At 54.5% G+C, this 57,671-nt stretch carries 53 protein-coding genes and 3 pseudogenes (2 of these 56 cut by a window edge); 14 read left to right on the top strand and 42 right to left on the bottom strand.

What is annotated here, in order from left to right:
* On the bottom strand, positions 1 to 605 hold the 5' portion of the coding sequence (locus tag AC1D19_RS12775) for a glutathione S-transferase family protein (RefSeq protein ID WP_477763421.1). The gene continues 106 nt to the left of window position 1, outside the view; only the first 605 of its 711 coding nucleotides appear in the window; its start codon is at positions 603 to 605; its stop codon lies beyond the left edge, outside the window.
* 354 nt (positions 606 to 959) lie between these two features.
* On the opposite strand from AC1D19_RS12775, the gene AC1D19_RS12770 reads away from it, so the two are divergent.
* Positions 960 to 1,631, top strand: a complete 672-nt coding sequence (locus tag AC1D19_RS12770) for a histidine phosphatase family protein (protein ID WP_477763420.1) — start codon at positions 960 to 962, stop codon at positions 1,629 to 1,631.
* 42 nt (positions 1,632 to 1,673) lie between these two features.
* On the opposite strand, the gene mnmH is transcribed toward AC1D19_RS12770, so the two are convergent.
* The 5 genes from mnmH to AC1D19_RS12745 form a co-directional block, all read right to left on the bottom strand.
* Positions 1,674 to 2,777, bottom strand: coding sequence for a tRNA 2-selenouridine(34) synthase MnmH (mnmH, locus tag AC1D19_RS12765; RefSeq protein WP_477763419.1), 1,104 nt, complete (start codon positions 2,775 to 2,777; stop codon positions 1,674 to 1,676).
* Complete coding sequence (selD, locus tag AC1D19_RS12760; protein WP_477755719.1) at positions 2,777 to 3,811, bottom strand: selenide, water dikinase SelD; 1,035 nt, start codon at positions 3,809 to 3,811, stop codon at positions 2,777 to 2,779. Before selD ends, mnmH begins: the two co-directional genes overlap by 1 nt.
* 176 nt (positions 3,812 to 3,987) lie before the next feature.
* Positions 3,988 to 4,944: a quinone oxidoreductase family protein gene (locus AC1D19_RS12755; RefSeq protein WP_477763418.1), complete on the bottom strand. Its 957-nt coding sequence runs from the start codon at positions 4,942 to 4,944 to the stop codon at positions 3,988 to 3,990.
* A gap of 28 nt (positions 4,945 to 4,972) precedes the next feature.
* Entirely contained in the window at positions 4,973 to 5,146 is a 174-nt protein-coding gene (locus AC1D19_RS12750; RefSeq protein ID WP_477755721.1) for a DUF1427 family protein, read from the bottom strand.
* 106 nt (positions 5,147 to 5,252) lie between these two features.
* Positions 5,253 to 6,032 (bottom strand): AraC family transcriptional regulator, encoded by a 780-nt coding sequence (locus AC1D19_RS12745; RefSeq protein ID WP_477763417.1) that lies wholly within the window; start codon positions 6,030 to 6,032, stop codon positions 5,253 to 5,255.
* 148 nt (positions 6,033 to 6,180) lie between these two features.
* On the opposite strand from AC1D19_RS12745, the gene AC1D19_RS12740 reads away from it, so the two are divergent.
* Positions 6,181 to 6,408, top strand: coding sequence for a DUF6555 family protein (locus tag AC1D19_RS12740; RefSeq protein ID WP_057714008.1), 228 nt, complete (start codon positions 6,181 to 6,183; stop codon positions 6,406 to 6,408).
* Between the two features lie 33 nt (positions 6,409 to 6,441).
* Positions 6,442 to 6,720, top strand: coding sequence for a hypothetical protein (locus tag AC1D19_RS12735; protein WP_223460812.1), 279 nt, complete (start codon positions 6,442 to 6,444; stop codon positions 6,718 to 6,720).
* 23 nt (positions 6,721 to 6,743) lie between these two features.
* Here the strand turns inward: AC1D19_RS12735 and AC1D19_RS12730 are convergent, their stop codons facing one another.
* From AC1D19_RS12730 to AC1D19_RS12710, 5 genes and pseudogenes are all read right to left on the bottom strand, one after another.
* Positions 6,744 to 6,908, bottom strand: a complete 165-nt coding sequence (locus AC1D19_RS12730) for a metallothionein (RefSeq protein WP_103395323.1) — start codon at positions 6,906 to 6,908, stop codon at positions 6,744 to 6,746.
* A 101-nt stretch (positions 6,909 to 7,009) separates the two neighbouring features.
* Positions 7,010 to 7,126, bottom strand: a pseudogene (locus tag AC1D19_RS12725) (helix-turn-helix transcriptional regulator); the annotation flags it as partial.
* A gap of 21 nt (positions 7,127 to 7,147) precedes the next feature.
* Positions 7,148 to 8,383 (bottom strand): hypothetical protein, encoded by a 1,236-nt coding sequence (locus AC1D19_RS12720; RefSeq protein ID WP_477763416.1) that lies wholly within the window; start codon positions 8,381 to 8,383, stop codon positions 7,148 to 7,150.
* An 8-nt stretch (positions 8,384 to 8,391) separates the two neighbouring features.
* Positions 8,392 to 9,198 (bottom strand): hypothetical protein, encoded by an 807-nt coding sequence (locus tag AC1D19_RS12715; RefSeq protein WP_223460808.1) that lies wholly within the window; start codon positions 9,196 to 9,198, stop codon positions 8,392 to 8,394.
* Positions 9,170 to 11,917 carry a glycoside hydrolase family 19 protein gene (locus AC1D19_RS12710; RefSeq protein WP_477763415.1) on the bottom strand — a complete coding sequence of 916 codons (2,748 nt, stop codon included), beginning with the start codon at positions 11,915 to 11,917 and terminating at the stop codon, positions 9,170 to 9,172. Before AC1D19_RS12710 ends, AC1D19_RS12715 begins: the two co-directional genes overlap by 29 nt.
* A 747-nt stretch (positions 11,918 to 12,664) precedes the next feature.
* On the opposite strand from AC1D19_RS12710, the gene AC1D19_RS12705 reads away from it, so the two are divergent.
* Positions 12,665 to 13,012 carry a DUF6124 family protein gene (locus AC1D19_RS12705; protein WP_223460804.1) on the top strand — a complete coding sequence of 116 codons (348 nt, stop codon included), beginning with the start codon at positions 12,665 to 12,667 and terminating at the stop codon, positions 13,010 to 13,012.
* Positions 13,013 to 13,222: 210 nt separating this feature from the next.
* Here AC1D19_RS12705 and AC1D19_RS12700 read toward each other — a convergent pair whose 3' ends face one another.
* The 3 genes and pseudogenes from AC1D19_RS12700 to AC1D19_RS12690 all read right to left on the bottom strand — a co-directional run bounded on the left by AC1D19_RS12700 (position 13,223) and on the right by AC1D19_RS12690 (position 16,344).
* Positions 13,223 to 13,978 carry a methyl-accepting chemotaxis protein gene (locus AC1D19_RS12700; protein ID WP_477763578.1) on the bottom strand — a complete coding sequence of 252 codons (756 nt, stop codon included), beginning with the start codon at positions 13,976 to 13,978 and terminating at the stop codon, positions 13,223 to 13,225.
* Between the two features lie 102 nt (positions 13,979 to 14,080).
* A pseudogene (locus AC1D19_RS12695) lies at positions 14,081 to 14,899 on the bottom strand (cache domain-containing protein); the annotation flags it as partial.
* 128 nt (positions 14,900 to 15,027) lie between these two features.
* Positions 15,028 to 16,344, bottom strand: coding sequence for a Na+/H+ antiporter family protein (locus tag AC1D19_RS12690; protein WP_477763414.1), 1,317 nt, complete (start codon positions 16,342 to 16,344; stop codon positions 15,028 to 15,030).
* Between the two features lie 366 nt (positions 16,345 to 16,710).
* On the opposite strand from AC1D19_RS12690, the gene AC1D19_RS12685 reads away from it, so the two are divergent.
* Positions 16,711 to 18,387, top strand: coding sequence for an MFS transporter (locus AC1D19_RS12685; protein ID WP_477763413.1), 1,677 nt, complete (start codon positions 16,711 to 16,713; stop codon positions 18,385 to 18,387).
* 128 nt (positions 18,388 to 18,515) lie between these two features.
* Here the strand turns inward: AC1D19_RS12685 and AC1D19_RS12680 are convergent, their stop codons facing one another.
* Genes AC1D19_RS12680 through AC1D19_RS12670 form a run of 3 tightly spaced genes read right to left on the bottom strand, consistent with a single transcriptional unit; the run spans position 18,516 to position 20,818 of the window.
* Positions 18,516 to 19,829 (bottom strand): sensor histidine kinase, encoded by a 1,314-nt coding sequence (locus AC1D19_RS12680; protein WP_477763412.1) that lies wholly within the window; start codon positions 19,827 to 19,829, stop codon positions 18,516 to 18,518.
* Positions 19,826 to 20,494: a response regulator transcription factor gene (locus AC1D19_RS12675; protein WP_477754510.1), complete on the bottom strand. Its 669-nt coding sequence runs from the start codon at positions 20,492 to 20,494 to the stop codon at positions 19,826 to 19,828. The genes AC1D19_RS12680 and AC1D19_RS12675 overlap by 4 nt, the downstream gene beginning before the upstream one ends.
* Before the next feature lie 3 nt (positions 20,495 to 20,497).
* Positions 20,498 to 20,818 carry a PepSY domain-containing protein gene (locus tag AC1D19_RS12670; protein ID WP_477754511.1) on the bottom strand — a complete coding sequence of 107 codons (321 nt, stop codon included), beginning with the start codon at positions 20,816 to 20,818 and terminating at the stop codon, positions 20,498 to 20,500.
* 316 nt (positions 20,819 to 21,134) lie between these two features.
* Between AC1D19_RS12670 and AC1D19_RS12665 the strand changes: the two are divergent.
* Positions 21,135 to 21,443: pseudogene (locus AC1D19_RS12665) on the top strand (patatin-like phospholipase family protein); the annotation flags it as partial.
* Positions 21,444 to 21,735: 292 nt separating this feature from the next.
* Here the strand turns inward: AC1D19_RS12665 and AC1D19_RS12660 are convergent.
* The 10 genes from AC1D19_RS12660 to AC1D19_RS12615 form a co-directional block, all read right to left on the bottom strand.
* Positions 21,736 to 22,149, bottom strand: a complete 414-nt coding sequence (locus AC1D19_RS12660; RefSeq protein WP_477763411.1) for a hypothetical protein — start codon at positions 22,147 to 22,149, stop codon at positions 21,736 to 21,738.
* A gap of 101 nt (positions 22,150 to 22,250) precedes the next feature.
* Positions 22,251 to 22,412: a hypothetical protein gene (locus AC1D19_RS12655; protein ID WP_477763410.1), complete on the bottom strand. Its 162-nt coding sequence runs from the start codon at positions 22,410 to 22,412 to the stop codon at positions 22,251 to 22,253.
* Between the two features lie 39 nt (positions 22,413 to 22,451).
* Positions 22,452 to 24,434 carry an integrase gene (locus AC1D19_RS12650; protein WP_477763409.1) on the bottom strand — a complete coding sequence of 661 codons (1,983 nt, stop codon included), beginning with the start codon at positions 24,432 to 24,434 and terminating at the stop codon, positions 22,452 to 22,454.
* Positions 24,431 to 26,329, bottom strand: a complete 1,899-nt coding sequence (locus AC1D19_RS12645) for a hypothetical protein (RefSeq protein ID WP_477763408.1) — start codon at positions 26,327 to 26,329, stop codon at positions 24,431 to 24,433. The genes AC1D19_RS12650 and AC1D19_RS12645 overlap by 4 nt, the downstream gene beginning before the upstream one ends.
* Positions 26,310 to 27,719, bottom strand: a complete 1,410-nt coding sequence (locus AC1D19_RS12640; protein WP_477763407.1) for a tyrosine-type recombinase/integrase — start codon at positions 27,717 to 27,719, stop codon at positions 26,310 to 26,312. The genes AC1D19_RS12645 and AC1D19_RS12640 overlap by 20 nt, the downstream gene beginning before the upstream one ends.
* 1,779 nt (positions 27,720 to 29,498) lie before the next feature.
* A complete protein-coding gene (locus AC1D19_RS12635) occupies positions 29,499 to 29,867 on the bottom strand; it encodes a histone-like nucleoid-structuring protein, MvaT/MvaU family (protein WP_477763406.1) in 369 nt (122 codons plus the stop codon).
* Positions 29,868 to 30,295: 428 nt separating this feature from the next.
* The gene (locus AC1D19_RS12630; RefSeq protein WP_477763405.1) at positions 30,296 to 30,739 is read right to left on the bottom strand and encodes a hypothetical protein; all 444 of its coding nucleotides are present in this window, start codon (positions 30,737 to 30,739) and stop codon (positions 30,296 to 30,298) included.
* 147 nt (positions 30,740 to 30,886) lie between these two features.
* The gene (locus tag AC1D19_RS12625; protein ID WP_477763404.1) at positions 30,887 to 31,381 is read right to left on the bottom strand and encodes a hypothetical protein; all 495 of its coding nucleotides are present in this window, start codon (positions 31,379 to 31,381) and stop codon (positions 30,887 to 30,889) included.
* Positions 31,371 to 31,745: a hypothetical protein gene (locus AC1D19_RS12620; RefSeq protein ID WP_477763403.1), complete on the bottom strand. Its 375-nt coding sequence runs from the start codon at positions 31,743 to 31,745 to the stop codon at positions 31,371 to 31,373. The genes AC1D19_RS12625 and AC1D19_RS12620 overlap by 11 nt, the downstream gene beginning before the upstream one ends.
* 12 nt (positions 31,746 to 31,757) lie before the next feature.
* Positions 31,758 to 32,186, bottom strand: a complete 429-nt coding sequence (locus AC1D19_RS12615; RefSeq protein WP_477763402.1) for a hypothetical protein — start codon at positions 32,184 to 32,186, stop codon at positions 31,758 to 31,760.
* Between the two features lie 92 nt (positions 32,187 to 32,278).
* Here AC1D19_RS12615 and AC1D19_RS12610 point away from each other — a divergent pair, with 92 nt between their 5' ends.
* The gene (locus tag AC1D19_RS12610) at positions 32,279 to 32,587 is read left to right on the top strand and encodes a helix-turn-helix domain-containing protein (protein ID WP_477763401.1); all 309 of its coding nucleotides are present in this window, start codon (positions 32,279 to 32,281) and stop codon (positions 32,585 to 32,587) included.
* 53 nt (positions 32,588 to 32,640) lie between these two features.
* A complete protein-coding gene (locus AC1D19_RS12605; RefSeq protein WP_477763400.1) occupies positions 32,641 to 33,081 on the top strand; it encodes an antitoxin Xre/MbcA/ParS toxin-binding domain-containing protein in 441 nt (146 codons plus the stop codon).
* Positions 33,082 to 33,256: 175 nt separating this feature from the next.
* Here AC1D19_RS12605 and AC1D19_RS12600 read toward each other — a convergent pair whose 3' ends face one another.
* From AC1D19_RS12600 to AC1D19_RS12530, 15 genes are all read right to left on the bottom strand, one after another.
* Entirely contained in the window at positions 33,257 to 36,268 is a 3,012-nt protein-coding gene (locus tag AC1D19_RS12600; protein ID WP_477763399.1) for a DEAD/DEAH box helicase, read from the bottom strand.
* A 41-nt stretch (positions 36,269 to 36,309) separates the two neighbouring features.
* Positions 36,310 to 36,618 carry an MFS transporter gene (locus AC1D19_RS12595; RefSeq protein WP_477763398.1) on the bottom strand — a complete coding sequence of 103 codons (309 nt, stop codon included), beginning with the start codon at positions 36,616 to 36,618 and terminating at the stop codon, positions 36,310 to 36,312.
* A 427-nt stretch (positions 36,619 to 37,045) separates the two neighbouring features.
* Positions 37,046 to 38,422 (bottom strand): L-serine ammonia-lyase, encoded by a 1,377-nt coding sequence (locus AC1D19_RS12590; protein ID WP_477763397.1) that lies wholly within the window; start codon positions 38,420 to 38,422, stop codon positions 37,046 to 37,048.
* 31 nt (positions 38,423 to 38,453) lie between these two features.
* Positions 38,454 to 39,710, bottom strand: coding sequence for a serine hydroxymethyltransferase (gene glyA / locus AC1D19_RS12585; protein WP_477763396.1), 1,257 nt, complete (start codon positions 39,708 to 39,710; stop codon positions 38,454 to 38,456).
* A 117-nt stretch (positions 39,711 to 39,827) separates the two neighbouring features.
* Positions 39,828 to 40,253: a GlcG/HbpS family heme-binding protein gene (locus tag AC1D19_RS12580; RefSeq protein ID WP_414924995.1), complete on the bottom strand. Its 426-nt coding sequence runs from the start codon at positions 40,251 to 40,253 to the stop codon at positions 39,828 to 39,830.
* A gap of 47 nt (positions 40,254 to 40,300) precedes the next feature.
* A complete protein-coding gene (gene folK, locus AC1D19_RS12575; RefSeq protein WP_477763395.1) occupies positions 40,301 to 41,080 on the bottom strand; it encodes a 2-amino-4-hydroxy-6-hydroxymethyldihydropteridine diphosphokinase in 780 nt (259 codons plus the stop codon).
* Between the two features lie 36 nt (positions 41,081 to 41,116).
* Positions 41,117 to 42,175, bottom strand: coding sequence for an ABC transporter substrate-binding protein (locus AC1D19_RS12570; protein WP_477763394.1), 1,059 nt, complete (start codon positions 42,173 to 42,175; stop codon positions 41,117 to 41,119).
* Positions 42,176 to 42,197: 22 nt separating this feature from the next.
* Positions 42,198 to 43,046: an ABC transporter permease gene (locus AC1D19_RS12565; protein ID WP_253561585.1), complete on the bottom strand. Its 849-nt coding sequence runs from the start codon at positions 43,044 to 43,046 to the stop codon at positions 42,198 to 42,200.
* Between the two features lie 3 nt (positions 43,047 to 43,049).
* A complete protein-coding gene (locus AC1D19_RS12560; protein ID WP_477763393.1) occupies positions 43,050 to 44,330 on the bottom strand; it encodes an ABC transporter permease in 1,281 nt (426 codons plus the stop codon).
* A gap of 31 nt (positions 44,331 to 44,361) precedes the next feature.
* Positions 44,362 to 45,456, bottom strand: a complete 1,095-nt coding sequence (locus tag AC1D19_RS12555; protein ID WP_477763392.1) for an ABC transporter ATP-binding protein — start codon at positions 45,454 to 45,456, stop codon at positions 44,362 to 44,364.
* A 404-nt stretch (positions 45,457 to 45,860) separates the two neighbouring features.
* Positions 45,861 to 48,311, bottom strand: coding sequence for a GcvT family protein (locus AC1D19_RS12550; protein WP_477763391.1), 2,451 nt, complete (start codon positions 48,309 to 48,311; stop codon positions 45,861 to 45,863).
* A 58-nt stretch (positions 48,312 to 48,369) separates the two neighbouring features.
* Positions 48,370 to 49,227 (bottom strand): formyltetrahydrofolate deformylase, encoded by an 858-nt coding sequence (gene purU / locus AC1D19_RS12545; RefSeq protein ID WP_046035443.1) that lies wholly within the window; start codon positions 49,225 to 49,227, stop codon positions 48,370 to 48,372.
* A gap of 10 nt (positions 49,228 to 49,237) precedes the next feature.
* Positions 49,238 to 50,176, bottom strand: a complete 939-nt coding sequence (locus tag AC1D19_RS12540) for an electron transfer flavoprotein subunit alpha/FixB family protein (RefSeq protein WP_477763390.1) — start codon at positions 50,174 to 50,176, stop codon at positions 49,238 to 49,240.
* Positions 50,176 to 50,925, bottom strand: coding sequence for an electron transfer flavoprotein subunit beta/FixA family protein (locus AC1D19_RS12535; protein ID WP_477763389.1), 750 nt, complete (start codon positions 50,923 to 50,925; stop codon positions 50,176 to 50,178). Before AC1D19_RS12535 ends, AC1D19_RS12540 begins: the two co-directional genes overlap by 1 nt.
* Before the next feature lie 282 nt (positions 50,926 to 51,207).
* Complete coding sequence (locus AC1D19_RS12530; RefSeq protein ID WP_477763388.1) at positions 51,208 to 52,428, bottom strand: LysR family transcriptional regulator; 1,221 nt, start codon at positions 52,426 to 52,428, stop codon at positions 51,208 to 51,210.
* 155 nt (positions 52,429 to 52,583) lie between these two features.
* Between AC1D19_RS12530 and galB the strand changes: the two genes are divergently transcribed.
* From galB to AC1D19_RS12500, 6 genes are all read left to right on the top strand, one after another.
* Positions 52,584 to 53,318: a 4-oxalmesaconate hydratase gene (galB, locus tag AC1D19_RS12525; protein WP_477763387.1), complete on the top strand. Its 735-nt coding sequence runs from the start codon at positions 52,584 to 52,586 to the stop codon at positions 53,316 to 53,318.
* Positions 53,315 to 54,031, top strand: a complete 717-nt coding sequence (locus tag AC1D19_RS12520) for a 4-carboxy-4-hydroxy-2-oxoadipate aldolase/oxaloacetate decarboxylase (RefSeq protein ID WP_477763386.1) — start codon at positions 53,315 to 53,317, stop codon at positions 54,029 to 54,031. The genes galB and AC1D19_RS12520 overlap by 4 nt, the downstream gene beginning before the upstream one ends.
* A gap of 4 nt (positions 54,032 to 54,035) precedes the next feature.
* Positions 54,036 to 55,124 (top strand): 4-oxalomesaconate tautomerase, encoded by a 1,089-nt coding sequence (locus AC1D19_RS12515; protein WP_477763385.1) that lies wholly within the window; start codon positions 54,036 to 54,038, stop codon positions 55,122 to 55,124.
* Complete coding sequence (locus AC1D19_RS12510) at positions 55,121 to 56,047, top strand: NAD(P)-dependent oxidoreductase (RefSeq protein WP_477763384.1); 927 nt, start codon at positions 55,121 to 55,123, stop codon at positions 56,045 to 56,047. The genes AC1D19_RS12515 and AC1D19_RS12510 overlap by 4 nt, the downstream gene beginning before the upstream one ends.
* 27 nt (positions 56,048 to 56,074) lie before the next feature.
* A complete protein-coding gene (locus AC1D19_RS12505; RefSeq protein WP_414872911.1) occupies positions 56,075 to 56,959 on the top strand; it encodes a LysR family transcriptional regulator in 885 nt (294 codons plus the stop codon).
* 114 nt (positions 56,960 to 57,073) lie between these two features.
* Positions 57,074 to 57,671 carry the 5' portion of an amidohydrolase family protein gene (locus tag AC1D19_RS12500; protein WP_477763383.1) on the top strand. It continues 266 nt past the right edge of the window, so only the first 598 of its 864 coding nucleotides appear in the window; it begins with the start codon at positions 57,074 to 57,076; its stop codon lies off the right edge, out of view.

Raw genomic sequence — 57,671 nt, 5'->3', positions numbered from 1 at the left:
AGATCGCCGGCCTCATAGAAGCCGATCAGGTTGCGCACCCACGGGAAGGTAGCGATGTCGGCGATGGTGTAGCGCTCGCCCATGATCCAGTCGCGCCCTTGCAGACGGCCGTCCAGCACCTTGAGCAGGCGTCTGCTTTCCTCGACGTAGCGGTCACGGGGACGCTTGTCTTCGTAGTCCTTGCCGGCGAACTTGTTGAAAAATCCGAGCTGGCCGAACATCGGACCGATCCCGCCCATCTGGAACATCAGCCACTGGATCGTTTCGTAGCGCGCTGCCGATTCCTGGGCCAGCAGTTGCCCGCTCTTGTCCGCCAGGTAGATCAGAATCGCCCCCGACTCGAACAGCGCCAACGGCAGGTCGTCCGGACCGTGGGGGTCGAGGATCGCCGGGATCTTGTTGTTGGGGTTGAGGGAAAGAAATTCCGGGGACATCTGGTCGTTGGTGTCGAAGCCTACCCGGTGAGGTTCATACGGCAGGCCGATCTCTTCGAGCATGATCGAGACCTTGACGCCGTTGGGGGTCGGCAAGGAGTACAGCTGAATCCACTCGGGATACTGGGCAGGCCATTTGCGGGTGATGGGGAATGCGGACAAATCGGTCATGGGCGGGATCCACGAATACATTGAGAGTGACGATAATAATGTAGATATCCGCTCAGCGATCCGTTGAAGCCATGAATCTCGCTGATAGGCGAGATCAAAAGAGATCACCACTTTTTCAACACCATCCGGTGTATTGTGTCCACATTTGTGCAACATCCTGTCGATAGCCTTCGCTGAAAACCCTTGAAGGTTAGCGGCACTCGACCGAAATCGAACCAAACGGGTTCAGGGGACTCTGAGCACCACTCCTTTGAAACGGACCGGCTTCAATGACATGGAAACACCCGACGCAGCACAATCGTGGTGTAAATGTTTGTCAGCCTTAACCGAATTGCGCTGAAGATCCTTTTATTCATGAACCTGTTCAATTTTGCCAAACGCTTTAAACATCGCGCTTACCTTTTGTTGCCCGCCCTCTTGGTGGTCAGCGCGTTGTTCCTGTCGCTGGAGCCCGGCGCAAGTCGCGCCCAACCGATGGATGGCACCCAGACGCTGGTCTTCCTGCGCCACGGGGAAAAACCCGCCGCAGGCCTGGGCCAGCTCAATTGCCAGGGACTCAACCGCGCCATCGACCTGGCCACGCTGCTGCCGGAAAAGTTCGGCAAGGCCAACTATGTGTTTGCGGCGAACCCGACCCGTAACGTCGAGGAAGGCGAGTTCGACAATTCCTACAGTTACATCCGCCCCCTGATGACCATCAGCCCCAGCGCCATCAAGCTGGGCCTGCCGGTGAACATCAATTTTTCCGCCAATGACACCGATGACCTGGCCGAAGAACTGCTCCAGGGCAAGTATCACAACTCGGTCATCTACACGGCCTGGTCACACGGCTACCTGCCGGAGCTGATCAACACGGTGGCCGAAGAAGCCACCGGCGAGGATGCGAAGATCATCGACGACTGGGAGTCCAGCGACTACGACTCGCTGTATGTACTGACCCTGACCTGGCACAACGGCAAGGCCAGCTTGCAGAGCCATGTGTACAAGCAAGGTCTGGATAACGGTGCTGAAACCTGCCCGACCTGAGTTGTGCATTGCCTGCTCGCGATGAGGCCGGCACAGGCTACATCACCCTCGCTGGCTGCCCCGCTCGCGCAGATACTCAAGAACCGCCCCACGCTCCCCGGCAAACTCGATCCGTGCGTCTTTCTTCTCCCGCTGGAACGCGTACATCGGATCGTAATACTCGCACAGCAACCCTTCGATCCAGCCCCGGTGCAGATCCACCGCGCCACTGCGGGCCTGCTCAACCAACGCATCCTCCATCAAAACCAGCATGCGCCGATGACGTTCGCCACCCAGGCGCTTCTGCACATTGTTCAGGCTCGCCAGCAGGCGTTCGGAAAACAACGCAAAGCCGTCATCGCCATGCACGCCGATGAATTCGGCGCACAGATCCACCACGTAATCGCGCAGGATCCGCTCGACCCGACCTTCCAGGCTGTCTTCCAGCCACACCATCGGAAACTGCTGCATGCCCTGGTACAGCGGCAACGGCAGCGCACAACTGCCCACCGCGCGGCTTTCGTCTTCCAATACGAACTGCTCGATGCCCCGGGCGCGTTTTTTCAGCACGTCTACCGCCAAGCGGTTTTCGAAGTCGATATTCGAGGGTTGGCCCGTGGCGCGTTTACCGAAACTGGAGCCGCGATGGTTGGCATGACCTTCAAGGTCCACGGCGTTGCCCAGTTGCGTGAGCACCTCGGTTTTGCCGGTGCCGGTCATCCCGCCCAACAGGACGAAATCGCACTGGGTCACGGCTTGATCGAGGGTGTCCAGCAGGAAGGTACGCATGGCCTTGTAGCCGCCGCCCACCCGTGGATAGTCGATGCCGGCCTCGTCCCTGAGCCATTGCTGGACGATCTGCGAGCGCAGGCCGCCGCGAAAGCAATACAGCAGGCCTTCCGGATGCGCCCGGGCAAAATCGGCCCAGGCCTGGATGCGTTCGGCCTTGACCGCGCCCGACACCAGTTGATGCCCCAGCACGATGGCCGCTTGCTGGCCGTGCTGCTTGTAGCAGGTGCCGACCCGCTGGCGTTCATGGTCATTCATCAACGGCAGGTTGATCACGCCGGGAAACGCGCCTTTGCTGAATTCGACGGGCGCGCGGGCGTCCATCATTGGCCGGTCGTTGAGGAAGATGTCGCGGTAATCAGTGCAGTCGACGAACATCAAAACACCTCGACCGCGTTGCTCTGTCGCTCGACCAGTTCACCGATCGGTTCCAGGCTCAAGCCCAGCTCAGCGGCCACAGAAAGGAATTGCTCGTTGCCTTCGGGCGTCACGGCAATCAGCAGGCCGCCGCTGGTCTGCGGGTCGCAGAGCACGCGTTTGTGCAGTTCCTGAAGGCGTCCGAGTTTGCTGGCGTAGCTGTCGAAATTACGCAGAGTCCCGCCCGGTACGCAGCCCTGTTCCAGGTAATACTCGACGCCCGGCAGGCGCGGTATGCGGTCGTATTCAATGCGCGCCGTGAGCTGGCTGCCGTCGGCCATTTCCACCAGGTGCCCGAGCAGGCCGAAACCGGTGACGTCGGTCATCGCGGTCACGCCATCGAGCTTGCCGAAGCGGCTGCCGGGTTTGTTCAGGGTGCACATCCAGTCCCGGGCCAGGCCGATGTCGGCATGACGCAACTTGCCCTTTTTCTCGGCAGTCGTAAGGATGCCGATGCCGAGGGGTTTAGTCAGATAAAGCAGGCAACCGGCCGTGGCGGTGTCGTTGCGCTTCATGTGGCGCTTTTCCACCAGACCGGTGACGGCCAGGCCAAAGATTGGCTCAGGTGCGTCGATGGAGTGCCCGCCGGCCAGCGGGATGCCCGCCTCGTCACATACCGAACGGCCGCCGCGTATCACTTCCCGGGCAATTTCCGGGGCCAGCACGTTCACCGGCCAGCCCAGAATCGCAATTGCCATCAACGGATCGCCGCCCATGGCGTAGATGTCGCTGATGGCATTGGTGGCGGCAATTCGGCCGAAATCGAAGGGATCGTCGACGATCGGCATGAAAAAGTCGGTGGTCGAGACCACGCCGCGTTCTTCGTCGATGGCATACACCGCCGCGTCGTCGCGCGAGGCGTTGCCGACCCAGAGCTTCGGATCGAGGTTCTGCGCCCCGCTGCCGGCCAGGATCACTTCCAGCACCTGGGGGGAGATCTTGCAGCCGCAACCGGCGCCGTGGCTGTATTGGGTCAGGCGAATCGGTTCGCTCATGGGGGCACCTCATTGGGTCAATGGGGCCGATTCTAACAGAGCGAGGCCTGCGCAAGGCATTGCGCGGCCACGGACCCTGTAGGAGCTGGCTTGCCAGCGAAAGCGGTCCGTCAGTTACGTTGATTTTGGATGTACCGCCATCTTCGCTGGCAAGCCAGCTCCTACAGGGGGTTGGGTCATGGCAGCAGAATCACCTTGTCGCCACTGCCCTGATTCACTTCGGCATAACGCTCCAGTCCTTCAGCCAATGGTGATTCGAACAGTCCCTGGGGCAATGGCAACAAGCCTTGATCGAAGAACCGGCCGAACTGCTCGAGCATCGCCGCACACGCCTGTACCCCGTACAGCAACGAGTTGATCCCCACCACTGAGCCACCCTTGCGATACAACGCCAGGGCCGGTAACTGCACGTGACCGTCCACCGGCGCCGCGATGATTGCGATGCGGCCAAACGCGGCCAGGGCAGCCACCGAGGCCGGCAGCCAGAAACCGGTGGTGTCGAAAATCACATCGGCGCCGCCGGCATACACCGCGTTGACCTGTGCGCCCAAATCTTCGGGTTTATCCAGTTGCAGGGTCTGATAGCCCTGGTCTTGCAAGTCCTTGACCTGTTCCGGACGCCGCGCGGCCGCCAGCACCCGGGCGCCACGCACCTTGGCCAGGGCCAGCGCGGCACTGCCGACCGCCCCGCCACCGATGACCAGCAATCGGGTTTCGGCCGTCACCAGGCTGCGTTCCAGTGCATCCCACGCCGTGGTGTATGGCACGCCGAGGCTGGCGGCCTGGGCGAAGCTCAGGTGCGTGGGTTTGAGCGCCACGCCATTGGCCGGCAGCTTGACGAACTGCGCGTGGGAACCGTCGGCAAAAAAACCCAGTTCCCGGCCCGTGCCCCAGACTTCCCGGCCGATCAACGCCTGCGGGCCGGCCACGACCACCCCGGCAAAATCCCGACCGGGAATTCGCGGCAAGGTGGTGTAGGGAAAACGTCCCAGCACGTTTTTCACATCGCTGGGGTTGAGGCCAGCGGCCTTGATCTCGACCAGCACTTCATCGGCACCGGGCACGGGGGTCGGCACCTCGACGTAGCGCAGGGCCGAGAGATCACCGGTTTTGTCGAATTGCAGAGCTTTCATGGGCGTGTCCATTGAATAAAGGAAGGGGTCAGGAGATCCAGCCAGCCACCAGCTCCCTTCCCATCGGCCAGAGCTTTTCGCCGGCGAGCATGCCGAGCAGGCCTACCAACGCGATGGCCGGGGGTGCGGGGGAACGAAAATCCAGGGCGCCGTACAGCAGACCGACGCCCAGACCGATGGCCAGTGACATGAGGAAGTTCATGACAGACTCCGGGGGCAATTGAGGTATGCGCTGAGTCTAGAGGGCGTAACCTGCGAGCATCGGCCAAGTGCTTCTGAATTTCGGCCAAAGCCTGGCCTCGGCGAACTCAGTCCTGGCGTTGCGCCGCAGGAAACTGCGAGGGGGCGACACCCAGCTCACGACGAAACATGTCACTGAAGCTGCTCGGCGAATAGCCCAGCTCCCGGGCAATCGCACTGACCGGTGCGCCCTGGATCAACCCGGCCACCGCCGTCGCCAGTTGCACCTGACGCCGCCACTCGGCGAAACCCATGCCCAGGCCGTCCTTGAACAGCCGCGCCAGGGTGCGCACGCTGGCTCCGGCGTTATCCGCATGTTGTTCGAAAGGAATGTCCAGTGAAGGCGCGGCCATGACCGCCTGACACAGGTTCATCAGCCGTCGGTCGGAATCGTCCGGCAGCGGGATTTTCAGCAGCGAACGCCTGGCCCGCTTGAGCTCCAGCAGTGCCAGCCCCACCAGCGCGTCGTAATACTCGGGCGGCCCGTCGTTGCCCTGCTCCACCAGACCGACGATCAGCTCGCGCAGCAAACCGCCGACCTCAATGACTTGCACGCTGTCATCCAGGGTCGCCGCCAGGGACGGGCGCAAGTAGATATTGCGCATTTGCAGGTCGGACACCACGCGAATCCCGTGGGGCACGCCGGGCGGCAACCACACCGCCCGCTGCGGCGGCACCACCAGCGCCTCGTGCGGCGTCTCGACCCACATCACACCGCTCATCGCATACAGCAACTGGCCCCAGACGTGCTCATGGGGCTCGATGTACAACCCGCGCGGATAGGTGCGAGCCAGCGGTTGCACGGGCACATCGGTGTCACTCAGGTCAGGCGGTGCGGCGAGGGCCATGGTCTATGTTCATTTGGGGGGGCCGGAAGACCCCATGGTAACGAGGCACCGAACTTGTCGCCAGCAACCGCCGCCGTCCGACAAACCGAGTGAATTTTCCAGATGGCGCGCGATCCTTTTATGTAAGACAGGGAGGAACCGGAGCTTTATGAACAGTGCAAAATTATTCGTCATCGAGTACACCCTCCATGGCGCTCCGAAATCATTCATTATCCGCCTGGAAAAAATGGATAACGCAGAAGCCTGGCATTGGGCGAGCTGCGACGCAGGGGTGGGGCGAATCCCCCGTTTCGGACGCGAGAAGGTGCAAAAGACCAGCAAGCCGATGGCTGAAAAATTCGGCGTGGAAAACGTCAAGTGGCGGCCGGCGAACTAATATCCGGTAACCATCAGGTTCGGGGGAAGGGATATGAGCACAACACCCGTCAACAGCCCTGCGCAGCTGGACTACGGTCTGGACACGCCGACCGGCCGCATCACCAAGAGCGCCGAGTGCCTGATCGGCCTGGAACAGGTCGAAAATGACCCATTCTGCTTCGCCATACGCGTCCCGGCGCCACTGCCGGAAGATCTGGAGCAAGCCAAGACCCTGGTGCTGCGGGTCGAAGGGCGGCGCTTGCAAGGCACCGTGCGCCACAGCGAACGCCTGGAGGATGACAGCCTCAGGCTGGAAGTGGAGCCAGATTAGGCTCCACTTTTCATTCGCGGTTGTCAGCCATGAGCGCACTTGCAACCTTTATGGGTGCATTCCTCGCCGTGTTCATGGTGCTTGGCGCAGGCTTCACAGCAGTAATGCTTGCCGTGACGGGCAATCGGATGTTCACCGAGTTTGCAGGAACATTTCGGACAATCGCAGATACTTTCACGGTCAATCATGGGTCTGACTCCTCTTGTGTGGTCGCCAGTGCTCAGATGCACACCGTAAGTGTAGGAGCTGCCGCAGGCTGCGATCTTTTGACTTTTCAGTGCCTGCGCAGTCACTCGATAAACAACGCAAACAACTCCGACTGCGAACCCACCTCCAGTTTCAAATACAAATTCCTGCGGTTCATACGCACGGTTTCCGGCGAGATGTTCATCTGGCTGGCGGTAGAAATCACCCGTAAGAACTACGTTCAAGACTCCAATTTCAAAAGTGCTGATGCTGGCATCAACACCGTGCCCCAGAGACCAGCCGCAGCCGCTCCGCCACTGAAGATGAATTGTGGCCCGGCACCGCGCCGAATAGCCTGCGCCCCGGCAGCGACGGCTAGCCAAGGCGAAGCGCAGCCTGGATGACCCAGCATTGCATCGAGGTTGCACAATCCCGGCCTATTGACTGACATGGGGACTTCAGACAACACGCCTGCAATGGCGGCAGCCCGTCGCCCATCAATACCCACTTGCCAAACCTGCTCGATTGATGTCGATTCAAGCGGCACCCAATCAAGAGCCTGGCGCGTAGCGTAAAGCAGATCATCGGCGGTGGGCTTGCGCTCCTGCTCCGGACGGTGAAGGTAGGCTATCGGCGGCAATGTGGTTTGCGTCAGACGATTGCCAAACAACAGCCCGACGGCGGCTTCCGCCGTGCCTTCAGGCTGCTGCGGCGCAAACTGCACGGCCAAAACCAACAACAACGCCCGATCACCAATACGCTGGTCAAGCCACTGGTCCAGTGCAGCCAGACCGGTGCCATCCACAGGGGTAACGGGCTGGCGAATACCGGATTCGCGCCATGCCTGTCGCCAAACTCGGCGCCATTGCTTCTCCGGCAAACCGGTATCGACATCCAGCAACAGGGCCAGCGGTTGATCGGCAGGCAACTGCGCCAAAGTGGGCACCATGTCGGCGAGCGTCTGCGCCCATATACTCAGCAATATTGCTTCCGGATTTTCATCTGCATCGTTAGATAAACAACTATGGCGAAGTATTGATCCATCCACCCTGGACGCTTGTGACTTCAGCGCCGTCGTCCCACTCAGCAGAGCGTCAAGCTGTATTTCCGGAACATCCGCAGGTTCTTCAAGAGCAGTCTGCAAGCTCACTCCCAACACCTGTTGCGAGCGACGCCGCTGACGAATCTTGCGGATCAGGTCTTCTTCACGAGCCTCATCCCAACCATCGGCGGCACCTTGTTCGCCGGCGTGCAACAGCACTCGCCCGAAACCCAGCACGCACCAAACCAGGATTGGAATGCTTACGGCCCAGCTCCAGAAATCCGAAGACCGTTGAGGTAATGTTTCGTCGCCGAACAACAGCGTCGCTGCAACACCTAACAAACAAAACAGCAACAACATGGCGAGCCAAAGCAAAAATCGAGGTCGTTGAGGGCGCAGTGCGAGAGGAGGAATTTTATCCAGTCTGATTGGCATGTCTTCACCTAACTCGCCGAAAAGTTTATCGACTTACACTGAGCCCATTTCGTAATCATCTTTATCTTTGCTTGGTAGGAAACCTTGCACCATCCGGCAGTCGAATCCGTCACCAAAACTCTGTCGCCCTCGATTAAATACATCTTAGTTTTACTCTGCTGTTCCGGTTCAGAGCCACCATCAAAAAGAAATGCTTTCTCTAAAATGGTACCTGTGATTTCTTTGTCAGCAATGATGGAGTAAAACAAGGGCGAACCAACTACCGCTTCAACACTTTTTTTGTCTTTGTACGGATATATATACGTTGATCGTCCTTGTTCATCGACAGAATCCCCACCCAGATCAAAAAAACGTGTACGCTTTCGATCAAGAAGTAAAGTTTCGCCCTCCAGCCTAATAACACTTACGTCGTAAATATCACTTACCGGATCCCACGCTCTTGGCGTTTCCATGCGATGGATAACGAACAGCATTTCTTCGCCCATCCCACCAACTGGAAGAAAAAAAGCGTCGGTGATTGCTCCTTCCGTACCCGCGTATGGAAATTCATAAACAAACTTTGGGCTTTCAGATGGAATAACCGAGTAAAGGGATATTTCATCAGGATCACGGGACAACTGCCCCTCGGTTTGCACCTCTGCTTTTGTGTAGACGAAACATGCTTTCACCCCATGTACATCCATATAGCCATAAGCTTCCCGAAGGCCAATAGCGCTGCACCCTTGATCACTCGCTATTGCCGTCGACCCAAGCAGATAACCAAAAATTATAATTAACTTAATCACTTCATTTACACCTACTATCAAAGTGAGCATTGAATTCTTTAGTAATCTCCCGCTTGTATTTTTGGCGATCAGGCAAACCTGCCAATCCGATATTTATGGGGCGAGTCACCGCGGTAACGCCGACGTCCCCATTTAGGGACGGATCTTCCGCAATCGCTGCTATACGCCTTACCTTCCAGAACCACAGTGCTGTTTCTATAGCAACGGCGAAATCTTTCTCCAAGAGCTCTGGGTTAGAGTCAATCGGCAGCCCTGTATCTCTGGCGCATTTCTTATAGGTTTCATAATGAGTGAGATGGATCAACCCTCGTCCTCTAAAATCTTTTCCTGGCTGCTCAGCATTGCCATAACAATGCAAGCCGTAAGCTGCATCGTTACCTATAAGATGTTCATCTATCCAATTCAGTTTTTCTTCATCACTTGCGAAGGAAAGCCCTTTCCTAGAAAACCCCGCATTGATTACAGTCGGAGATAATCTATAAAGTTTGGCGGCAGTGTATGTTCGCCTAGAGTAGTTCAACGACTCTCGAAATTGTAAAAACCCGCCAGTCTCCTTCTTTGCTTGCGCTAGTAGATGCGTGATTTGCTCACAGCTATCTAGTCCGTATTTCTTGAACAGGTTTTTAGATGCTTCAACCATTGCACTGATGAAAAGCGGGTTCACTTCGCTGCCGCATATTTCGCTCAAAAAACCTTTCGTTAATTTGAGCGTAGTGCCACATATTTTGCAATTCAGCACTCCGTTTACAGTGTTCGCAAAGTAACCAAACATCCCAATCGGATGAAAGTGATACACACTCCCCCACGAAGGCAACCCCACCTTCTCCGCAACTTCCCTCCACCACCCCATCTGTGCAATCCGCTGCTTCTCCGCCAGCCAATTCAAGTGCGGTGTCGAGCCGCTATGGCCGAGCAACTCATCCAGTGCGTCCCATACCTTCGGCTGCTGAAACCACTCGCTTTCCTTGTACAGGATCATCTGCGAAATCGCCTGCGCATGAGCCGGTCGCTCAAGGGCCGCTTGCAGTTCAGTGGCCGTCATCTTGCCGTCGCGGTTGCGATCGATGATCTCGTACAACCGGCGTTTCATCGGGCCCTTGTCGTCTTTTTCGGCAATGGAACGATAGCGCTCGCGTTCAGCGTCGCTGAAGCGGCCGATGGCGCTGAGAAAAGAGGCCAGCAAGTGTTTGGGTCTGCTGAAGTCGATGATGACGTCATAGCCTTCCCAAGCCCACGGACTGACCCAAGGCGTTACGCCTGGCTCTTCACACACCCAGCCATCAAGAAGATTGTTGTCGGCGTCGTGAAGCAAATGTTTCAGGTGATACCAGGTGCGAGCTTTGCGCGTCGGGCTCGCGGGCACCTGGATTTTTCGGTCCGCCGGCAGATCATCGAGCATCTTTTTGGGGACCAGCAAATCGGCAGCACTGCGCGGGCTGGGATCACTCGACGCCTGCAATTGCGCAGCGGTGACATTTCCTTCAGGCGCCACCACCGGTGTGCCCATGGGGAGTTTCAGCCAAGTTCTGTCTTTCTCCGGCAGGCGTTGGGCCCACAATCGACTGGCTTCGATGAATTCCTCGACGTCATCACCACTGAAGGTTTCCAGGTGCAGCTTCTTATCCGGCTGATTCGCGCCGCCGTCCTGATACAGGCCGAGGTGGCCGATGAGGTCACCTGCCTTGATTGCGACAGGCTGGTCAAGCACCACTACCTGATCTGTCGCTACCGGCTCAATGGCACCTTCCAGCGAGTCAAAATGCACATACTGGTTGATGCGCTCGAGCTTGCGAAACTCGCCTTCGCCACTGACCGTGACTTCCGATTCAACCGGTAAATCGAACATTACGTTATCGGCAATCACCGGTTCGGCCCGGACGTTGACTGTCGTCTTCGACGAACTGATGCGGGTTTCTTTGCGGTCTGGGTGTTTGAGCACCTGAGTAGAGAGATAGCCCTTGATCGAGCCATCGGGGTTGAGCAGTTTGGCCGGTCCCAGACTGCTCTCCAACTTGCGAAATTGTCCGGTGCCACTAATAGTCACCTCGGCGCCTCGCGGCAGAACATCGATTACCTGGCCATTCAACTTATTGCGCACGTTCAGGCCACGCTGTTCAGGCCGGCCGGGAAAGACGTCATACGCCGTCTGCTTGACGCGAAAGGTCGGACGCTCGGGCCAGAATCTTGGGCGAGCGAGGGTGGAATCCTTCTGATACATCGCCCAATCCTGCAGATGCATGTAGAGGCTATAAAAAATCAGGCTTGGTGGAGTGTCCTGGCTACCTTCGATCTTCGGCGGTTGAAGGTGATGGCGAACCAACACGAAGTTGCGCGAAAAGGGTTTCTCGACCGTTCGATCATTGGCGAAGTAAGCGGTTTTCGGCGACTGCGTGTCGACGCGATAGGCCACCACTTCGCCGTCGGCCAGGCAATGCACGCTGGACTGATCCAGGGTGCCGACGGTGCCGCTGTCGAAATGCACGCCGCCATGAAAGAGCCCGCTGCGGCCTAGCGGGTAGTAACCGGCAGCGGCATTGGCCATGTGAGTCAACTGCGCCAGCGGATCGCGTTTGTCCTTGAACGGATGGCACCAGTTTTTCAGAGGGAGCAGTGTGGAGTTATCCGCTTCCGGGGTCGCCGGGACTGGCCGGGTATCGGGTGGTGGCGAGCTCGGAGAACTCGGCCCATCCCATCGCGAGTCCCCGCGGTTGCCGTGAAATCCAAAAAATCGGGCAAGCAAACTGGCCATGTTGAGTGTCGCTCCTTGTTCTGGAAAAGATCAGGCAGAGAAATCCGTAAATTCCGTGGACTTGGCTTTGGGTGTCTGTCAGTTGCGAGGGCGCTGGCACTTGCAGCAATTGATGGGCCGCACCGCTGCACGCGAAAGGACGTCGAAGGCGGCGTCGAAGGCGGCGTCGAAGCCGCGGACGTGGAATTTGTGGCGGCTGTGGTCGAAGAAGGTGCGAGGTATGTTGAGCAAGGTTCAGACCTCCCTGGCCTGTTTGAGGTGTACGGGGAGGTTGTAAATCCACCCTCGTTCAAGCGCTCGACAGCTTTCACGAAGGTGATCAGGGCTGGAATAGGACATTTCTGCGGGTGACGTAGGACGCGTCCGTATACCGATGCGCCTGAACTGTAAGAGTTTTCCAGGCCTTGTCGGACAACCCATCAAGCTTACTTCTCGAAAGCCACAACGCCTTGCGTCGTTGCCTACGGTTACGCCAGAATCCGCCGGCTTGTGCGCCCTGGGGCCGCTCGGTAACTTGATTCGCGTCACTGATCGTCAGTGATCGGGTTTAGTAGCCCGGCCAAGGTTAAAGCGGTCGCATGAGCATTATCAGTCAGGTATTCGCCTGCACTTGATGGTAGCTGTGCGCATGGCGTCCTCGGGCGCGCCGGTTTTTGCTTTCCTTGCCGGTCTACTAACTTGCGCACAGCTGCCACCCTTTCGTGTAGTAGCGAGATGGTGCGGCCCAACCACTAAAGGGAAGCACTTATGAACAAACCAACACCGAATCCCCCGGACGCAGATCCGGCAAAACTTTCAGAAGCCCTCGACTCAAACAATTCCCACGAGCGGTCCGAACGCATCCCCTCTGCCGCCGACATACAGGCCACCCCGCGCAAACTCTGCACCATGTTCATCGTCAATCCGGAACTCGATAGTGAAACCCTGCTGGCTCATGCGTGTGAGTCACTGGCCTCGGCCAATGTCATGACCCTGGATCTGGCGGATCGTACGGAGGGGACGAGTCGCAATACGCTGCTGGGTATCGCACAAGTCATCATGCTAGGCGAGTTGGCGGTGAACCGGGCGCTGGATCGAATCTATCCGCCTGAGTAGAAGATTAAAAGATCGCAGCCTGCGGCGGCTCCTCCATGGGTCCGGTACAACCGTCATTTTGCGGGTGTACGCAAAACCTGAGCCGCCACAGGCTGCGATTTTTTGTGGCAAGGGAGCTTGCTCCCGCTTGAGTGCGTAGCGCTCACAGATTTTTGGGGCCGCTGCGCAGCCCGGCGCGAGAAAGCCCCCTCGCCACAAAAAGTTGCTCTGTCAGATCCGGAACTGCCCCACCAGACCGCCCAGGCGCTGACCGAGGTCGGCCAGGCTGCGCGAAGTCTGCGCGCCGAGCTGGGTTTCGTCGGCGACGCTGTCCACCGCCACGGCAATCTGATGCACGCTGCGATTGATCTCTTCGGCCACGGCGGTTTGCTCTTCGGCGGCACTGGCGATCTGCGCGTTCATCGAATTGATGGTCGCGATCAGTTGGGCCATGGTGTCCAGCGAAGCCCCCGCCTCGTTGGCCTGGGCCGAGGTGCCGTCGCCGGCCTCGCTGGAGCGGCGCATTGCCTCCACCGCCGACCGGGTGCCGGCCTGCAAGCGGTCGATCATGCCCTGGATTTCCTGGGTGCTGATTTGCGTGCGGCTGGCCAGCGCCCGCACTTCATCGGCCACCACCGCAAAGCCGCGCCCGGCCTCGCCGGCACGGGCGGCTTCGATGGCGGCGTTGAGCGCCAGCAGGTTGGTCTGCTCGGCAATCGAGCGGATCACCCCGAGCACGCTGACAATCGACGACACGTCTTTTTGCAGGCTGTCGAGGGACACGCCGCTGCTGCGGATGTCGTCCACCAACGCATGAATTTTCTCGATGCTGCCGGCCACCACACGCTTGGCCGCCTGGCCTTCTTCGTCGGTCTGCTGGGCAGCCACCGCGGCATTCTGCGCGCTTTTGGCCACTTCCTGAGCCGCCGCTGACATTTCGTTGATTGCCGTGGCCACCTGATCAGTCTCCTGGCGCTGACGCTCCATGGCCTGGTCCGAGCGATTGGCCTGGTCGGACACCTGATTCACCAGTCCGGTCAGTTGCGAGGTCATTTCGGTGATCTGCCGTACCAGGCCGTGGATCTTGTCGACGAAACGGTTGAAGGAACCGGCCAGTTCACCGAGTTCGTCCTGGCTGGTGATGGTCAGGCGGCGGGTCAGATCACCCTCGCCTGCCGCGATGTCGTCGAGGTTGGCTTTCATCAAATGCAGCGGACGCAGAATGGTGTTGGCCAGCAACATCCCGGCAGCGGCGATCACCAGCAGCACCACGAGCGCCACGCCGACGATGCTCAGCACCATGCCTTGCATGCGCTCCTGGACCTTGGCTTCGACCACCGCCACTTGCGCTTCGATGCCGTCGAGATTGACCGAGGTACCGACCGCCATGTCCCACTTCGGCAGGTATTCGGTGTAACCGAGCTTGGGCACCAGCACCTGGGTGTTGCCGGGCAAGGGCGAGCTGTATTGCAGGTAGTGCGTACCGTCCCTGGCGACTTTCACCAGGTCGCGGTTGACGTAGACGCCGTTCGGGTCGCGGTTGTCCTTGAAGCTCTGGCCCACGCCTTCGGGGCTGTTGGCCTTGAACAGGCGCACGGTGTTGGAGTCGTAGCCGAAGAAGTAGCCGTCCTTGCCATAGGTGATGCTCGACAGCAGCTTGATCACCTGGGCCCGCGCTGTCTCATCGCCGGGGGCGGCCGCGTCGTAGAGCGGTTTGATCGTGGTCATGGCCACGGCCACGTAGCTTTGCAGGGTCGCCTTGGCATCGCTGAGCAAGCGCTCGCGGGTCTGCTCGACTTCCTTGCGCGCCTGATCCTGCAGAATGAACAGCGTGGTCAGGCTGATGACCAGCGCAAACAGCAACACCGGGAGGACGGCAAGGGACAGGACTTTGGCCTTGAGGCTCATGCGCATGACGTTCACTCTTTTGATTTTGTTGGCGTGGTTAAAAGCTTTAACGGCACGCCGGGTCAAAAGTTGAACGCCACAAAAAGATCGCAGCCTTCGGACGATCTTTTGATCTTTTGCTTGTTAGATCACAGCACCATCGCCGCAATCCAGCCAAACGCCAGCAGCGGCAGGTTGTAGTGCAGGAAAGTCGGGACCACGGTGTCCCAGATGTGATGGTGCTGGCCGTCGATGTTCAGGCCGGAGGTCGGGCCGAGGGTCGAGTCCGAAGCCGGCGAACCGGCGTCGCCCAGGGCACCGGCGGTGCCGACGATGCACACGATGGCAATCGGGCTGAAACCCAGTTGCACGCACAACGGCACGAAGATCGCCGCCAGAATCGGCACGGTGGAGAACGACGAGCCGATGCCCATGGTCACCAACAACCCCACCAGCAGCATCAGCAAGGCGCCGATGCCTTTGCTGTGATCGATATACGCCGCCGACGACTCGACCAGCGTCTGCACCTCACCGGTGGCCTTCATCACTTCGGCAAAGCCTGAGGCTGCGATCATGATGAAGCCGATCATCGCCATCATTTTCATGCCTTCGGTGAACAGGTCATCGGTGTCGCGCCATTTGACGATGCCCGACACCGAGAAAATCAGGAAACCGGCCAATGCACCGATAATCATCGAATCCAGCAACAACTGAATGATGAACGCCACCGCGATGGCCACGCCGGCCACCATCAGGCTCAGCGGGTTGTATTGCACCGCCACCTGCTCGACTTGTTCGATCTTTTCCAGGTCGTAGACACGCTTCTTGCGGTAGCTGACAAACGCGATCAGCAGGCCCGCCACCATGCCCAGGGCCGGAATGCCCATGGCGTGGGTCACATTGATGCCGCTGATGTCCACACCGCTGCGGGCGACGTTGGCCAGCAGGATCTCATTGAGGAAGATGTTGCCAAAGCCCACCGGCAGAAACATGTAGGGCGTGATCAAACCGAAGGTCATGACACAGGCGATCAGGCGACGGTCCAGTTGCAGCCTGGTCAGCACATAAAGAAGCGGCGGCACCAGCAACGGAATGAACGCGATATGGATCGGCAGGATGTTCTGCGAGGCGATGGCCACGACCCAGAGCAGGCCGATCAGCAGCCATTTGACCTGGCCACCGCCGCTGGCGTGCTGGCGATCGACCATCGCCAGGGCCTTGTCGGCCAGCGCATGGGCCATGCCGGACTTGGCAATGGCCACGGCGAAAGCCCCGAGCAAGGCGTAGGACAACGCCACCGTCGCCCCGCCACCGAGGCCGCTGTTGAAAGCCTTGAGCGTCGCTTCGATCCCCAGGCCACCGGTCAAGCCACCGACCAGCGCACCGACGATCAGGGCGATCACCACATGCACGCGGGACAGGCTGAGTACCAGCATGATGCCGACCGCGGCAATTACTGCATTCATTGTCATACCTCTGGGCAAGCGAAAAGAGTCCGGCCGGCAGTCTGCGAGAGCCGCCAGCGGATAAAAGGAATGGGTTTTATTAGAGGGCGCGCACTTTGCCGTAGAGTCGGCGCGGTGTCAAAGCTCGTGGGGACTCTGAGTGTGCAGTGGATTGCGCTCCCACATTTGTTTCTGCGCGCAGCTCAATCAAATGATGGCGAGTGGATATCTGCCGGACCTTGATTATGCTTCATGGAACCTTGCAGCATTTTCTGGCGTCAACTTGAATGCAAGCCACGTAATCCAATGACTTCAGCCCCATGGCCTGGGTACGGTAAGTGTTGGTGGGAACTCCGGCCTACAACAAGAGCAAGACGGAGAATACTCATGGCAGCAATCGACAATACAGCCACGGGCAGCGCGCCCAACCACGGAATCACCAGGGAGGAACGCAAGGTCATTTTCGCCTCGTCCCTGGGCACCGTGTTCGAATGGTATGACTTCTACCTGTACGGTTCCCTCGCGGCGATTATCGCCAAGCACTTCTTCGCCGGTGTCAACGAAACGACTTCCTTCATCTTCGCCCTGCTCGCCTTCGCTGCCGGCTTCGCCGTGCGGCCCTTCGGGGCGATTGTGTTCGGTCGACTGGGCGACATGATCGGGCGTAAACACACGTTCCTCATCACCATCGTGATCATGGGTATTTCCACGGCTGTGGTGGGTTTGCTGCCGGGCTATGCAACCATCGGCGTAGCCGCGCCGATCATTCTGATCAGCCTGCGCCTTATGCAAGGCCTGGCGCTGGGCGGTGAATACGGCGGTGCAGCGACCTACGTGGCCGAACACGCACCCAAGGGCAAACGTGGCTACTTCACCTCGTGGATCCAGACGACAGCAACCCTCGGCCTGTTTCTTTCACTGCTGGTGATCCTCGCCTGCCGTACCGCTCTGGGCACCGAAGCCTTCGAAGCCTGGGGCTGGCGGATTCCGTTCCTGCTTTCGATCCTGCTGCTGATCGTCTCGGTGTACATCCGCCTGCAACTCAGCGAATCACCGGTGTTCATGAAAATGAAGGCTGAAGGCAAGGCGTCCAAGGCACCGCTGACCGAATCCTTCGCCCGCTGGGAAAACCTCAAGATCGTGATCATGGCCCTGCTCGGTGGCACCGCTGGCCAGGCCGTGGTCTGGTACACCGGGCAATTCTATGCGCTGTTCTTCCTGCTGCAGACGCTGAAGATCGACCCACAGACCGCCAACCTGCTGATTGCCGGCTCACTGCTGATCGGCACACCGTTCTTCGTCATATTCGGCAGCCTGTCTGACCGCATCGGTCGCAAGGGCATCATCATGGCCGGCTGCATCATCGCGGCACTGACTTACTTCCCGATCTTCCATGCGTTGACCCAATACGGTAACCCCGACGTGTTCATTGCGCAGGAGAAGAATCCGGTCACGGTAGTCGCCAATCCCGGTCAGTGCTCGTTCCAGTTCGACCCGGTGGGCAAGGCCAAATTCACCAGCTCCTGCGACCTTGCCAAGACCGTGCTGGCCAAAAAGGCCATCCCCTACAAGAACGTGAACGCCGAGCCGGGCGCCGTTGCGCAGGTGCGTATTGGCGAGAAAGTGATCGAGAGCTTCGAGGGCACCGGCATGCCCGCCGCCGACTTCAAGGTCAAAAACGACGCCTTTACCGCCACCCTCGTCACTGCCCTCAAGGACGCCGGTTACCCCGAGAAGGCCGACCCGGCCAAGACCAACTACCCGATGGTGCTGTTGCTCCTGACCATCCTGGTGATCTACGTGACCATGGTCTACGGGCCGATTGCCGCGTGGCTGGTGGAACTGTTCCCGGCGCGCATCCGCTACACCTCGATGTCGCTGCCCTATCACATCGGCAATGGCTGGTTCGGTGGCTTCCTGCCGACGGTGGCGTTTGCCATGGTGGCGGCCACGGGGGATATCTACTATGGGCTGTGGTATCCGATCGTCATCGCGGTGATGACGGCGGTGCTGGGTATTTTCTTCATGCCGGAAACCAAGGATCGGGAGATTCATCACACCTGAGGTAGACACAAATCACTGTAGGAGCGAGCTTGCTCGCGATGAACGCAAGGGCGCCGCTGTGAATCAGAAAGGGCGCGTCATCGTTAACGATCATCGCGAGCAAGCTCGCTCCTACAGGACGGCGATTATCAGTGCTTGGGCAATTCGATGACGACCTTCAGCCCGCCCCACTCGCTTTCCAGCAACGACAGTTTGCCGCCCCAGCTATCGACGATGTCACGCACGATCCCCAGCCCCAAACCATGCCCATGGGTTTGCTCATCCAGCCGCGTACCTCGACCAAACACCTGATCGCGACGCTCTTCGGGAATGCCCGGGCCATCATCTTCCACACTCAGTTCAAACCCCTGCGCCCGCTCGACCACACTCAGCCGCACCTCGGCATCCGCCCATTTGCAGGCGTTGTCCAGCAGGTTGCCCAGCAGTTCCAGCAGGTCTTCACGATCCCAGGGCAATTGCAGGCCGGGCGGTGCGCGGTAGCTCAGCGCCAGGTGTTCGCCATGGATCATGTTCAGGGTTGCCAGCAATCCGGGGAGTTCAGCATCGCAATCAAACAGCGCGCCCGGCAGCGCATCGCCGGACAACCGCGCACGATTGAGTTCGCGATTGAGCCGTTGCTCGACCTGCTGCAGTTGTTCCTTGAGGACCTTGCGCAGTTGCGGGTGCGCCTCAAGCGGTTCGCTCGAGGCCAGGCTCAACAGCACCGCCAGCGGCGTTTTCAACGCGTGGCCGAGGTTGCCCAAGGCATTGCGCGAGCGCTTGAGGCTGTCTTCGGTGTGGGCCAGCAAGTGGTTGATCTGCGCCACCAGTGGCTCCAGCTCCACCGGCACCTGATCATCGAGTTGCGAGCGCTGGCCCTGTTGTAACTGCGCGATCTGTTCGCGCGCCTGCTCCAGCGGGCGCAAGGCGCGGCGCACGGTGATCCGTTGCAGCAACAGAATCACCAGCAGCCCGGTCAAACCGAGGCCCAACCCGAGCTGTTGCATAAGCCGGAAGCTTTCGCGTATTGGCGTGTAATCCTCGGCGACGCTGATGGAGATCGGCAACCCCGAACGTCGATAGTCCGTACGCAATACCAGCAACTGTTGCCCTTCCGGCCCCAGTTGCAGGTCGTCGTGCAGGCCGGGTTGATCGAGCGCTGGCAGCTCCTGATCCCATAAGGAACGGGAACGCCAATGGCCGTCGGCGAGATCGATGCGGAAATAATGCCCGGAAAACGGCCGCTGATAGGCCGGCGACAGGCGTCGTTCATCCAGTTGCAAGCCTTGCGGCCCGCGCACCAGTGCCGCCAGCAGGTTCTCGCTGTCATTGCGCAACCCGGCCTCGAGGTAGCGCTGCAAACCCATTTCGAACAGCCACAGGCTGGTTTGCGCCAGTATCAGGCCAACGACCACCATCACGCTGATCAGGCCCAGGCTCAAGCGGCGCTGGATCGATCTCACCGGGCTTGCCCGCCGAACAGGTAGCCCTGGCCGCGACGGGTTTCAATCACACTTTTGCCGAGCTTGCGGCGCAAATGGTTGACGTGGACCTCCAGCACATTGGAGTCGCGCTCGGTTTCACCGTCGTAGAGGTGCTCGGCGAGGTGGCTTTTGGAGAGGATCCGCTCGGGGTGCAGCATGAAATAACGCAACAGGCGAAACTCCGCGGCAGTCAGCTGAATGTCCGCACCGTCGCGGACAACGCACTGGCGACCTTCGTCCAGATGCAGCCCGGCGGCCTTGAGCGTTGGCTGGTTGACCTGGCCATGGGAGCGGCGCAGCAACGCCTGGATGCGCAAAAACAGCTCTTCGGGATGAAACGGTTTGGTCAGGTAATCATCGGCGCCGGCCTTCAGGCCTTCGATGCGCTCGGCCCAGGAACCACGGGCGGTCAGGATCAGCACCGGCGTGGCCAGCCCTGTCGCGCGCCATTGCGCCAGCACCTCAAGCCCCGGCACGCCCGGCAAACCGAGGTCGAGGATGATCAGGTCGTAAGGTTCAGTACTGCCCTGATACACCGCGTCGCGACCATCGGCCAGCCAGTCCACCGCATAGCCCTGGCGGTTGAGACCGGCCAGCAGTTCGTCGGCCAGGGGCACATGGTCTTCCACCAGCAGCAAACGCATGGATCAGTCTTCCTTGTCTTTGAGTAAACGGCCGGTGGAGGCTTCGATGTCCAGTTCGCGAACCACGCCTTCAGGGGTCAGCAGCTCGACTTCATAAATGTAGACGTCATGTTTTTCTTCGAGCCCGGCTTCCAGCAGTTTCGCGCCGGGGTAGCGATCCATTGCCTGCTGCAGCAGTTGCTCCAGCGGCAGGATCACGCCCTGTTGACGCAGGCGCAGGGCTTCATCCTGGTCCAGGTCGTGGGCCATCACTGCCGAGCAAAAAGCCAGAAGCACCAGCGCTATCCAGCTGCCGGTGCATCGCTTGAATAGAAACACCTTCATTACCAATCCTGATGATCCTTGAGAACCTGCCCGCTGACAGCGTCTAATTCCAGATCCCGGTCGGTGCGAGTGGTGTGAGCTTCTCGAAAGCCACTATGGTATCAGCGTCGCGCTACCTCAGCGTTGCGTCGGGGTCCAGGCGAGCCATCTTAACCAGCTGAACTTAATTGAAGCTGAATTGCCATCATTGCCAACCCCACAAATCCTGCAGGAGCTGCCGAAGGCTGCGATCCTTTCTCAATTTCACTTGAGTCGCCTAGCAAAAGATCAAAAGATCGCAGCCTTCGGCAGCTCCTACACACACATCGAGACCGGTATGACCGCCATCCACATCAAGTCCCCTTCCCTGACCCTCAAGGCCGGTCCGCGCGCCTATGCGCACATCCGCGCCAACGGCCTTAACGCGGCCGAGGTCGGCACCTTGCCTGGCGCGGCCGGCGGTCCGAAGGCGCTGGGGATTCAGGGACTGGACCTGGCGCTGTTCGGCGAGTGGCTGCCGGCGGCACCGCGGGAACGCTCGCTGATTGGCGCATCGGTGGGTTCCTGGCGCTTCGCCAGCGCCTGCCTGCCGGACGCCGCCGAGGGCATCCGGCGTCTCGGGCAGCTGTACACCGAGCAGAGTTACGCGTGAGTTATGGCCATTTCTTCAATATCGTGAGCTGAAAGGATGGACATGGACATCCCTTGCATAGCATAGAAATTTCTTTTTACGTCCCCACAGACGCAGTGAACGTTCCATGCAAAAGCACGTGCTAACGGTATGCAACTGCGAAGGAAAAGGAGGGCTAATAGAATAAATGAGGGAAACGATGACTTGATCGCTAGGTAAAACAGCATTGCACTGTGCTTATAAGCGAGCTAACGACCAAGAGATGAAGTGCGCATTGGCTATGCGTTAAATTTCAATCCTGTTGATGTCAATCGCGAGGTCGAATAGGAATTACATTGTTGACTCTTCTAAGATCTTCTTCTGCTTTGTCCAATTGCATGAGAAGCATTAGCTCACGGCCCAAGCCTGCCTTATACATTTCTTTATAAGTATCAGCGGTAGCCTTCTCCTTTGCAGCTTTTTCTCTCGCTTCACTTACCTTGAAGAAACCTGGGGTTCGGCTTTCCATTTGCTCCTTCGCACGAATTTTAATTTCTTCAATTAACGCCCTATAGATTGGGCGACTTTTTTTAATACTACCCGCACTCCTCCCAGCTTCTAATGCCACCGAATTAAGTGTTATTTTTGTACCTGCCGGTACAATCAAGGTTTTCCCTTCAACCAACCGATTAAGTGCTTCATAATAGGGAAGTAAGGTTAACCTAAGCTCAAGATCTTCCACAAGACCAACCTCAGACAAGTAATAAAGTATGACAAACCCCTGCGCTCTAACCTCGTGATAAAATGCAAAGGTACTACACCGGCAAAAGTCTACAGCTTGAATTAATGCAAAGTTTTTATTTGCCGACCCTCAACGTTATAAAAGCCAACGGAATGAATCGTTAGTTTTCCTTTAGCCGGGGCAACAAAGCCCTTGCCATCAAGAATGCGCTTCAAAGCAGAAAAGTAAGGCACCAGCGCAGGATCAATCTTTTTAGTTTTCATGAAAACCTCCTCATTGCTTGAACGGAAAACACTATAAAATTATTTTTTACTCTTTTTAAGGACTAGTTTCTGTATGTTTTTGTAATCATCCAGATTTCGCAACTCGGCCTTGTACTCTATTGTTCCCGGTTGCAACTCCGCTAGATCCCACTCAACAAGCTTGATAGTTTCTTCTATTTTTTGCGGATTTAAAGCACTATTAGGACAACCAGGACAATCATTGAAGTTACCATGTGCACGCTTATCACAAGGCTTATTAGAGACACAGCCACCGATCGGCGTCTCCTCATACGCCAACAGCCCAAGTTTCATTTGTTTAGCAGTCGCTTCAAGTGAATCATGCAACCACGGTGAGTTAGCTCGTTCCTGCATCACCCGGCTACCATGAAAACCATATAACTCTTGCTCAGAACGTATTACGTTCCGAATATACAGAGCAGTATCAGCATCCGCCTTTGCCCGCCTCATCTCCAACGTCAACTCTGGATTAAGAAGACCAAATATGTAGTTATTTGCTGAGCAACCTTTCATATAGTACGTGGACATCACTTTCGTAATATGATTGAGAAGGCGTTTCAGCGACGGAAGAGTTACAAGCTCGCTCTGACCCGCAAAAACAGCAATCGATCGGCGAAATTGGTGGGAAGTAATTACCCAGGGCTTTCCGATTTGGAATTTCTTATCGGCTCTCCAGTTCCGAAATGGGTCTATGGCTTCCAACTCAAGTATATCATCCTCTGTAATAATAACTGGTGAAAGCTTAAACTCATAATTTAACTTACTCACTGGCTTCATTTGCTGAGGGTCACTACCACGGCTAAATGGTAAAATTCCGGTAGATAAAAATAGCTTATCACGAACATTTCCATCAATAACAAGCGGAGAGATTATTGAATTAATTGCAGTTAATGTTTCGATTGGCTCCATTATAGCATCAATGGTAATCCACTTATTAGGAGCAGCTGTCCCCGTAAGCTTCGTCGAAATGCTCGCAACATATAGGGCGTCATTATTCCACCCTCTGACCGACTCTAAGCAACTTGTACACAACTCCAACACTTCATGCTGCCGCATCAACGTCATTATATGAATGAGCGACTTGCAACAGTATTGAACCAACGCGATAAAACCTGAAACACTGGATACATTTTTCCACATGTATTTTTCTTTTAAAAAACTAAGCCCATTGTCAATAATTGCATTTTCAAAATCAGGCGCCGAACCATTTAACCCATACTCTAGATTTCTGGTAATTTTATCGGTCACCTTAGCTTTCCTATTAGTTTTTTTAGTTCGTGCATAATATGGATTTACGACCCCCTTATTGACAAACCCTAAAAGCTCGACAGAGTATCGATTAAAATCAGCGATGCATGTTTTGTATTGAATATACTTAATCCCGAGGATGCGGCTAGGAATGACTGGGTGTTGTTCGGTTTCTTTACGCACTTCTTTAGAAAGTTTATTGATGGCTAAAACAACAGACCCAACTACTGAGAAGCCTAAATCCGCGATGCTGAGCCTATTCATTGTGCGCACTAAACTCTTCACTTCTTTCAACAACGTTCCTGGTAACTCACCAATAAAAGTCTCAAACATCAATGAATCCAAAAAGACAGTCTTCACACTGACTTTTCGCTTTTCAGAAAAGTGAAAAATTTTCTTCAACATCAAATTAGTTACATGCATGCTAGGAAGTCGAATAGGTTGACCAGATTTTGAGTAGGGAAAAAACATCCGCATCAAAAAAATCTTTTTACAAAAAAAGGAGCTTGCAAATTCTACGCTGGTGTCAAGCTTCAGATACTCGAAAGAAAAGTTACAATTATCAACCACCTGTAGTTTATGAGCAGGAAACGACCATTCATAGTCCTCAAAATAACAAATTGGTAAACCGGACGAGTCTCTCGAAATGACCAACCCTGGGCCAATTCTGTTAAAATCCATCCCATAAAATGCATCCGAATTAAGGAATTTTGTATCGATTGGAAATGAACTTGGTTTCTGATTAACACCTCTCATTTCATCACCTTCAATTTAAGTAGCCTCTCGTACTGGCGCTCCCAATATGGATCCAACTCAAAACTATTAGTGACATCGTCTGACACTTTTTTTACTAGAGCGGCGAGATCAGGCCGGACACTCAACAGTTCTTGAATGATACGGTCTATTTGAGCAATCGCCGGGCCGTGTACTTTTAGGAAATGATCATGATCAGAACAAGAGGCCATATATTCATTAATCACAAAGCGCATGCTAAGCAACTTCCTTATATCTTCAGCCCTAGCATGTGTCTTAAAATTCCAACAGAAAATGCATCCTTCAAAAGACTTACAGTCAGGCTCGTAACCCTGTGGTGGACTGATCTCCGCTCTTGCGTTGTCACTGCCCGTACAATCACCCGCAGGCGTTTTTGCACCAGCGTAATCATCAAGAACTGATATCAACCGATGCATCATTGAAGAGATTTCGTCAATTGCCGTATTTTCTTCTGCATCTGCATAGCTGCTCAGCACGGTTGAAGGACTGGTTTGCATCACCGCGGATACTGTTGCAAGGGAATGATCCTTCGACAGCAGATAGTTGCTCTTATATTTCCTAAGTTGGCGGTAACTCAAACCCTTAAAATCAGGATTAACATAGTTTACAATACGATCATTGAATCTTTTGATTGCATCCACATGCAGCTTGCCCGTCACTCCATATCCGTGACATGTCATGCCTAAAAACAGATATGGCCAATCAGTACCTGCACAGAGATACTCTCTCAGCAAAAGAAACCTTTCAAAATCTTTTATAAATGTTTTTTTGACATTTATTTTTATTACCCTACCACCGGCCCTCATCTTTATTTCGCTGAATCCATGCGTAGTCGAGTTTTCAATAGAATAGCTCTCACAAAAAGGAAGGTTTCGCGCTTGCGTCTCATTGAAACCACTATTTGCAATAAAGAGAGAAATGAAGGCGTCATGAGCGAGCTTACCTAGCCTGAATCTTTTCTCATGGTAGTAATCAGAATTTGCCTCGTTCAATAACTGGTCTGCTTCTTTATGCTGCCGAACGATCTGGTATTTCATTTGTGAGGTCAGAGCAAAACAATCATCAATGGGACGCAAACAACCTTTTTCATAATCCCAAAAGATGTTATTAGCTATTTTATTTTTGTTTTTCTCAATGAACCTTTTAGTAACAAAGAAATACTCTCCAGGTAACAACCATACGTACTCACTCATAAATGGCATACGATATGGAAAATCACAAAAATCCAATAGAAATGTAGTTAACTCACGAAAAATGAAATCACACAGTGTCAGATGATCCGCCATGCTCGACGCAGTGGGTACAGGTGTGCTTTTCTTTCTAGCTCCTGCGATAGAAATTAAAGGTATGTCATTATAAAAATTCTCATGGCAGTCCGGAAAAAAGTCATACCCGATTTTTATTGCCGTGCTTTGGAGTAGGCCGCCAGTAAGTTTTTCGAGATCGCCTTTATTAATCCTTATCTGAAGGTTATGGCTATAACTCTTAAGTGCATTTTTATAAGCTTCAGGGGAAACCAAAAAGTCTTCATGGCCATTCTTATCGCACCAAGTAAAAACTGCATTGGTCTTGAGTATATCCGCGTAAAAAGTAAGATTACTGCTTTCTGTGTAAAAATCTGTGATATGGGCGGATATAAAATTATTTAGCGCTACGCAACGGTCAGTCCTTAGGCTTTCAGACTCTACAAATTTCACAGCCGCTCGTAAAAATTTGAATCTTTCGGTGTAACACAAAGCGCCGATATCAAAACGCCGAGCTTGGGTGATTCTCAGAACTAAATTCTGAATCGGTACACTTTTTAGCACAGGCTGAATACTGTCTAAATCATATTCCCTGATATCAACCTCAGTAAACTCACGATCGTTCTCTCTCATGACAATCCCTCAGGTTATCAATCATACTTCTCAGATGCTCTTCAAATTCCGACTGCGCCAAGGCGACCAGTTCATGATCCTGCCTAAACTTCAAGTAACGCATTGACACCTCGATACTACTATGACCCATCCGCGTTTTTACGAGATCTAATAACTGGAGCTGATTCATTTTACCTTCCGCAAGATACTTCATATTATCCTCCACAAGATTCATACCAAAGGTTGCTCGTAGATCGTGAAACCTGAAAGAAAATTTATGACCTAACTCTCTAAGCTTCTTATGTACGTTTCTTTGGAATGCCCTGATTGCAGAACCGTCTTCATCACTGAACCCATAAAGCTCAGAATCACATTTGGCTATGTAATAAGGTCTTCCTGATCGCGTAAAGAAAACATACTGATTTTCTTCAGATGTGATTAACGATTTTTCGGCCCTACCCTTGTATCTCTCGGAATTTATATACTGCGTTAGTGCATGATGAATCCATCCGGGCACCAGAACAGTTTGAGATTTACCCATCTTTGTATCGGTCAGAGTCCCGGGCCCAATAGTCACAGGCAGCAGCCTCTGGCTTTTTTCATCTTGTTCCTGATCAACCATGCAAAAACGCAAAGTTAAAACTGATTGAATCCTCATGCCAGTCGTCAGCGCCACGATATAAATAAGCAACATTTCCGTATTTTGAAGCAGTACGAGTACCTTAATAAGTGCGCGCTGATCATCACGCTCAATTGGATATAACTTTCCTCCATCTTCGATATAATCGCCACTACCAATAGCAGCGCTATTTTTGAATGTAAGATCGGTTTTTACTATTTGTTTTGAATGACTATTTCCGTGACGATCAAGATATACAATGCTTCTGATTGATGCTTTCCACATGGGTTGCTGAGGAATAAAATGTCTCACTTCTGTCATGAATCTATACAGTCCAATAACGCTTGAGATTTTTCTATTCGCCGTTGGCCTTTTAATTCCTCCATCGATTATTAGTTTTTTTAGTTCAGACTTGTAAAAGTATGTTGGTCGCTGTGATTGCGGCCCTTCAAAATCAAGAAAGTGACGACCACCACCATCCAATATGTTCATGTAGTTAGATAAATCACCGGCTATGTTAGAGCACGTCTTATCGTTGGCACCCTCAATGCACCGATTGTATAAATAGAAACTCCCCTCTCTCCAAATAGAGCCATCTGGTTTGATAATTACATACAGCTTCTCTATGAATTCTGGAACCAATGGAATAGATTCAATTGGATACGGTTCTACAAGTACACCGTCCACTGAGAACCTTCCCAGCCAGTCCATGGCTTTTTGCTCATTACTGCGAGTCCAGGTGCGAACATTCGTTAGCTTGACTTTCCTATAGCCTTGTTGGTTTGTATTCATGGCCTATATCATGAAACTCTTTAAGACAGCAGGAAATCCAAGTTTCGTTTACCGCAGATCTATATGTAAACGAGTCAAGGCCTAATCCGCAACAGTAAACAACTGTGCTAACAAACCTCTGATGCTCTTCATCGTGCACAGTGTAATCATGCGAAAACCTACGGAGTTTCGATATCGTCACGTTCCATTGCTCACCGTCATCGCAATATGCGACATTGCTCCACGCTATATTAAAGTCAACATCGTGTACGAGCAGACTCTCAGATCCAAGAAACAGCTCTAAAGAGTTAGTGCGTACGCTTACACAAAGTACAGGTGAAACAATACCTCTAATAAGCGCTTTTTCAATTATTTGGATTACACGTAGGTCCTTATATGCTCGCCAAACAATTGCAAATCGCTGTAGCTTCGCCTCGGCGCTAAAATTCAAATTCTGATCTAGCCACTGAACATGAGAAATCACTGCTAGATGAGAATGCAGCACAAACTTATCATTGAATAAATCCTTATCGTATTCGGTTGTTAAAATTTCGGAATAGTTGTGGACGCTTCGCATATCCTACCACCTTGAAAACCGAAGCAACGTAAAAAACTGTCTCCCTCAAACCAACTTAATAATTCAAGTCAGGTAATATCAACCTAGCCCTCAAATGCGCACATGTCCAGCCATGCAAAAACACACACCTTGCCCCGCGACACTTTCATTAGTTACTATCGACCGAAAAAAATAATTTAAGATTAATTCAATATTATATACACCATGCTTCAGGAAACTTAAGCGGGCTTCTTTTAATATTTTTTCATGCTGATCATGATTTTAACTCCTAGGTAATGTTTTAACCTCACAGAAAAGCAATGAAAGTGTAAAACACATAAACAACTTCCAGCGGTATCGAGCATCAACCGACTTGGAGGCGGCTGGAAAATACTGTCATTTTTAGTATTCACTACTGAAATATGGGAGATGTTGTCATCGAAAAATGTTGTACCGTTTGTCCGGTTTCTATCTGATATACCCAGACAAGGATGTGCTTAATGGTGGCCTCGCAAGCGCGCTTGGTTACTGATGCTGACCTTTTATGAAACCGGCTTCGCCAAAATTTCCCAGAGTGGGTCGATAGAGGGGAGATAGCGGTAGGGCTTCCCCCAGCCCTGAGGGGTATGAGCGCGACCCTGAAGCTGCCAAGCATCGAAATTAGGTGGAAGACCTACCCGAAATTTTCATCAAGTATGACGTAGTGGAACCGATGGACCAGTGACCTACAGAGCAAGGTGGTCGATTCAACCACCTTGCCGTAAACCTTGATTAATCGATCTGTAGCGCCGGTTGGCCATCCAATCAACCATCACAAGTTAAAGCTGAAGCCCATAACGCCCCAGTCGCAATCTGCCCCGTTAACTGCTCACAGGTTTAAGGAGCAAGATAGGAATTATCTCGTAGCTGCATGAGCCTGCTTCGACTAATACCTTGCCGCCCCCTTTCCATTGCTTCAAACCTGCCAGATATGCGCAGTGGGCGCAGACGACCATGTGCTCATCAGGATCATGTTCATGACTTCGGGATAGCTCGATACAAGTCGCGTTATGGTCCCAACAATGGGCACAGCGGATAGCTCCGGCTGAATTGAGACGAGCCAAAAGTTATATTGCTAGGGTGTAGACCTAAGCTCACACCCTTAACACCCGCACAACCATCTGTTTCTGAAAGATTTTGCAAAAAGCGGATCTGGCGTCTAGATCAACATTCGGCGCTGGCTACCTTGATAAGTGTTGTCGTAGCTATTTTTTTCGCCATGTCTCTACCTCATCAGCGCCATGCTTGAGCTTCCACTGTTTCAGCAGGCGATGATTTCCCCCCTTGGTTTCAACTGTCTCGCCAGTTTCTGGATGTTTGTAAATATTGAGTTCGCGCGGTCGGCGAGTACTGCGGCTTACGGGGGCGGCTTTGCTCTTACGCTGACTTCCCTGAGGGTCAAGCAGGCTGATGACATCTGGCAAACTGCGGCCGTACTCGCTCAACAGCTTACGAAGCTTGGTCTCGAACTCCATCTCCTTCTGAAGACCGGAGTCTTTTTTCATATTTTCCAGTTCCGCCAACTGCGATGCTAGTTGCTGTTCAAGCTTTCGGTATTCGGCAAGACGAGACATGAGTAAGGCCTTCTTTGACTAGTGATGGTTACTGCCGGCTCTGTTGAAATATGCTGCGGCGCAGGACAGGTGACGCAATTCGAGTTGGTGCCAATGCTTACGCATTGGATGTACCAGTGGCGGCGAGGAAACGCTCACAACCTCTCATACCTCACCTACCCGCTGATACTAGAACAAGTAATAGTGTCCCGTAAGATTTTTATTCATATGGGTTCGGCCAGTTAGAAAATTACTCTGTGCAGATGTGAATAATTGATTATGCAGAGCGTTGGCCCTCGCAAGCGTGGACAAATTCGGCGGAGCCGGCATCGCGACTCATCGCTATGAAATTTTTGGAGTGATCTGCTCGCCAACTCGGGATTGGCGGTACGACACATCAGATTCATCTCAGGCTCGCTTATCCCAATGGACTCACTCTGACAGCCAGCTTAAGGTTTACCGAAAATAAGTCGTGCCTTGAAGTGATTGCGAAGGATGAGATATGCCGAGCTGATGCCAATCAGTCCAAAGATAATCATTGAGAAACCAATGGAGTGAGTTGCTTTCAATACGCCAATAAAAAATGGGCTCAGAAGCACCATAATCCCAACACCGAGAGCGATGACCATCGAAACGGGCTTCACTGACGAAAGTATGACCACCTCGCCATCTTCGAGCTTCGCAGCGTAAAGGGTATGCGTCCCTAGCATCCCTGGAACCAACGACAATTTTACAGTCCGCCCTACTTTTAAAAACGATCTCATGAAATCATCGCAAACAACGTTTTTGATTCGTTTGCCATTAACCTTGATGAAAGAAAGCGCTCTCTCTCCTTCGGAATATGAACCAAAGCCAATTTCCTCTACGACGCCATCAAGTATTATTATGCCCACGAGTTAACCCTCCCTTCCAATCAATTAGAAAAGTTCAATGGATCTTATTTACGGTATTGGTGAAGCTTTACGCCCCGCCAGTCATGGAAGCGGCTGTCGGTAAATCTACGTCGAAATATCTTGGAATCTCTGCGCACTCACCGAATATCAGTACCGCTCAGGATCAACCCAGAACCCCAGCTCATTGAGAACATCGTTGAGCGAACCCACAATTCTCGGTTCTGCGTATAACTCCGCAGCTGTATACGATAAAGCCACTGCCAATCGCATTTCTGCTTCGCCGAGACTCGCGGGATCAAATGGCCAGACCTGAACCTTCGCGATGCTGAGGTCATTCACGTGAGAGACGTCAACCAACTCAAACCGCTCGTGGATGCTCATCCAGCCGTGCAATGGGATCCCGTAAGTAGGCTGAGGCCCATCGGCAAGCATTGTCCTCTTATCTAGAAATGAATCTCCTACATGCACCAGCCCCTCTGCCGGCAGCGCTCGAATCATGAGATCGAACAGCCTGGGCGAGGACACGTACTTTTTTACGTCGTCTAGCTCGATGAGATGGCCTTCCCTATAGAAGTAGCTCCTCAAATCATCGATGAGCCCATTCCGGTTTACCATCCCAAACCTCATCGGCTCATTCGCCATAATGGATCTCGCATCGAGGGTGGTGATAATGCATCCGTCTATTAGGTGCGCGATTGCCACATATCACGCATATGTTCACTGACGCTGCCTCCGCTAGATTCAGTACGCCCTCTACAAAGCTATCTCCACCACGATAGTAAATCCTCAATCCACTAAATTTCTCTTTCACCTCTTCGATGACCACTTCACCGCATTCAGGATTAATGTCTGTCCGCGCTGAAACGAGAGCGAACGCGTGATTCAGGATGTCGAACCATCCATCACCGCATTCGAAGCCCCAGAAAAAATGGTCGTTGACGATCTGGGCGTTAGGGAAAAGCGAAAGATTTGGTTTGCAGAGCAAATGCTCAAGATGTGGACTCACCTGTGTCGCCTCCTATCGAACCGGCCATATTTTCTGACCCATGGATTGCGCTGCACTCGCATGTTGGGTGGGGTAAATTCCGCCACCGGCAACCTCGTATGCATACCTATTACTGCTCTCTTCTCCTGGCAAGGCAATCAACCCTAGAAGGGGCTCCATACACCACTCTTCGCTGCCATTCATCCAACCTGGTGTTACGAGTTGAACCGAGCGGACGAAAGCGTCAGGCGTGTCGGATCGCACCAAGCTCATCAAACCGATTACGTCGGGAATCAGGAACTGCTGGGAGCACACGCTATTGGCATCCCCGGCTTGAAAATACTGATGCGTCACGTAGAACCACTCCCGATTTGAGGCCTGAGCAATGAACGCCCAACGGGTGGTGTTTTGCTCGAACGACGGCAGTCCCGGCAGCCTCGCTGCCTCGTAGGTTTCGAACATATAATTTCCCAAAAAAGCGCAAATGAACACTATAGTGCGTGGCATTATAGTGTTCATTTCGTGCTTCATCATCTCTTTTATGAGATGAGAAAATGGAACTGAATATCGCTCTTGGCCGCGCCCTCAGGAATTTACGGTCGCGGCGAGGGCTCAGTCAGGACGCGTTTGCGTTGGTATCAAGCCGGACCTACATCAGCCAGTTGGAACGGGGGCTGAAGTCTCCGACGATTGAGAAGATTGAGCAGTTCGCAGCCTTCATGAATATTCACCCCGCAAGCCTCATCATTGGGTGCTACCTGGAAAGATCGCCGGACGAGGACCTGCAATCGCTTTTTGAGAAAGTCAGGACCGATTTGGCCTTTGATCTCTCGACGAGCCAGGATGCGCCTTCGGATGAATAGCTAGTATCTAGCGCCATGCACATCGACCTGTGTTGGTGTCCCGAGAGGCTGATATGGCTAAACACACTCAAGCAACATCACGAAGCACCACTGACTTTCTGAGCATGCTCGATGAACGAGTGGATTGGGTCACGACCTCAAAGCTCATTCGCGCCGGGCTGCCTGCGTCATTTTTCGATGAGCTGAGTGCTTTGGTTGGACTGTCCCCATCAGCGCTGGCGTCGCTACTGGAGGTGAAGAAGTCCGCGCGCCGGCGATGGTTGAAGACAGGCAAGCTGACTTCAACTGAAAGCGACTACCTTTACAGCATCGCCCTCGTCCTTCGATCCGCGCTCGGGCTATTCGAGGGAGATCAATTAGCTATGCGTGAATGGATAACTCGACCAGCCCTGGCCTTGGGCCAGAAGACGCCAGTTGAGCTGCTCTCTACCTTCGTGGGTATAAATACCGTTGAAACCTTCATCTGGAAGCTTGAGCATGGGGTCACCGTATGACCCGGTTCGTTGCGATTTCTACGAGCAAACTCAGCAGTCTGCTCTCCTCAATTACTTAAACTCGCAGCGGCTGAAGCATTGGCCGGGTAAGGATGTTGGGCTAGGCGCCCATTGGAGGACGCCCTAAATGCAAAAATACTGTTACCTCATGCCTGACAAGCGCTTCCGAAACAGCTTATGGAGCAGTGAAAATCTTTAGATCCACATCTAACTCATCCGCTGTGCTTAGCCAATCCTCAATAAGCTGATATGCCTGAATACTTGCAGGCTGACAAACGAGCGGATTCTCCATACTTTTAATGAAGTGCTTGGCGGAAAACGAGTTACCAGTCACGATCCAAATCTCTTTTTTACATCGCATTGATGTTCTGCGCGTGCATATAAGATCCCATACACGTTTGGAGAGAGAGTCGTCAGCTGGAGCAGGATAGTTCACTCTTCCGTCGACCAATCTGTAGCGAGTATCCAATGGAAAGTCCGCAGTATTCGCGGGCCAAGCCTGGTGCCACGTTGAAAAATTTCCGGGTTTAAATTTTTTATCGCTTGATACAAGCATATGGATGTTTTTTATAGCTTGGCTGCCAACCTCTGCGATGGCACCTGCTGAGGATTTTGGCCGCCGAGCTTCACCGCATTTAACATGAACAAAGCAAAGTTTCTCTGGTGAAGACAAAATAAAATCACCTGGTTCAACCCCCATGTCGCTGCAAAAAACGAGGTCGCAACCTGGAATGAACTTGGCAAAAGGCCCTAGATTGCCGAGGGGAGTAGCTGGGTCTCCGTACCCCTTCAACTTGTCTATAAGATGGAAGATCGAATCAGGATCGAAGCTATCTCTAGTGGTACGGTGATACTTATGATCGTCAACATGGCCTTTTTCTTTGAGATTTACACCCAGCATTTCAACAAGGGGGAAGAGCGAATTACCTGAAAAACTGTCCTGAGCGGTAATCCCACGCTCATAAGGTAATGCCAGTTTATAGAACGTACCACCTAGATACGTAACGCCATCCTCATACAATATCTTCAATCGATGGCCGTGATTTAAATACTCAACCACCCATTCGTGATCATCCCTTTCATTAGATTCGCCGCAAAGTTGAACCTCAAAGCAAGAAGCATCATCCAAATATATAAGGGATAACTCTATTTTTTCGCCTTGAGCGTTAAAACTAATCCCGTTTTTGTAATCTACATAAAGAAACTCAGCATGGATTTCGCCATGCCCAATCGGTGTAGGGCCAGCCAGCTCAGTAAAATCCAGTAGCACAGAAAGAATTTCTGTATCTGGTTTGTCGGATATAGGTTGAGCATAAGATTTTATAAGTCGTCCAGCGTTGCCGCCTGCCTGGATACACTGACTGATAGCGTCGATCCACTGTGAAATATCATACAATGTGAAATTTGACTCCTTCTGGTCTACTACCCGCCCAGATCTAGCGCCAATATAGAAGCTACTGTCTCTCTTACCATCCAGTCCAATATTATCGACTTTTACCATCGTTAAAGCGTATCGAGAGTTGCTCTGGTTACTGCGGCTACCGTCAAGATTTTCCCCTTTTAACGCCACAGACTCTGGGCGACGGACAGCTTGCCCAATAGCTCGGGCATGAGTCTCTTTAATCTTATTAAATTTAGTCTTGGCTGCTAATGCCGTAAGCTTATCAATATGGATAGCATTACGCAGACGGTACTTCTCTTGATTGTAGTAACGTCCACCTCCACTATCAAACACCGCTACACCAGACTCAATTTCTTTCACGATTATCACGTGAAGCTTCGGCTCAAAAAAAAGTTTGCTTGAGAAGAACTTTGAACTATTGAACTCCACATAGACCATTACTTTTAAGTCAAGGAAATCCTCATACACCTTGACTAGAGCCCCAGCCCCATGGACTTCCCAGTACAACCTGTCCATTAATAGAGGCAGAGAAAAGTCCTCTTCCTTCTGTATAAAGCATACTGAGGCATTAGGAATTTTAAGATCATCTTCCGGATTTAGTTGATTTAAGTCGACACGTTCCTTAAATCGCCCATCGAAATAGCTATATTTAGGAAAACTTTCGAGAAAGGACTCAATCAAGTAACTTGTACTGAGAGAGCTTACAAATTCTGAAGCCCCTCCGCTGGCAAGATAATCGTCGAATTTCAGATAACCTTCCCACATTCCCTCATTTGCACCGCGGCTGAGGTCCAGCACCAAAGGTTGCGCTTCTCCATAATGCCGAACGATTCGGCCAACAGCCTGTACTAGCTCACGGCCACTCCCCAACTCGTAAGTTAAAACTAATAGTTTAGCTTCGGGAATATCAACTCCTTCATCTAACTTGTGTTGATGGATGATTACTCTAAGCCTTTCGACCTTAAGCGCTGGGCCGACTCGCTTGAATTTATTTTGTCCATCGTCGATTTCTAATCGCTCATGTACGCTTGCTGTTACAAACAATGGAGACAAAAGATCGTGGTATTTCTGTATTTCCTCAAGACTCTTACACTTAACAATACACTTCAAACTGTCATCAGAACCAAGATACTCTTTGATTTTTTCGAGCAACCTAAGGTCATTGGAAACTTGTTCGTAGAGAGGTTCCGTAATGACCCCATCAACGACAGCCTCTTTGAAAGTAAAAACGAAAAAATGTTCCGTACTGACATTCAATTCGAATAAGTCATTTCGATATGGTGTCGCCGTAACGACTACTTTCATGGCAGAGGACTGGCGTATTATTTCCCGCCAAACAGGGGACGGCTCAGAGTGCCCCTCATCAACTATGATCAAATCGAAATCTTTTTGAACGTCTTCAAGCTCTTGATCCCCAAGCACCGTCAGCTTTTGAAAGCTAGTAATGTAGATGCCTTCACCTTGGTCAAAATTATAATCTCGGTACGTTTTTTTCAGATCGAAGTTTTCATCTTGAATTGTGACCCGGAAGAATTTTTTCGATATCTCCCGGAATAGCTGGTCCTTAACAGCTTTCCGGTGACATATGACAAGTATCTTTGAAGCCTTGGACAGATGCGATATAAGCGAAATCACCCCAGTCTTTCCTGCACCTGTTGGTAGATTTATCAGAAAACCTCTATCTGACTCATTCTCTTCAGCATACGCAACGAAGCTGCGCACTGCCTCCAGTTGGCAGCTCCTCAATTTTTCTTTTGCAGAGTCCAAATATTCTAAAATATCCACAACAGACTTCCATGCGATTAAGGAGTGCTAATGTAAACTTGCTAGGTATGCGTCGTGCCTAGCAAGAGTAGCAGAGTGCCATGATCTGGTATCAGGAGCCGAATCCACAAGAGCAGAAAGCCTGCTGGAATTTGCCCTAAGGAGTAAAACAGAAAGAAAGCGCTGACGAGCAGCCCCGCCTGGGCGTTGCTCGCGCCAAATTCTTTCTGGATGTAGGGCAAAGCGATACCGATGTTGGCACGATCGGCAGCGGCTAGCATGTAGACAATGACGATGACAGACAGGACAACCCAACGATACTTGGACCTAGCCACCTGGGCGGCAGTGTCGGTGGTGGCGAAAGCAGTCATGGACCTTCCTTTTTTTATGTTTATTGGAGCAGCCATGTTCAGCATTCTACGCAGTCAGAAAAAGCGATAAATAAGAAAGCCAATCCATTCCTTATTAGAATCAGTACGGGTCAGAGCACCGTTGATGCCTACCTCGCAGGAGAAGTCATCAAGCGAAACATAGGGTCGGAAGCTCCACTTTCGTCGCGTCAGGTCACATCCTTTAACGAACGGATTTGATGGCAAACGTCCCAAAACGACTCGCTAGCAGCGATGACAACCTTCCGAGGTTGCCATCCTACCGCCGCGGCTGAAGTCGCCGACCATCGAGGTCAATCAGTTCTGTCATACCCGAAAGACCTAGTTAACCGGTCGTTACCACAACTCATGTCCGAACTTCATCCTGGATGAGGCAGATCACTCTGCCCCCTAGTACCTACCCACTGATTCAGCATTCGATAATGTTCACCGCCAGACCGCCTCGCGCGGTTTCCTTGTACTTGCTTTTCATGTCCGCTCCCGTTTGACGCATGGTGCGGATCACCTTGTCGAGCGAGACAAAATGTTGCCCATCACCACGCAAAGCGAGGCGCGCGGCGTTGATGGCCTTCACCGAGCCCATGGCATTTCGCTCGATGCAGGGCACCTGAACGAGGCCACCGATGGGATCACAGGTCAGGCCGAGATTGTGCTCCATGCCAATTTCCGCCGCGTTCTCTACTTGTTGTACCGTTCCGCCAAGTACTTCACAAAGCGCTCCAGCCGCCATCGAACAAGCCACACCCACTTCACCTTGGCAACCGACTTCTGCGCCAGAGATCGAGGCGTTTTCCTTGTAAAGAATTCCGATTGCGGCGGCGGTGAGCAGGAAACGCTGCACCCCTTCTTCATCCGCCCCGGGTACAAACCTGCGGTAATAGTGAAGTACCGCCGGGACGATCCCGGCAGCGCCGTTGGTAGGTGCCGTCACTACACGGCCCCCACTGGCGTTTTCTTCATTAACCGCCAAGGCGTAAAGGTTGACCCAATCGAGTACTGAAAGGCTGTCCCTTAAGTTGGCCTCAGGACTGCCACTGAGCTGACGGTACAATGCCGCAGCACGACGTTTGACCTTCAGCCCACCAGGCATGATGCCTTCGGTGCGGCAACCAGCAAGCACGCAGTCCTGCATCACTTGCCAGATATGCAGCAGACCCTGACGAGTTTGCTCCGGACTACGCCATGCCTTCTCGTTCTCGGCCATCAGCTGGCTGACCGAGAGATCATTACGCGTGCACTGCTCAAGCAGTTCCCGCCCGGTCAGGAATGGATAACGAAGGGGCGTTCGGTCTTCGACGATGCGGTCCAGTCCCATCGCGTCTTCATCCACCACAAACCCGCCGCCCACCGAGTAGTACTCACGGCTGCAAATCTGTAAGCCAGCCTTGTCGAAAGCGCGTAGGACCAAACCGTTGGGATGATAGGGCAGAGGCTTACGGATCATCGCCATGTGCTCTTTCTCGACAAAGCGAATGGACTTCTCCCCCAAAAGCTTCAGGGTTCCAGAACCGCGAATCACCACCAACCTTGCCTCTACTGCCGTGGTATCGACCGTATCCGGGTACTCCCCTTCCAACCCCAACAGTATGGCTTTGTCGCTTCCGTGCCCTTTTCCTGTGGCGCCGAGAGAACCGTACAGCTCTGCCCGAACACTCTCCACTTGCTCCAGCAAGCCTTGATCCCTAAGCCCCTCGGCAAAGCGCACGGCTGCGCGCATGGGACCGACGGTGTGCGAGCTGGAAGGACCGATGCCCACCTTGAACAGATCAAAAACACTCAGCGACATACTAAACTCCGCAGCGAATGCTGGTGGTTGATCAGGCTTTGTAGACCGGGAAACGCTCGCACAACTCTGAAACCCGCGCAGCGATACGGGCCTCGACTTCGGCATCACCGAGTTTATCGAGGATGTCGCAGATCCAGCTGGCAAGGACGCTGCATTCGGGCTCCTGGAATCCACGTGTAGTCACCGCAGGTGTTCCAATGCGCAAGCCAGAAGTTACGAACGGCGACTGTGGGTCATTCGGTACGGCATTTTTGTTGACCGTGATGTGCGCGCGGCCCAAAGCGGCATCGGCATCCTTGCCCGTCAGCCGTTGGCGGATCAGGCTGACAAGGAACAGATGGTTGTCGGTCCCACCCGAGACCACGTCATAACCACGCTGGATAAACACACTCGCCATCGCCTTGGCGTTTTTGATCACCTGCTGTTGATACGTTTTAAATCCAGGCTCCAGCGCTTCCTTGAAGCACACAGCCTTTGCGGCGATCACATGCATCAATGGGCCGCCCTGCCCGCCTGGGAAAACTGCGGCGTTGAGTTTGCGCTCAAGGTCTTCATTACCTTTGGCAAGAATCAAACCTCCACGGGGACCGCGTAGCGTCTTGTGCGTGGTGGTCGTGACTACGTGTGCGTAAGGAAGTGGATTTGGATACAGACCTGCCGCAACCAATCCAGCCACGTGGGCCATATCGACGAACAGGTAAGCACCGATCTTGTCAGCGATGGCGCGAAAGCGCGGGAAATCCAAGGTTTTCGAATAAGCGGAAAACCCGGCAATGATCATCTCCGGCTGATGCTCGACCGCCAGCCGCTCGACTTCGTCGTAATCGATCAACCCCGTCACGGTATCGATCCCGTACTGCACCGAGTTGTAGAGCTTTCCGGAAAAACTAACTTTGGCACCATGGGTCAAATGCCCACCGTGGGCCAGGCTCATCCCCAATACGGTGTCACCCGGCTGGAGCAGTGCCAGGTAAACAGCAGCGTTAGCCTGGCTGCCGGAGTGCGGCTGAACGTTGGCGTAATCTGCACCAAACAGTTCCTTAGCTCTGTCGATCGCCAACTGCTCGACCTTATCGACGTGCTCGCAGCCGCCGTAGTAACGCTTGCCTGGGTAACCTTCAGCATACTTATTGGTCAACCCACTGCCCTGGGCTTCCATCACCCGCTGACTGGTGTAGTTTTCTGAAGCAATCAGCTCAATATGCTGTTCCTGGCGGCGCTCTTCTGCATCAATCGCACTCAGCAGTTCGTCATCGTAACCCTGGATTTGGTCTTGCTGGCTGAACATTGTTTATCTCTCCTTCAACTTTTATTTTTGTTCGGATCAGGAAATCAAGCGCGCAGAAACGCTTCCAACAGCGAACGTGAACGCGCTAGATGATCGACTTTGGAGTTTTTGAGTTGATCAGCTGATATAGGCGGTAAAGGCATTGACGCCGGCTTGCGCCACAATCTCATCCTGATCGGGAGTACCTGAACTGCACCCTACCCCACCCACGATGAACTCTTGCATGAAGAGCGGCAGTCCACCGGCGACAATGGAAAAACGTCCCTGGTTGCTGGTGTTGATGCCGAAGGCCGGTTTGCCTGGCACGCTGATTTCGCCATAGGCGCGCGTCGATTTACGTGCGGCGGCGGCCGTGAAGGATTTGCTGATGGCAATGTCGATACTGGTGATCCGCGCATTGTCCATACGCTGAAACATGATCAGATGACCGGCGTCATCGGTAATGGCGATGTCCATATCAACAGCCAGTTCCCTGGCTTTCGCAAGACAAGCTTGCATGATGTGTTGAGCATCAGCCATTGTCAGTCTGGGTACCATTTTCATTGTCTTCGACCTCAGATTTGATGAATTAAAACCACTTCAACCCGTGTTTAAAACTCTAGAACTCTCTTCTTGGGTTTTACTTCTGCTCCTCCTCGCTCAATCTCTGCAAAGAACTCAGGCAGTGAAGTCGATAGCGCGGACAGGATCTTGCCCAGCGTATTAACCCCAGGGCTTGCTTGATTCTTTTCTATGACAGATATGGAGCTATGGGTAACCCGCGCTTTTTCGGCGAGTTTGCGCTGTGTAAGGCCATGTCGAAGACGTAGTGATTTAAGCGTTTTCGCCATTACAAAATCATCCGTCTCAGCGGTTTTTTCACCCTTGTGCAGGGTCAGCCCGTCGCTGGCTACAAGGACAGGTTTTCCCTCGGCAGGCATGTCCCGCTCGAACTCAAGCCAGATCGTTTTATAGGATTTACCAGTGACGGGATGCACTCCCTCCGGGGTGAGCACAGCAAGCGGCATCATCACGTAAGGTCTATCGATGAGATCCGACCTTGGCAGCACCCCATGCTCATAAACACCGACAAAATCCCCATACAACAAAATATCTATATCCAGCGGCAAGGCGATTCGAGGAGCCAGCACGCGCGCGTACCTGGCCTCAAAACGCTTTAGAACATCACTCAACTGGCCCAGCGATAGATCAGTGCGCCCGGACAGAACAACGTTAAAAAAATCGTCGCCCACGCAGCCGGCAGCCGCGGAGGAATAGACCGGGGAGCACTGAACATCCACTAGCAATGCGGCCAGGAACTCCAACGCCAACCCCAAATGATGATCTCGGTCCTGGTTACTCCCTAGGCCGAGGTAAATCAAAGTCGACATGGCGCTGGACTCCTGAGAAAGCTGGAAAGGCAAGATTTACTTTGTCAGCCAGGCATTGAAGCGTTCATTGAGTTCGTCGGCATGGTCACCCCACCACTCGGCATTCATTTGTAATGCTGTCTTGAAGTTTTCCGGGGAGGTCGGCAGATGCGGCTTCATCTCCTCGCTGACCAAGGCTTGCGACGATTTACGCGTCGGGCCATAGGCGATGTATTTGCTTTGCTCAGCCAGCACCGGGGTGCTTGTGGCGAACTTGAGGAACTCCATGGCCCGCGCTTTGTTCTTGCTGCCGGCCGGCACAGCCCATACATCCATGTCGTACAGCTGACCGTCCCAGATAATCTTGAATGGTTGCTTCTCTTGGGTCTGGGCCGTCCAGATACGTCCATTCCATGCTGAGGTCATTACGACCTGGCCGTCCGCAAGCAACTGCGGCGGCTGGGCACCTGCTTCCCACCAGATCACCTGACTCTTGATCGAGTCGAGTTTGGCGAAAGCCCGCTCGATACCCGCCTCGGTTTCCAAAGTGGAATACACTTCATTACGAGGCACTCCATCGGCCAGCAGTGCCCACTCCAACGTGCCTTGAGGCGCCTTACGCAAACCCCGCTTGCCAGGAAATTTGTTCAGGTCGAAGAAATCCTTAAGCGTTGCGGGCTGCTCACCTTTGAACGCGTTGACGTTGTAAGCGACCGCCGTCGACCAAATGATGTTTGCCACCGCACAGTCGGTGACGGCGCCGGAGATGAAGTCCACATCAACCGGGGCGCCGCCCGTCCCCGTTTCCAGGTCCTTGCTCGGGTTGATACGTTCGAACAGCCCCGCATTGCACGCCCGAACGGCATCCGGTAATTCCATGTCGACGACGTCCCAGGTGACGTTTTTGGTGTCGACTTGAGCCTTGAGCTGAGCGATGCCGCCGGAGTAATCCTCCAACGTAGTTTTCACCCCAGTTTTCTCGCTGAATGGCTTGATCGCGGCCTTGGTCTGGGCAGCAGCCAATGAGCCACCGTACGTGACAATCGTCAGATTCTCTTGCGCCATCGCAGACACACACGCGAGGCTTGTTACCGCGCATATCAACATCTTTTTCATAACTGCTTCCCTAGATCTCAGATCAATTAGTGATTCCACGAACGCGGAGCGAACGACGGCGCAGGACTTCGATAGACAGCAACAGCAGGACAGACAAAATGATCAGCAACGTGGCAGCAGCGAGGATCGTGGGACTAATCTGCTCACGCATTCCGGACCACATCTGACGAGGGATGGTGCGCTGCTCGACCCCGCCCAAAAACTGAACGATCACCGCCTCGTCGAACGAAGTGATGAATGCGAACAGCCCGCCTGAAATGATGCCGGGGCGAATGAGGGGAAACGTCACATTGAAAAACGTGTAAGTCGCCGATGCACCCATGCTGGCGGCGGCGCGGGTCAGTGAATGATCGAACCCCACGAGCGTTGCGGTGACGGTCAGAATCACGAAAGGCGTACCCAGCACAGCGTGCGACAGGATCAGCGCGAGCAGGCTCTGGCCAATCCCCAACTTGCTGTAAAAAAAGTACATGCCAGCGGCTGAAATGATCACCGGAACGATCATCGGCGAAATCAAAATGCCGGTGAGCAGGCGCTTGTAAGGCAGGTCAGCGCGGCTCAGCCCAATGGACGCAAGCGTACCGAGCGCGGTAGCGATCACAGTTGCACCACACGCCACTAGGAAACTGTTCTTGATCGACAGCACCCAAAGTGGGTCGTTGATTAGCTGGTGATACCAGCGCAGGGAAAATGCCTCCGGCCTCAGATGAAGCATGTCCGTCGTGAAGCTGAAATACGGCTCGACGTTAAAGGACAAGGGGATGATCACCAGAATCGGCACTACCAGAAACAGCAGCACGAGCAGGGCAAACCCGCGCACGGTGAAAAACCAGCAGCGCTCAATAGGTCCGATGTAATTTGGAAGGCTCATGGCTCACCCCAGCTTCATATTGGTAATGCCTACGAATCGGTCGTAGACCCAGTACATCAGCAGTACTACCACCAGAAGCAGGCTGGCAATTGCCGAGGCCAGACCCCAGTTCAAGGACGTCTGCATGTGATAAGCGATGAAGTTGCTGATCATCTGGCCGGTGCGGCCGCCCACGAGTGCAGGCGTGATGTAGTAGCCCACCGCCAGAATGAAGACCAGAATCCCCCCGGCACTGACGCCCGGCAGGGACAACGGAAAGTAGATCTTGAAAAAGGTGCGCATGGAGCTGGCGCCCATGGAGTGCGCGGCACGGATGTAGGTCTGGTCGACACCGCGCATGACGCTGTAAAGCGGCAGCACCATGAACGGCAGCAGAATATGCGTCATGGCGATGATCGTGCCGTACAGGTTGTACATCAGATCGAGCGGCTGATTGATGATGCCCAGACTGCGCAGGACATCGTTGAAAACCCCGTTTGACTGGAGAATCACGATCCAGGCGCTAGTCCGCACCAGCAGCGATGTCCAGAATGGCAGTAGCACGAGGATCATCAGCAGGTTGCTGAAGCGGTCCGGCAAGCTGGCCAGGAAATACGCCAGCGGATAGCCCAGCAGAAAGCAGATGAAGGTGATCGCGACACTTACCGCCAGCGTCTTCAGCAGGTTGTCGACATAGATCTGCCGGCTTTCCGGCTGCTGGACGATGTCGCCGTTATCGTCGTATTGACGATCCAGCGCCGCCAGGTAATGCACCGCGGAAATTGACGGCGCCATCACCTTGAGCTGGGACCACGTTGCGGTTTCGCCCCAGCGTTTGTCGATGCTGATCATCAGCGGCTTGAATTCGGTGTTCCCTGCCTGACTCTGTTTTTCCAGGCCTCTCGCCGTCTTGTTCAACAGCAGCTTCATGCCGCTTTGAACGCGGTTCAAGTCAGTCCCGACCCGATCCAGGTTCTGCGATTTGAGCAGGACGAGAATATCATTGCCAAGGACTGCAAACGTCTTCTCCTCAGGCAGCGCCTGCCGATCCCACTGCTTCAACTCGACTGCACTGTTCGGCATGTAGTCGGCGAGCGTGCCGTTTTGCACGCTGCGCATCAGCATGTCGCCAATCGGCATGAGAAAGAACACGGCGATAAACGCCAGCAGTGGCAACACCAGAAGCACGGACTTGAACTTGTTCCGACGCTCGGCCTTGTCCAGGCTTTCCTTTATTGACTGGCCAACCTTCGGCTGCACAAACAGCCGATCCGCAGGCCCTTCAGACATTACAGGGCGATTCATGGAGTGATCTCCGTGTGAGCGGTGACGAAAGTTAGATAACGGTGTTGAGCGCTCGACAGTCGTCAGCACGCCACCCTACGGTCACCAGGGCGCCGGGAGTCGGCGTCGACTGGTTGACGCCGTTCACCACTTTGACGATGAAGTCATCCTGGTCCGCGACGCTCAACCGAAGACGCAGGTGGTCCCCGTGATAGATCAGCTCTTGAATTTTGGCCGGAAGCCGGTTGTCGCATTGACCGTCGGTTGGATCGAGGTAGACGCGCTCCGGACGAATCGACAAGGTGGTTTTCGTGCCTCGGGCGGTACTCGCGGATTTCGCCGCAACGGCCTTCACTCGAAGGTTGCCGACTTGCACTTGGCAGTATTCCCCATCGCGCTCGATGACCTCCCCCGTCAGTCGATTGTTTTCACCGATGAAGCTGGCAACAAAGGCGGTCTCGGGTTTCTCGTACAGGTCGGACGGATTGGCCAGTTGCTGAACCACTCCATCGTTGAACACCGCGATGCGATCGGACATGGTCAGTGCTTCAGTCTGATCGTGGGTCACGTAAACAACGGTGATGCCCAGCTGCTTGGACAGGCGCTTGATCTCGTACTGCATTTGCTCGCGCAGTTGTTTATCGAGCGCGCCGAGCGGCTCGTCCATGAGCACCAGGCGAGGTTCAAAAATCAGCGCCCGAGCCAGGGCCACTCGTTGTTTCTGCCCACCGGACAGTTGTGCCGGCATGCGATTGCCCAGCGCGCCCATGGCGACCATGTCCAGGGACTTCTTGACTTTGTCTTGGATGTCGCTTGAAGACAGGCCGCGCACCTTGAGCGGAAAAGCCAGGTTCTCAGCAATGGTCATATGCGGAAACAAGGCATAGTTTTGAAAGACCATGCCGATACCGCGCTTCTGTGGCGAGATGTCGTTAACCGGCTGGCGGTCGATGGAGATTTCCCCGTGAGTGACGGTTTCAAAACCCGCCAACATCATCAGGCACGTTGTCTTTCCAGAGCCGGACGGCCCAAGCATGGTGATGAATTCGCCGCGCTGAATATCCAGATTGAAGTTTTTGACCACGAGGTTTTCGCCGTCGTAGCTCTTCTGCACATTGCGAAAACTCACAAAGGATTCTGTTTGCATGTGAACACCCTTCTGCAATTCTTTGATCAGCTAAGTGCGAAGCCGTCTTAAACGGCGCTCACACGGTTTCTCTTGTTCGCGTGGACACAGGACAGCCATCAATCAGGCGTACGGACGCCCGTGTCTGATGCTCGACGCGGCAAACTCAAGAGGAATCTTTCGGCAGAAAAGGCTCAGGGCGAGCCCGGAATCGATAAGGTGTGATGGAGCGGTACAAAGCTGCGCACCCGACGGGGTTGGCGACGACTTGGACCTGGCGATGCATTTTGCATTCATGGTTGTCTCCGGCGATTTTTGCGCCTGGCCCGGTGTCGGACTCCGGGCACTGCGCGATTCAATCGACTTGTTGTTATGACGTTTCTATACCGTGCCTGACCGCCGCTAATACGGTTGGCCCAGGGGGGTCAGCACTTGATTTTGTTCATCTCAGGGTCGTAGAACGCTCGAAGGCTGGCCTCCACCTCATAGCGCTTGGTGGCCACCTCGATCTCGTACTTGCCTTCTTTCACCCAGTCAGCCGTTGCACCTTCGGCGTTGCAGACATAGCCCATGGCGACGTTGCCGCCAATGAAGTGGCCGTACATGCCAGAGGTGGTGCGGCCGACGATTTCTCCGTTCCGATAGATCGGTTCTTCGTGGTAGTTGGTGGCCTCCGGGTCGAGGAACTTGAACAGGACCATGCGCTTTTTCACGCCTTCGGCTTTCTGCTTGACCAAGGCCTCTTTGCCGATGAAACCGCCGGCCTTGTTAAAGTCCGAGGCAAACGACAGCCCGGCTTCCAGCGGGGTGTCCTCTTCCACCACGTCGTGGCCGAAGTGGCGATAGCCTTTCTCGATACGCAGGGAGTTCAGGGCGTGATAACCACACAATTTCAGGCCGTGTGGCTCACCTGCCGCGACGATTCGGTCAAATACATCTGGTGCGAATTCAGTCGGGATGTACAGTTCCCAGCCCAACTCGCCCACGTAGGTAATACGTGAAGCTCGTACACGGGCATAGCCGAGTTCGATCTCCCTGGACGTGGCAAACGGGAAGCCTTCGTTAGAGAGGTCGTCGGTGGTCAGCGGTTGCAACAAATTGCGGGCGTTAGGGCCCATCACGCTGATCACGGCCATCGAAGAGGTGACATCGGTGTAGACCACATTCGCCTCGTCCGGCGTATTGCGGCGCAGCCAGTTCAGCTCGCGAGTCTGCGTCCATGGACCGGTGACGATGAGGAACGACTCCTTCTCAAGTCGTGTCACGGTCAGGTCGGCCTCGATACCTCCGCGCTCATTGAGCCACTGGGTGTAGACGATCTTGCCCGGCTCAACATCAATGTTGTTGCTGCAAATCCGGTTAAGCACCGACATTGCGTCGCGGCCCTGGACCAGTATCTTGGCGAAGGAGCTTTGATCAAACAGGCCGACGGTTTTGCGCACCGCGTTGTGTTCGGCTGCCGACCACTCGAACCAGTTTTGCTTGCCCCAGCTATACCCGTATTCAGGCTTCTGGCCCTGCGGTGCGAAGAAGTTCGCGCGCTCCCAACCGACCACTTCGCCGTAGCAGGCATTGGCGGCCACCAAACGGTCATGGAGGATACTTTTACGTGCGTTGCGAGCGGACTCGAACTGACGGAATGGCCAGTGCATGGCATACAGCAGGCCCAAGCCTTCCGTGGTGCGGTCGTACAGGTATTGAGAGTTACCTTGGAATGGCAAATTACGCTTGATGTCCACGTCCCAGAGGTCCATCGGGGCGTGACCTTTGGCGATCCACTCGGCTAACACCTTGCCGGCGCCGCCCGCTGACTGGATGCCCACCGAGTTGAAGCCTGCGGCGACAAAATAGTTGCGCAGTTCAGGTGCTTCGCCCAAGTGGTAGCGGTCATCGGGCGTAAAGCTTTCCGGGCCGTTGAAGAACACTTGCAGGCCGGTTTTCTCCAGCGCCGGGATACGGCGAATGGCAGCTTCCAGATAGGGTTCCAAGTGATCGAAATCAGGCGGCAACTCATCAAAACTGAAGCTGTCGGGAATGCCTTCATGGCCCCACGGTTTGGCATTGGGCTCAAAGGTGCCAATCAACAGTTTGCCGGCGTCGGTCTTGAAGTAGTTGTAGTAGTCCAGGTCACGCAGTGTCGGCAGCATGATGCCGTTGATTTCCGGCATCGGCTCCGTGACCACGTAGTAGTGTTCTGCGGCGTGAAGGGGAATGTTGACCCCGGCTTTCTTGCCGAAATTACGCGCCCACATACCGGCGCAGTTCACCACGAACTCAGCGTCGATATCGCCCTGAGCCGTGACGACACCTGCGGCCTTGCCATCCTTGATCTTGATATCCAGGACCTGGGTGTTTTCAATGATTTTAGCGCCGCCCATTCGAGCGCCCTTGGCGAGCGCCTGGGTGACGTCAACTGGGTTGACCACACCGTCCAGTGGCAAATACACGCCACCGACGATGTCTTCGATGTTCAGCAGTGGCCACAGGTCAAGCGCTTGCTCAGGGTTGACCACTTCACATGGAAAGCCACAGAGCTTGGCCATCGACGCGCCGCGCTTGAGTTCGGTGAAACGCTCCTGGTGAGTCGCGACGCTCAAGGAACCGTTACGCACGAAGCCAGTGGCCTGGCCGGTTTCTGCTTCAAGGCCCTCGTACAGACCAGCGCTGTACTTCGCCAGCATGCTCATGTTGTAAGTCGCACGCAGGGTCGGCACCAGGCCGGCGGCATGCCAGGTCGTGCCACAGGTCAGCGTCTTGCGCTCCAGTAGCACGACATCCTTGATGCCCAGTTTGGTCAGGTGGTATGCAACGCTGCACCCGATAACCCCACCACCGACGATGACGACACGAGCCGAACTCGGAACGGTATTACTCATTTTAAACTCCAGGGCCAGCCCCCCAGGCAGGGCAACTGGCTCGACGATTGGGGGGTGCTTAGAACACGATGGTTTTATTGCCGTACACGAGCACTCGATCTTCGAGATGGTTTCGAAGCCCACGGGCTAATACGGTTTTTTCGACGTCTTTGCCTAACCGCACAAGATCATCGACAGACTGTTCGTGGCTGACGCGCGCGACGTCCTGTTCAATGATCGGCCCCTCATCGAGGTCTTCGGTCACGTAGTGACAGGTCGCGCCGATCAGCTTTACCCCACGACGGGACGCCTGGTGATACGGCTTTGCGCCGATGAACGAGGGCAGGAAGCTGTGATGAATGTTGATCACTTTATGGCGGTATTTTTCACACAGGTTCTGCGGAAGAATCTGCATGTAACGAGCGAGAACGATGCAGTCCGCGCGGTACTCATCGATCAGTTGTTCGGTTTTGGCAAACCCTGCGGCCTTGTTGTCTTTGTCGACCGGTACGTATTCGAATGGAATGCCGTACCACTCAACCAGACTGCGCAAATCCTCATGGTTGGAAATCACACAGGCGATATCACAGACCAGATCACCGGTCTTCCAGCGATCGAGCAGATCGGTCATGCAGTGCGAGCCTTTGCTGCACATCAGCACCACACGCTTGCGCTGGTCGCTATCGACCAGCCGCCAGTTCATCGACATCTCTTGTGCGAGCGGTTCGACTTTGCGTTTCAACACTTCGATGTCAAACGGCAGGGTCTCCGCGCGAACAACCATGCGACTGAAGAAGCGATTGCTCTCTTCGTCAGAGAACTGCGAGGCCTCTTCAACCCAACCGCCATGACTGGCGAACAGGCCAGCCGTGCGGGTGATGATTCCCACCCGGTCTGGACAATCGAAAGCGAATGTATAGGTACGCTTGGCGCTCATTTCAGACTCCTTAAGACAGGGCAGCTTCAAGAGCTGGAACGGCTTCAAACAAGTCGGCAACCAGGCCGTAGTCAGCGACGCGGAAAATCGGCGCCTCCTCGTCCTTGTTGATCGCGACGATGATTTTGGAATCTTTCATGCCGGCCAAATGTTGAATGGCACCCGAGATGCCAACAGCGATGTACAAGTCAGGCGCCACGATCTTGCCTGTCTGGCCAACCTGCATATCGTTGGAGACGAAACCTGCATCGACGGCTGCGCGAGAGGCACCCACCGCGGCACCCAGCTTGTCGGCGACTTTTTCCAGCAGCGCGAAATTTTCGCCACTGCCCATGCCACGGCCGCCGGAAATGACGACTTTGGCCGAGGTCAGTTCGATCCGTTCAGAGACGCTGAAATCGGCACTCAAGAATTTGGAAAGACCGGTATCGTGAGAGACGGAAATGGCCTTGATGGGCGCCAATGCCCCCGTCCGTTCGGCAGCTGAAAACGCCGTGGTGCGAACGGTCAGCACCTTGACTGCGTCAGAGCTTTCAACGGTCGCCAGGGCATTACCGGCGTAGTACGGCCGAACGAATGTGTTCGGGGAAATGATTTCCACAACGTCACTGACTTGGGCGACATCCAGCAATGCAGCAACACGAGGAAGCAGGTTTTTGCCATACGCCGTAGAGGCGGCAATGACATGGCCATAGGTCGAGGTCTTCACCAACTCGCTCACCAGAGCGGCCACATTCTCGACACCTTGATCTGCATACTCGGGCGCATCTGAAATCAGTACGCAACTCACACCCGCGAATGTGGCCAACTCCTCAGCGACACTGCCCGCCTGCTGACCCGCCACCAAAACGTCGACGTCTGCCCCAAGGCTCGCCGCCGCTGAAAGCGCGTTCAAGGTGCCCGATTTAAGAGCCCCTTCGTGGTGCTCAGCAATCAATAAAACAGCCATCAGATCACCCCTGCTTCGTTCTTCAGCTTCTCGACCAGTTCTTGAACGCTACTCACACGAATGCCTGCCTTGCGCTCAGGCGGCGCCGAGACCTTGATGACTTTCAAACGAGGAGCGATATCGACACCAAGGTCGCTGGCATCAATGACCTCCAGTGGTTTTTTCTTCGCTTTCATGATGTTGGGAAGTGAGGCGTAGCGCGGCTCATTCAGGCGCAGGTCAGCGGTGATCACTGCGGGCAAGCGCAAACTTCTGGTTTCGAGTCCACCGTCGACCTCACGAATGACATTGACCCACTCACCGACGACGTTGATTTGCGAAGCGAAGGTGCCTTGAGCGCTGCCCATCAATGCGGAAAGCATTTGACCGGTCTGGTTGTTATCACCATCGATGGATTGCTTGCCCAGCAGCACAATGCCGGGTTCTTCACGCTGGGTGACCGTGTAGAGAAGCTTGGCAATCGCAAGGGGTTCCAGATCGCTACCTGCCTTGATCAGCAAGGCTCTGTCTGCGCCCATTGCCAGCGCGGTTCGCAACTGCTCCTGACAAACGTCAGGACCCACGGATACCGCGATGACTTCGCTGGCCTGCCCGCTTTCCTTCAACTGAAGTGCGGCCTCCACAGCGATCTCGCAGAAGGGGTTGATCGACATTTTTACGTTGCTTAATTCAACGTCAGATTCATCCGCTTTGACACGGACTTTGACGTTGGCGTCTACGACACGCTTCACCGCCACCAGCACCTTCATAGCAACCTCCGAATAAGTCCAAACCTCTGGAATCCGATGCTATAAGCCCCTATAGATGCTTACAAACGATCTATATAGGGCATATGGATAAGCAGGACTTATTCGTTGTTGATTGCCTTAACATGCGTTGGAAGTTCGTGCCGGGCGCTCGCGGACGATGCGAATAACGGTCGGGGCGAGTAATAGCGCCAACGCTAAGGTAACCGCAGAGTTTGAAAACGGAAGGACGAAACGGCGAAAGCTGATAGACGAATAATAGGGCGCAAACAGGCTAAACCTGCGTCAGTTTGTCTCTGTAATTTTCGTCGTCGCCCCTACCACTTCCCGAATCTTGTCCATCAACGCCTGCGCAGCTGGCGATTGAAGCGACCCCGATCGGGAGATCAGACCAATCGGTCGCGTGGTGTGGCTAAGGGAAAGCGGCAGTCGCACCAGATCACCGCTGGCCATTTCGTGTTCCAGCTGATGTGCCGAAACGGCAGCGAGCATATCTGAGCGCAGCAACACACCGCGCAAAATCGCCAAGTCGCCCGTTTCAATCACGGGGATGGGCGCGGAGATACCGATGTGGGCGAAAAATGCGTCCAGCAATTGTCGCGCCGGGGAGCCGGCGCGAGGCAGTATCCAGCGGGCACCACTCAAGTCTTCATAGACTGGCGTCCGCTCCAACCAAGGGTGGTTGCGGCGTACCAAGATCACCATTTCTTCCTGTAGCAACTCCTCGCTATGCAGGTCGCTGGCGTAGGCCGACGGGCGTAGAGCGCCGAGGACAAAATCCACATCGCCAGCTCGCAGCTCACTGGCCAACAAGTCGAACGGGCTTTCATTGGTGACGATTCGTACATGAGGATGTTCCAGGGTCAGGCGCACGATGGCTTCGGGCAGTATTCCCGTGCGTCCCAGAGGCAAGGCCCCCACGTGCACTGCACCTTGAAGGGAGCCACCCAACGCGGCGATGTCCGCATCGATGTGACGCAGCTCATTCAGTGCTCGGCGCACCCGCAGCAACACCGCAAGGCAGGCGCGGGTGGGCAGCAAGCCATGGGGCGTGCGTTCAAACAGGCTAGAGCCACTGCCCTGTTCAAGGACTTTGATGGCGGCACTGATCGCTGGCTGGGATACCCCAAGGATACTCGCCGTGGTCTGCATATGGTGGGTTTCACAGAGCTTCGCGAACACCTCCAGGCGTCGGGCCTGGAACAAATAAAGCGGCTCGGCGGCGTGCCCCTTTACCTGCCCCAGCAATCGTGGCACGGCAAGCAATTCATCCATGGCACGACGAGCGCGAGGAAGCACGCCCTCACCATAATCGGTCAGACGCATACCATTGACGTTGCGCTCAAACAAAGAGACTCCAAGGCGTTTCTCCAACGCAAGGATGGCGCGCGTCACAACGGGCTGAGCACGGAAAAGTACGGCGGACGCCCTGGATACACTGCCGTATTCAACGACACGAAGGAAGGCACGAATCTGCATGAGATTGGGCAGTTCAAGACTGTGCATGTGCACCTACCGTGTTATCGAGGAAGCGGCCGTACAGCATGCAGAACTCATCCCGATAAGTAAAACGCATACCTCTTGCAGCCGAACGCATTATTCACCACAGACCCCAAGTGCGAATGTGGGCCCTATCAAACAGCCGCAAGAAGAGCCCTCCAATGATCAATACAAAAAAAACCGCACTGATTGTTAGCGCCCACTCCGCCGATTTCGTCTGGCGCGCAGGTGGCTCCATTGCACTACATGCACAACAGGGTTACGCCGTTCATATCGTGTGCCTCTCCTATGGCGAAAGGGGTGAATCAGCCAAGCTCTGGCGCAAAGGCGAGATGTCGGAAGACAAGGTTAAATCCGCACGGCGCAGCGAGGCCGAGGCCGCAGCGGAGATCCTTGGCGCGAGCGTGGAATTCTTCGACATCGGCGACTATCCGATGCGCGCTGACAAAGAAACGCTGTTTCGTTTGGCCGATGTGTTTCGTCGTGTGCAACCGGATTTTGTGCTCAGTCACTCGATCAAAGACCCTTACAACTACGACCATCCGTTGGCCATGAACCTGACCCAAGAGGCGCGCATCATCGCCCAGGCGGAAGGTTATAAGCCCGGTGAAAAAATCGTCGGTGCGCCACCGGTCTACAGCTTTGAACCGCATCAGCCTGAGCAGTGCGAATGGCGACCGGATGTCCTGCTGGATATCACCGAGGTCTGGGACAAGAAGTATGCGGCCATCCAGTGCATGGCCGGCCAGGAGCATCTCTGGGAGTACTACACCCGCGTCGCTCTGCAACGCGGCGTGCAGGCTAAGCGCAACGTGGGCATCGCCTCTACCCGCAACATTGTTTATGCCGAGGGTTACCAGAGCATCTTCCCACGGGTAACGGAGAACCTGGCATGAGCGCTCTGATCGGAAAAACCGGTATTGTCGTGCGCAATATTTCCCGCGCCGACTCGGCACTGATCGATGAACTGGATCGCTTCGGCGTTGCGACCGTGCATGAAGCTCAGGGTCGCAAAGGCTTATTGGATTCAACCATCCGCCCAATCCAGCAAAACCAAAGCATCAGCGGAACGGCTGTGACAGTGTTGGTTGCGCCGGGTGATAACTGGATGTTTCACGTCGCCGTCGAACAATGCCAACCCGACGATATTCTGGTGGTTGCGACATCTTCGCCCTGCACCGATGGCTACTTCGGCGACTTGCTAGCCACCTCATTGATGGCTCGGGGGGTACGCGCCCTGATAATCGACGCAGGGGTCCGCGATACTCGAACTCTGCGAGACATGGGCTTCAAGGTCTGGTCACGGGCAGTTCATGCCCAAGGCACGGTCAAGGAAACCCTCGGCTCGGTCAACGTTCCGATCATCTGTGCCGGCCAATGGGTCGAGCCCGGTGATGTGGTTGTGGCTGACGATGACGGCGTGGTCATTGTCCGCCGCGAAGAGTTACCAGACGTCGTTGAAACCAGCCGCAAACGCGCTCGATTCGAAGAGCAGAAACGTGTGCGCCTGGCTGCTGGCGAATTGGGCCTGGATATCTACGAGATGCGTCAGAAGCTCGCTGACCGGGGTCTGACCTATTACGACAGCCTTAGCGACCTGAAAGGATGACCCCATGAGCCAGACTCGTATTCCGTGCCTGATGATGCGCGGTGGCACCTCCAAAGGCGCGTACTTTCTTGCACCTGACCTGCCCGCCGAAGAGGCGGTGCGGGATCGGGTGTTGTTGGCAGTCATGGGATCGCCCGATGCTCGACAGATCGATGGTATCGGCGGCGCGAATTCGTTGACTAGCAAGGTCGCGATCATCCGCCGCTCGGAGCGGGCGGACGCCGATGTCGATTACCTATTCGCGCAGGTTCTGGTCGAGCAAGCCCAGGTCGATTATGGCCAGAACTGCGGGAACATCCTGGCGGGTGTTGGGCCATTCGCCATCGAGCGCAGGCTGGTCGCCGCCCAAGGCGCACTTACTTCGGTGCGGATTTTCATGGAGAACACCGGTCAGATTGCCATTGCCCATGTCCCCACCCCTGACGGTACGGTCAGTTATGCGGGTGAAGCCCACATCGATGGCGTTCCCGGCAGCGGCGCCCCCCAGATTATCGAGTTTGAAGACATTGCCGGATCCAGCTGCGGCGCATTGTTGCCAACTGGCAATCCCACAGACCGTTTCGACGGCATTGACGTGACTTGCATTGATAACGGCATGCCGGTGATTTTGATTCGAGCCACCGATGTCGGCCGCAGCGGCTACGAAAGTGCCGAACAACTGGACGCCGACAGCGAACTCAAAGCCGTACTCGAATCCATCCGTTTACAGGCGGGGCCATTCATGAATCTGGGGGATGTCAGCCAGCGCAGCGTACCAAAAGTGTCCTTGATTGCAGCTCCCCGTGAGGGGGGCGTAATTTGCAGTCGCACCTTCATCCCCCATCGCTGCCACACGTCAATCGGGGTATTTGGTGCCGTGAGTGTAGCGTCCGCCTGCCAGATTCCGGGCTCTGTCGCCGATGGACTGACCCAAGTGCAACCAAGTGCACGAGTACAGCTCTCGGTAGAACATCCGACGGGCGAGTTTACCGTCGAACTGCACATGCAAAACGGTGAGTTAGCCGGTTGCGGTCTGCTGCGCACGGCCCGGCTGCTGTTCGACGGTAACGTGTGTATTCCCCAGAGTGTCTGGCAGAACGAGGTGACTCAATGAGCATGAAAACCTTTACGCTGATCGGCTTCGGCGAGGCTGGAGCCATTTTGGGCGAGGATCTTGCAACCTCGGGTGTGACCGTTTACGCCTATGATCGCCTGCAAGAAAACCCCAGTACTCGCGCGGCTCTTTACGACAAGGCCGATCAATGCGGCGTGCTGCTATGCGACAGTTTCGCCCACGCCATTGCGCTCGCAGACTGGGTCATTTCAGCGGTGACCGCCGATGAGGCTTTGACGGTGGCTCAGGCCGCGGCGGTGCTGATGAGACCCGATCAATTGTTCATCGATATCAATTCGGTTGCCCCGTCCACCAAGCGGGCAGCATTCGCCGCTATGCAGCGCCATGGCGTCGGCTATATCGATGCTGCCGTCATGGCCCCGGTACCTCCCCAGCGCTTGAAAACACCCATTTTGCTCGGCGGAGCAGTTGCCGGACAGGTGGCTGAACAGCTCTCTGCACTGGGCATGAACGTACGCCGGGTGGCCGATGAGGTCGGCATCGCTTCAGCGATCAAGATGTGTCGCAGCATCATGATCAAGGGCCTGGAAGCGCTGACGACCGAATGCTTGAGCACCGCACGCCAGTACCAGGCAGAACGGGAAGTGCTCGCGTCGTTGCACCAGAGTTTTCCGCAGATGGGCTGGGACGATGCGTTGCCGCACTACTTGATCAGCCGCGTGGCTGAACATGGTCGGCGACGCTCCGAAGAAATGAAAGAAGTAGCAAAAACCTCGACCGACATGGGTGTGGTGCCGAACATGAGCCTGGCAATCGTCAACGCCCAACGTGGCCTGGTGGATGCCATGGTGGATGCCGATCTTGACTACCCCAACATCGAGCCTTTCGACTGGCTGCACCTGGTTGATACTCTTTATGGCAGCCCACACACCCGGGAAAGTCTCGCGGAGGAAAAGCGTTAACATGAGCTTTTCCCCCGAGAACGGTTCATGGACTTAAAACAACTCGAATGTTTCGTACGGGTCGCCGAATTCGGAAGCTTTACCAAAGCGGCCGCGGTATTGAACATCTCCCAATCGGTGGTCAGCCGCCAGGTTCGACAACTGGAAGTCGAATTACAGGAGCATCTGCTGCTGCGCCATGGCCGTGGCGTGTTGCTGACGGCTTCAGGCCAGCGGCTGTTCGATCACGGAAAAGGCATCTTGCGGCAGGTGCAAGTGGCTCGCGAAGAGTTGCGCGAGCAACGCGATACCTTGTCCGGCAAAGTGGTAATCGGGCTTCCACCGAGCATTTCCCGACGCCACACCGTGGCCCTGGTGTCGGCCTTTCGTGAGCGTTTTCCTGGTTGCTCGTTAGGTATCAAGGAGGGTTTGAGTCATTCGATGCGGGAGTGGCTATTGCTGGGTCGTCTGGATTTTGCCCTCCTGTTCAACCCCGCCCACAGTGCGCAGCTGCACTACGAACACATCCACTCCGAGCCATTGATGTTGATCGGCGCCTCCAGTTCGGAGCTGCCAGACACGGTCGCCATGAAGGATCTGGGGCGCTATCCACTGATCATTCCCAGCGAACCTCATTCGCTACGTCGGCTGGTCGAAACCCAGGCATCCCGCCATGACATCACACTGGACGTGTGCCTGGAAATCGACAGCATTCCCTCGCTCCTGGAGCTGATCAAGCTGGGCATGGGCTACGGTGTGTTGTTCCGTTCTGCCCTCGCCGGGAGCAACAGTCTGCCGGATGGATTGAGAGCGGCGCAGATTGTCGAACCCTCCATTCCTACCCATCTGTTTATTGCGACATCGGAGCAGCGACCGCTGACGCGTCTGGCTGAGAAGACGTTGGCGATGGTCCGTGAGATATGCATACCTTGATGTCACGCATGCAAAAACAGCATAGCTGCTAGTACTGGGTCTTTGTTGTTCGAGACGCTTGCAAAGCCGAACATCAGGTATCGCTTTCAAACGCAGATCAATGAAGGACACCTGATGAAAAGTTGCCTGGCTCCGGATTCCAATCCCACCCAACCTGCGCATGCCCTGCCAGCGGGTGCCTGGGACGCACACTGCCACGTATTCGGCCCTGCCGCTCAATTCCCTTACGCCGCCGACCGCAGCTACACTCCGCCCGACGCTCCTTTTGAAACCTTGCTAGCGTTGCACGATCACCTGGGGTTCAGCCGTGGCGTTATCGTCCAGGCCAGCTGCCACGGCACTGATAACCGCGCCATGCTCGATGCCATTGCCCGTAGCGACGGACGTTATCGCGGCGTGGCAATCGTCGACGGCAGCGAAACCGACACCCAACTCGCCGAGATGGATGCCGGCGGCGTGCGCGGTGTTCGTTTCAATTTTGTCGCGCACCTGGGCGGCGCACCCGATCTGGATGTTTTTGATCGCACCGTCGATCGGCTTGCGCCGTTGGGCTGGCATGTGGTGCTGCATCTCGACGCTCAGGACATCCTGACCTATGTCGATCGCCTGGCCCGGATCCCCGTGCCGTTCATCATCGATCACATGGGACGGGTCAAGGCTGAAGAAGGCATTGAACAATCGTCCTTCCTGGCCCTGCTCGATCTGATGGAAA

The organism is Pseudomonas sp. P1_C12 (assembly GCF_056406435.1).
This window is presented reverse-complemented; position numbering and strand designations above follow the sequence as displayed.

Coding starts and splice junctions, on each gene's coding strand:
- AC1D19_RS12610 (WP_477763401.1), top strand. CDS start 32,279: ATGGAACTGAATATCGCTCTTGGCCGCGCCCTCAGGAATTTACGGTCG.
- purU (WP_046035443.1), bottom strand. CDS start 49,227: ATGAGCGCCAAGCGTACCTATACATTCGCTTTCGATTGTCCAGACCGG.
- AC1D19_RS12685 (WP_477763413.1), top strand. CDS start 16,711: ATGGCAGCAATCGACAATACAGCCACGGGCAGCGCGCCCAACCACGGA.
- folK (WP_477763395.1), bottom strand. CDS start 41,080: ATGTCGACTTTGATTTACCTCGGCCTAGGGAGTAACCAGGACCGAGAT.
- galB (WP_477763387.1), top strand. CDS start 52,584: ATGATCAATACAAAAAAAACCGCACTGATTGTTAGCGCCCACTCCGCC.
- AC1D19_RS12755 (WP_477763418.1), bottom strand. CDS start 4,944: ATGAAAGCTCTGCAATTCGACAAAACCGGTGATCTCTCGGCCCTGCGC.
- selD (WP_477755719.1), bottom strand. CDS start 3,811: ATGAGCGAACCGATTCGCCTGACCCAATACAGCCACGGCGCCGGTTGC.
- AC1D19_RS12740 (WP_057714008.1), top strand. CDS start 6,181: ATGAACAGTGCAAAATTATTCGTCATCGAGTACACCCTCCATGGCGCT.
- AC1D19_RS12645 (WP_477763408.1), bottom strand. CDS start 26,329: ATGAGAGAGAACGATCGTGAGTTTACTGAGGTTGATATCAGGGAATAT.
- AC1D19_RS12750 (WP_477755721.1), bottom strand. CDS start 5,146: ATGAACTTCCTCATGTCACTGGCCATCGGTCTGGGCGTCGGTCTGCTG.
- AC1D19_RS12710 (WP_477763415.1), bottom strand. CDS start 11,917: ATGGCCAGTTTGCTTGCCCGATTTTTTGGATTTCACGGCAACCGCGGG.
- AC1D19_RS12655 (WP_477763410.1), bottom strand. CDS start 22,412: ATGAAAACTAAAAAGATTGATCCTGCGCTGGTGCCTTACTTTTCTGCT.
- AC1D19_RS12690 (WP_477763414.1), bottom strand. CDS start 16,344: ATGAATGCAGTAATTGCCGCGGTCGGCATCATGCTGGTACTCAGCCTG.
- AC1D19_RS12605 (WP_477763400.1), top strand. CDS start 32,641: ATGGCTAAACACACTCAAGCAACATCACGAAGCACCACTGACTTTCTG.
- AC1D19_RS12635 (WP_477763406.1), bottom strand. CDS start 29,867: ATGTCTCGTCTTGCCGAATACCGAAAGCTTGAACAGCAACTAGCATCG.
- AC1D19_RS12640 (WP_477763407.1), bottom strand. CDS start 27,719: ATGAATACAAACCAACAAGGCTATAGGAAAGTCAAGCTAACGAATGTT.
- mnmH (WP_477763419.1), bottom strand. CDS start 2,777: ATGTTCGTCGACTGCACTGATTACCGCGACATCTTCCTCAACGACCGG.
- AC1D19_RS12745 (WP_477763417.1), bottom strand. CDS start 6,032: ATGGCCCTCGCCGCACCGCCTGACCTGAGTGACACCGATGTGCCCGTG.
- AC1D19_RS12715 (WP_223460808.1), bottom strand. CDS start 9,198: ATGCTCACTTTGATAGTAGGTGTAAATGAAGTGATTAAGTTAATTATA.
- AC1D19_RS12770 (WP_477763420.1), top strand. CDS start 960: ATGAACCTGTTCAATTTTGCCAAACGCTTTAAACATCGCGCTTACCTT.
- AC1D19_RS12705 (WP_223460804.1), top strand. CDS start 12,665: ATGAACAAACCAACACCGAATCCCCCGGACGCAGATCCGGCAAAACTT.
- AC1D19_RS12735 (WP_223460812.1), top strand. CDS start 6,442: ATGAGCACAACACCCGTCAACAGCCCTGCGCAGCTGGACTACGGTCTG.
- AC1D19_RS12580 (WP_414924995.1), bottom strand. CDS start 40,253: ATGAAAATGGTACCCAGACTGACAATGGCTGATGCTCAACACATCATG.
- AC1D19_RS12625 (WP_477763404.1), bottom strand. CDS start 31,381: ATGGCGAATGAGCCGATGAGGTTTGGGATGGTAAACCGGAATGGGCTC.
- AC1D19_RS12720 (WP_477763416.1), bottom strand. CDS start 8,383: ATGCCAATCAGACTGGATAAAATTCCTCCTCTCGCACTGCGCCCTCAA.
- AC1D19_RS12595 (WP_477763398.1), bottom strand. CDS start 36,618: ATGACTGCTTTCGCCACCACCGACACTGCCGCCCAGGTGGCTAGGTCC.
- AC1D19_RS12505 (WP_414872911.1), top strand. CDS start 56,075: ATGGACTTAAAACAACTCGAATGTTTCGTACGGGTCGCCGAATTCGGA.
- AC1D19_RS12675 (WP_477754510.1), bottom strand. CDS start 20,494: ATGCGTTTGCTGCTGGTGGAAGACCATGTGCCCCTGGCCGACGAACTG.
- AC1D19_RS12535 (WP_477763389.1), bottom strand. CDS start 50,925: ATGAAGGTGCTGGTGGCGGTGAAGCGTGTCGTAGACGCCAACGTCAAA.
- AC1D19_RS12570 (WP_477763394.1), bottom strand. CDS start 42,175: ATGAAAAAGATGTTGATATGCGCGGTAACAAGCCTCGCGTGTGTGTCT.
- AC1D19_RS12515 (WP_477763385.1), top strand. CDS start 54,036: ATGAGCCAGACTCGTATTCCGTGCCTGATGATGCGCGGTGGCACCTCC.
- AC1D19_RS12540 (WP_477763390.1), bottom strand. CDS start 50,176: ATGGCTGTTTTATTGATTGCTGAGCACCACGAAGGGGCTCTTAAATCG.
- AC1D19_RS12565 (WP_253561585.1), bottom strand. CDS start 43,046: ATGAGCCTTCCAAATTACATCGGACCTATTGAGCGCTGCTGGTTTTTC.
- AC1D19_RS12550 (WP_477763391.1), bottom strand. CDS start 48,311: ATGAGTAATACCGTTCCGAGTTCGGCTCGTGTCGTCATCGTCGGTGGT.
- AC1D19_RS12510 (WP_477763384.1), top strand. CDS start 55,121: ATGAGCATGAAAACCTTTACGCTGATCGGCTTCGGCGAGGCTGGAGCC.
- AC1D19_RS12615 (WP_477763402.1), bottom strand. CDS start 32,186: ATGTTCGAAACCTACGAGGCAGCGAGGCTGCCGGGACTGCCGTCGTTC.
- AC1D19_RS12560 (WP_477763393.1), bottom strand. CDS start 44,330: ATGAATCGCCCTGTAATGTCTGAAGGGCCTGCGGATCGGCTGTTTGTG.
- glyA (WP_477763396.1), bottom strand. CDS start 39,710: ATGTTCAGCCAGCAAGACCAAATCCAGGGTTACGATGACGAACTGCTG.
- AC1D19_RS12650 (WP_477763409.1), bottom strand. CDS start 24,434: ATGAGAGGTGTTAATCAGAAACCAAGTTCATTTCCAATCGATACAAAA.
- AC1D19_RS12730 (WP_103395323.1), bottom strand. CDS start 6,908: ATGATTGACCGTGAAAGTATCTGCGATTGTCCGAAATGTTCCTGCAAA.
- AC1D19_RS12590 (WP_477763397.1), bottom strand. CDS start 38,422: ATGTCGCTGAGTGTTTTTGATCTGTTCAAGGTGGGCATCGGTCCTTCC.
- AC1D19_RS12530 (WP_477763388.1), bottom strand. CDS start 52,428: ATGCACAGTCTTGAACTGCCCAATCTCATGCAGATTCGTGCCTTCCTT.
- AC1D19_RS12700 (WP_477763578.1), bottom strand. CDS start 13,978: ATGGAGCGTCAGCGCCAGGAGACTGATCAGGTGGCCACGGCAATCAAC.
- AC1D19_RS12520 (WP_477763386.1), top strand. CDS start 53,315: ATGAGCGCTCTGATCGGAAAAACCGGTATTGTCGTGCGCAATATTTCC.
- AC1D19_RS12670 (WP_477754511.1), bottom strand. CDS start 20,818: ATGAAGGTGTTTCTATTCAAGCGATGCACCGGCAGCTGGATAGCGCTG.
- AC1D19_RS12555 (WP_477763392.1), bottom strand. CDS start 45,456: ATGCAAACAGAATCCTTTGTGAGTTTTCGCAATGTGCAGAAGAGCTAC.